Origin of the sequence: Verticiella alkaliphila (assembly GCF_018904615.1) — a bacterium.
In the GTDB taxonomy this organism is placed as follows: domain Bacteria; phylum Pseudomonadota; class Gammaproteobacteria; order Burkholderiales; family Burkholderiaceae_B; genus Verticiella; species Verticiella alkaliphila.
Genome location: NZ_JADCNH010000018.1, coordinates 1 through 56,570 on the forward strand (window position 1 = coordinate 1; position 56,570 = coordinate 56,570).

Annotated in this window: 48 protein-coding genes, 1 tRNA gene and 2 pseudogenes (1 of these 51 running past the window's edge); 39 read left to right on the top strand and 12 right to left on the bottom strand. The window is 68.3% G+C overall.

All coding sequences use genetic code 11. The features are described from left to right. The 9 genes from IMZ29_RS12745 to IMZ29_RS12785 all read left to right on the top strand — a co-directional run. Positions 1-496 (top strand): toxin co-regulated pilus biosynthesis Q family protein (locus IMZ29_RS12745; protein ID WP_216184424.1); only part of this gene is annotated, 496 nt, incomplete at its 5' end. Then, positions 493-2,142 (top strand): hypothetical protein, encoded by a 1,650-nt coding sequence (locus IMZ29_RS12750; protein WP_216184429.1) that lies wholly within the window; start codon positions 493-495, stop codon positions 2,140-2,142. The genes IMZ29_RS12745 and IMZ29_RS12750, both read left to right, overlap by 4 nt. Then, the gene (locus tag IMZ29_RS12755) at positions 2,142-3,491 is read left to right on the top strand and encodes a type 4b pilus protein PilO2 (RefSeq protein WP_216184431.1); all 1,350 of its coding nucleotides are present in this window, start codon (positions 2,142-2,144) and stop codon (positions 3,489-3,491) included. Before IMZ29_RS12750 ends, IMZ29_RS12755 begins: the two co-directional genes overlap by 1 nt. Next, positions 3,475-4,005, top strand: coding sequence for a hypothetical protein (locus IMZ29_RS12760; protein WP_216184434.1), 531 nt, complete (start codon positions 3,475-3,477; stop codon positions 4,003-4,005). The genes IMZ29_RS12755 and IMZ29_RS12760 overlap by 17 nt, the downstream gene beginning before the upstream one ends. Further along, positions 4,002-5,714 carry a GspE/PulE family protein gene (locus tag IMZ29_RS12765; RefSeq protein WP_216184437.1) on the top strand — a complete coding sequence of 571 codons (1,713 nt, stop codon included), beginning with the start codon at positions 4,002-4,004 and terminating at the stop codon, positions 5,712-5,714. Before IMZ29_RS12760 ends, IMZ29_RS12765 begins: the two co-directional genes overlap by 4 nt. Then, complete coding sequence (locus IMZ29_RS12770) at positions 5,711-6,802, top strand: general secretion pathway protein (protein ID WP_216184440.1); 1,092 nt, start codon at positions 5,711-5,713, stop codon at positions 6,800-6,802. Before IMZ29_RS12765 ends, IMZ29_RS12770 begins: the two co-directional genes overlap by 4 nt. 49 nt (positions 6,803-6,851) lie before the next feature. After that, complete coding sequence (locus tag IMZ29_RS12775) at positions 6,852-7,445, top strand: type 4 pilus major pilin (RefSeq protein WP_216184443.1); 594 nt, start codon at positions 6,852-6,854, stop codon at positions 7,443-7,445. A gap of 5 nt (positions 7,446-7,450) precedes the next feature. Next, positions 7,451-8,638: a hypothetical protein gene (locus IMZ29_RS12780; RefSeq protein ID WP_216184446.1), complete on the top strand. Its 1,188-nt coding sequence runs from the start codon at positions 7,451-7,453 to the stop codon at positions 8,636-8,638. Positions 8,639-8,971: 333 nt separating this feature from the next. Next, positions 8,972-9,373 (top strand): lytic transglycosylase domain-containing protein, encoded by a 402-nt coding sequence (locus IMZ29_RS12785; protein WP_216184608.1) that lies wholly within the window; start codon positions 8,972-8,974, stop codon positions 9,371-9,373. On the opposite strand, the gene IMZ29_RS12790 is transcribed toward IMZ29_RS12785, so the two are convergent. Both IMZ29_RS12790 and IMZ29_RS12795 read right to left on the bottom strand, forming a co-directional pair. After that, on the bottom strand, positions 9,330-10,019 hold the full coding sequence (locus IMZ29_RS12790; RefSeq protein ID WP_216184449.1) for a hypothetical protein: 690 nt from the start codon (positions 10,017-10,019) through the stop codon (positions 9,330-9,332). The genes IMZ29_RS12785 and IMZ29_RS12790 overlap by 44 nt on opposite strands. Positions 10,020-10,048: 29 nt before the next feature. After that, complete coding sequence (locus IMZ29_RS12795; RefSeq protein ID WP_216184452.1) at positions 10,049-10,387, bottom strand: hypothetical protein; 339 nt, start codon at positions 10,385-10,387, stop codon at positions 10,049-10,051. A 218-nt stretch (positions 10,388-10,605) separates the two neighbouring features. Between IMZ29_RS12795 and IMZ29_RS12800 the strand changes: the two genes are divergently transcribed. Further along, positions 10,606-11,499 (top strand): phosphoribosylaminoimidazolesuccinocarboxamide synthase, encoded by an 894-nt coding sequence (locus IMZ29_RS12800; RefSeq protein WP_216184455.1) that lies wholly within the window; start codon positions 10,606-10,608, stop codon positions 11,497-11,499. A 22-nt stretch (positions 11,500-11,521) separates the two neighbouring features. Continuing rightward, on the top strand, positions 11,522-11,854 hold the full coding sequence (locus tag IMZ29_RS12805) for a hypothetical protein (RefSeq protein WP_216184458.1): 333 nt from the start codon (positions 11,522-11,524) through the stop codon (positions 11,852-11,854). 37 nt (positions 11,855-11,891) lie between these two features. Here IMZ29_RS12805 and IMZ29_RS12810 read toward each other — a convergent pair whose 3' ends face one another. Further along, positions 11,892-12,539 (bottom strand): tetratricopeptide repeat protein, encoded by a 648-nt coding sequence (locus IMZ29_RS12810; RefSeq protein ID WP_216184461.1) that lies wholly within the window; start codon positions 12,537-12,539, stop codon positions 11,892-11,894. A gap of 156 nt (positions 12,540-12,695) precedes the next feature. On the opposite strand from IMZ29_RS12810, the gene purE reads away from it, so the two are divergent. The 11 genes and pseudogenes from purE to IMZ29_RS12865 all read left to right on the top strand — a co-directional run bounded on the left by purE (position 12,696) and on the right by IMZ29_RS12865 (position 23,637). Continuing rightward, positions 12,696-13,199 (top strand): 5-(carboxyamino)imidazole ribonucleotide mutase, encoded by a 504-nt coding sequence (gene purE / locus IMZ29_RS12815; RefSeq protein ID WP_216184464.1) that lies wholly within the window; start codon positions 12,696-12,698, stop codon positions 13,197-13,199. After that, a pseudogene (locus tag IMZ29_RS12820) lies at positions 13,196-14,376 on the top strand (5-(carboxyamino)imidazole ribonucleotide synthase). Before purE ends, IMZ29_RS12820 begins: the two are co-directional and overlap by 4 nt. A gap of 131 nt (positions 14,377-14,507) precedes the next feature. Next, positions 14,508-15,487, top strand: a pseudogene (locus tag IMZ29_RS12825) (L-threonylcarbamoyladenylate synthase). Positions 15,488-15,614: 127 nt separating this feature from the next. Next, complete coding sequence (locus tag IMZ29_RS12830) at positions 15,615-16,349, top strand: hypothetical protein (RefSeq protein WP_216184467.1); 735 nt, start codon at positions 15,615-15,617, stop codon at positions 16,347-16,349. Between the two features lie 76 nt (positions 16,350-16,425). After that, on the top strand, positions 16,426-17,001 hold the full coding sequence (locus tag IMZ29_RS12835; protein ID WP_216184469.1) for a hypothetical protein: 576 nt from the start codon (positions 16,426-16,428) through the stop codon (positions 16,999-17,001). Beyond that, the gene (locus IMZ29_RS12840; RefSeq protein WP_216184472.1) at positions 16,998-19,385 is read left to right on the top strand and encodes a putative bifunctional diguanylate cyclase/phosphodiesterase; all 2,388 of its coding nucleotides are present in this window, start codon (positions 16,998-17,000) and stop codon (positions 19,383-19,385) included. Before IMZ29_RS12835 ends, IMZ29_RS12840 begins: the two co-directional genes overlap by 4 nt. A 176-nt stretch (positions 19,386-19,561) precedes the next feature. After that, complete coding sequence (locus tag IMZ29_RS12845) at positions 19,562-19,834, top strand: HU family DNA-binding protein (protein WP_216184475.1); 273 nt, start codon at positions 19,562-19,564, stop codon at positions 19,832-19,834. A 109-nt stretch (positions 19,835-19,943) separates the two neighbouring features. Beyond that, positions 19,944-20,019: transfer RNA gene (locus IMZ29_RS12850), tRNA-Val, on the top strand. 119 nt (positions 20,020-20,138) lie between these two features. Next, positions 20,139-22,064, top strand: coding sequence for a SurA N-terminal domain-containing protein (locus IMZ29_RS12855; RefSeq protein WP_216184478.1), 1,926 nt, complete (start codon positions 20,139-20,141; stop codon positions 22,062-22,064). A gap of 164 nt (positions 22,065-22,228) precedes the next feature. Continuing rightward, complete coding sequence (locus IMZ29_RS12860; RefSeq protein WP_216184481.1) at positions 22,229-22,495, top strand: metal-sensing transcriptional repressor; 267 nt, start codon at positions 22,229-22,231, stop codon at positions 22,493-22,495. A gap of 29 nt (positions 22,496-22,524) precedes the next feature. Then, positions 22,525-23,637 carry an S-(hydroxymethyl)glutathione dehydrogenase/class III alcohol dehydrogenase gene (locus IMZ29_RS12865; RefSeq protein WP_216184484.1) on the top strand — a complete coding sequence of 371 codons (1,113 nt, stop codon included), beginning with the start codon at positions 22,525-22,527 and terminating at the stop codon, positions 23,635-23,637. Here the strand turns inward: IMZ29_RS12865 and IMZ29_RS12870 are convergent. Both IMZ29_RS12870 and IMZ29_RS12875 read right to left on the bottom strand, forming a co-directional pair. Next, positions 23,628-23,777, bottom strand: coding sequence for a hypothetical protein (locus tag IMZ29_RS12870; RefSeq protein ID WP_216184487.1), 150 nt, complete (start codon positions 23,775-23,777; stop codon positions 23,628-23,630). The genes IMZ29_RS12865 and IMZ29_RS12870 overlap by 10 nt on opposite strands. Next, positions 23,761-25,395 (bottom strand): MFS transporter, encoded by a 1,635-nt coding sequence (locus IMZ29_RS12875; RefSeq protein WP_216184489.1) that lies wholly within the window; start codon positions 25,393-25,395, stop codon positions 23,761-23,763. Before IMZ29_RS12875 ends, IMZ29_RS12870 begins: the two co-directional genes overlap by 17 nt. A gap of 273 nt (positions 25,396-25,668) precedes the next feature. On the opposite strand from IMZ29_RS12875, the gene IMZ29_RS12880 reads away from it, so the two are divergent. Beyond that, complete coding sequence (locus tag IMZ29_RS12880; protein WP_216184493.1) at positions 25,669-26,337, top strand: response regulator transcription factor; 669 nt, start codon at positions 25,669-25,671, stop codon at positions 26,335-26,337. A 58-nt stretch (positions 26,338-26,395) separates the two neighbouring features. On the opposite strand, the gene IMZ29_RS12885 is transcribed toward IMZ29_RS12880, so the two are convergent. After that, entirely contained in the window at positions 26,396-29,851 is a 3,456-nt protein-coding gene (locus tag IMZ29_RS12885; RefSeq protein ID WP_216184496.1) for a hybrid sensor histidine kinase/response regulator, read from the bottom strand. A 156-nt stretch (positions 29,852-30,007) separates the two neighbouring features. Here IMZ29_RS12885 and IMZ29_RS12890 point away from each other — a divergent pair, with 156 nt between their 5' ends. Next, positions 30,008-31,414 carry a lysozyme inhibitor LprI family protein gene (locus IMZ29_RS12890; RefSeq protein ID WP_216184499.1) on the top strand — a complete coding sequence of 469 codons (1,407 nt, stop codon included), beginning with the start codon at positions 30,008-30,010 and terminating at the stop codon, positions 31,412-31,414. A 72-nt stretch (positions 31,415-31,486) separates the two neighbouring features. On the opposite strand, the gene IMZ29_RS12895 is transcribed toward IMZ29_RS12890, so the two are convergent. Next, positions 31,487-32,887: an L-lactate permease gene (locus IMZ29_RS12895; protein ID WP_216184502.1), complete on the bottom strand. Its 1,401-nt coding sequence runs from the start codon at positions 32,885-32,887 to the stop codon at positions 31,487-31,489. A gap of 31 nt (positions 32,888-32,918) precedes the next feature. Next, entirely contained in the window at positions 32,919-36,362 is a 3,444-nt protein-coding gene (gene mfd, locus IMZ29_RS12900; RefSeq protein ID WP_216184505.1) for a transcription-repair coupling factor, read from the bottom strand. A gap of 79 nt (positions 36,363-36,441) precedes the next feature. Here mfd and ispD point away from each other — a divergent pair, with 79 nt between their 5' ends. The 6 genes from ispD to IMZ29_RS12930 all read left to right on the top strand — a co-directional run bounded on the left by ispD (position 36,442) and on the right by IMZ29_RS12930 (position 41,813). Beyond that, complete coding sequence (ispD, locus tag IMZ29_RS12905; protein ID WP_216184508.1) at positions 36,442-37,158, top strand: 2-C-methyl-D-erythritol 4-phosphate cytidylyltransferase; 717 nt, start codon at positions 36,442-36,444, stop codon at positions 37,156-37,158. Beyond that, positions 37,155-37,646: a 2-C-methyl-D-erythritol 2,4-cyclodiphosphate synthase gene (gene ispF, locus IMZ29_RS12910; protein ID WP_216184512.1), complete on the top strand. Its 492-nt coding sequence runs from the start codon at positions 37,155-37,157 to the stop codon at positions 37,644-37,646. Before ispD ends, ispF begins: the two co-directional genes overlap by 4 nt. Before the next feature lie 167 nt (positions 37,647-37,813). Continuing rightward, positions 37,814-38,596, top strand: coding sequence for a 3-hydroxybutyrate dehydrogenase (locus IMZ29_RS12915; RefSeq protein ID WP_216184516.1), 783 nt, complete (start codon positions 37,814-37,816; stop codon positions 38,594-38,596). Positions 38,597-38,719: 123 nt separating this feature from the next. After that, a complete protein-coding gene (gene yaaA, locus IMZ29_RS12920) occupies positions 38,720-39,502 on the top strand; it encodes a peroxide stress protein YaaA (RefSeq protein ID WP_216184518.1) in 783 nt (260 codons plus the stop codon). Further along, positions 39,499-40,758 carry an MFS transporter gene (locus tag IMZ29_RS12925; RefSeq protein ID WP_216184521.1) on the top strand — a complete coding sequence of 420 codons (1,260 nt, stop codon included), beginning with the start codon at positions 39,499-39,501 and terminating at the stop codon, positions 40,756-40,758. The genes yaaA and IMZ29_RS12925 overlap by 4 nt, the downstream gene beginning before the upstream one ends. A 77-nt stretch (positions 40,759-40,835) precedes the next feature. Next, entirely contained in the window at positions 40,836-41,813 is a 978-nt protein-coding gene (locus tag IMZ29_RS12930) for an NAD(P)H-dependent flavin oxidoreductase (protein WP_216184524.1), read from the top strand. 72 nt (positions 41,814-41,885) lie between these two features. Here the strand turns inward: IMZ29_RS12930 and IMZ29_RS12935 are convergent, their stop codons facing one another. The 3 genes from IMZ29_RS12935 to IMZ29_RS12945 are packed head-to-tail and all read right to left on the bottom strand — an operon-like array spanning position 41,886 to position 44,798. Beyond that, positions 41,886-43,325, bottom strand: a complete 1,440-nt coding sequence (locus tag IMZ29_RS12935; protein ID WP_216184527.1) for an NAD(P)(+) transhydrogenase (Re/Si-specific) subunit beta — start codon at positions 43,323-43,325, stop codon at positions 41,886-41,888. A 44-nt stretch (positions 43,326-43,369) separates the two neighbouring features. After that, entirely contained in the window at positions 43,370-43,675 is a 306-nt protein-coding gene (locus IMZ29_RS12940; RefSeq protein WP_216184530.1) for an NAD(P) transhydrogenase subunit alpha part 2, read from the bottom strand. A gap of 4 nt (positions 43,676-43,679) precedes the next feature. Then, a complete protein-coding gene (locus IMZ29_RS12945; RefSeq protein ID WP_216184533.1) occupies positions 43,680-44,798 on the bottom strand; it encodes a Re/Si-specific NAD(P)(+) transhydrogenase subunit alpha in 1,119 nt (372 codons plus the stop codon). A gap of 90 nt (positions 44,799-44,888) precedes the next feature. Between IMZ29_RS12945 and IMZ29_RS12950 the strand changes: the two genes are divergently transcribed. From IMZ29_RS12950 to IMZ29_RS12980, 7 genes are all read left to right on the top strand, one after another. Next, positions 44,889-45,365, top strand: coding sequence for an NUDIX hydrolase (locus IMZ29_RS12950; RefSeq protein ID WP_216184536.1), 477 nt, complete (start codon positions 44,889-44,891; stop codon positions 45,363-45,365). Further along, on the top strand, positions 45,365-46,471 hold the full coding sequence (mnmA, locus tag IMZ29_RS12955) for a tRNA 2-thiouridine(34) synthase MnmA (RefSeq protein ID WP_216184539.1): 1,107 nt from the start codon (positions 45,365-45,367) through the stop codon (positions 46,469-46,471). Before IMZ29_RS12950 ends, mnmA begins: the two co-directional genes overlap by 1 nt. A gap of 866 nt (positions 46,472-47,337) precedes the next feature. Continuing rightward, positions 47,338-48,759 (top strand): FAD-dependent oxidoreductase, encoded by a 1,422-nt coding sequence (locus IMZ29_RS12960; RefSeq protein WP_216184542.1) that lies wholly within the window; start codon positions 47,338-47,340, stop codon positions 48,757-48,759. Between the two features lie 71 nt (positions 48,760-48,830). Further along, complete coding sequence (locus IMZ29_RS12965) at positions 48,831-49,658, top strand: IclR family transcriptional regulator (protein WP_216184544.1); 828 nt, start codon at positions 48,831-48,833, stop codon at positions 49,656-49,658. Between the two features lie 16 nt (positions 49,659-49,674). Next, positions 49,675-50,958 carry an aconitase X gene (locus IMZ29_RS12970; protein ID WP_216184546.1) on the top strand — a complete coding sequence of 428 codons (1,284 nt, stop codon included), beginning with the start codon at positions 49,675-49,677 and terminating at the stop codon, positions 50,956-50,958. A gap of 113 nt (positions 50,959-51,071) precedes the next feature. Further along, entirely contained in the window at positions 51,072-51,509 is a 438-nt protein-coding gene (locus IMZ29_RS12975; protein ID WP_253207094.1) for an aconitase X swivel domain-containing protein, read from the top strand. Positions 51,510-51,644: 135 nt separating this feature from the next. After that, positions 51,645-53,267: an FMN-binding glutamate synthase family protein gene (locus IMZ29_RS12980; protein WP_216184550.1), complete on the top strand. Its 1,623-nt coding sequence runs from the start codon at positions 51,645-51,647 to the stop codon at positions 53,265-53,267. A gap of 10 nt (positions 53,268-53,277) precedes the next feature. Here IMZ29_RS12980 and IMZ29_RS12985 read toward each other — a convergent pair whose 3' ends face one another. Continuing rightward, positions 53,278-54,261 (bottom strand): tripartite tricarboxylate transporter substrate binding protein, encoded by a 984-nt coding sequence (locus IMZ29_RS12985; RefSeq protein WP_216184552.1) that lies wholly within the window; start codon positions 54,259-54,261, stop codon positions 53,278-53,280. A gap of 207 nt (positions 54,262-54,468) precedes the next feature. Here IMZ29_RS12985 and pyrG point away from each other — a divergent pair, with 207 nt between their 5' ends. Both pyrG and kdsA read left to right on the top strand, forming a co-directional pair. Then, positions 54,469-56,127: a CTP synthase gene (pyrG, locus tag IMZ29_RS12990; protein ID WP_216184554.1), complete on the top strand. Its 1,659-nt coding sequence runs from the start codon at positions 54,469-54,471 to the stop codon at positions 56,125-56,127. Then, positions 56,124-56,570: the 5' portion of a 3-deoxy-8-phosphooctulonate synthase gene (kdsA, locus tag IMZ29_RS12995; RefSeq protein WP_216184556.1), read on the top strand. It continues 423 nt past the right edge of the window; only the first 447 of its 870 coding nucleotides appear in the window; it begins with the start codon at positions 56,124-56,126; its stop codon lies off the right edge, out of view. The genes pyrG and kdsA overlap by 4 nt, the downstream gene beginning before the upstream one ends.

Below are 56,570 nucleotides of genomic sequence, written 5' to 3' on the forward strand. Positions count from 1 at the left end.
ACCGGATTCGGCCACGCGCTCGGCGCGCTGGGTCCACGGCACGCGAGGCGCGCCCGCCGGTGATCGGGATGGGCTGCCCGCCGCCGGCGTGGGCGTGCGTAGCGGTGCCTCGATCGCCATGGCCGACGCCGCCGTCGGCCCTGTGGCAAGCGCGCTGCCGGTCGCAGCGGCACCGAACCCAGTCAGCGCCCTGCATTTCGACGCCGGCCCGTCCGATCAGAACATGCGGCGCGCGCTGGGGCGTTGGGCGCGCGAGGCGGGGTGGGTCTTCGGGGCCGAACACTGGAGCGTGGACGTCGACATCCCGCTCACCGGCAGCGCCGCGTTCGGCGGTGACTTTCGTCAGGCCGTGCGGGGCCTCCTGGGCGCCACGGAGCTTGGCGAGCGGCCGCTGCAACCCTGCTTCTATGCCAATCAGGTCTTGCGCGTCGTGCCGCTCGCGCAGCCCTGCGATCGCACGCTCGCACCGGCCGGTGCGGATCCGGTGCGCTCATGAGCGCGCGCCAACGGCATCCGCTCGCGCGTGGCGTCCGGCCGCAAGCGCGCTGGGCCCTGGTCCTGGCGCTGGCCGCGGCCGGCACCGGCTGCACGGTGTTTCAGTCGACATCGCGCATCGAGGCGGATGCGCGCGCCGCGCGGGAAGCCCTCGCACAGAGCCACGCGCGCTTTGCCAGCGCGCTGCGCGATACGCAGGCCAGGGAACGGGCTCAGGAGGTGGACCGGCCCTGGCTGGCCGGGCGGCCCGAGCCACTTGCCCGTGAAGTCACGCTGCCCGCGGCGTTGCGGGCGAACGTCGATACGGCGTTGCTCTTTCCCGGCCTGCAGCTCGATCTGCCGACGCTCGCCGAGCGCATTACCCGCGCCACCGGCATCGCCGTTCGCGTTCAGCCCGAGGCCATGCTGCCGGCCGAGCGCTTCATCGGGCGTCTTGCCGAAGGCAGCACGGCCGCGACAGCGATGGTGCCTGCGCTGCCGGTCACCGTGCCCAGTCCGACAGGCTTGCAGCCGCTGCCGCGATTGCTCGACCACGTCGCCGCCCGTCTTGGCGTGTCGTGGCGGTATGCGGACGGTGCGCTGAGTTTCTATCGCGTGGAGAGCCGCGTTTTCAGCGTGCGATCGCTGTTGATGCAATCGGCGGCATCGGCGAGCCTGGGCCGGGATGGCGCCGGTGGCAGCGGCGCGTTCGCGGCGGCATCGGCCACGCGATTGCAGGCCGACGTCCAGGACATCCTGGGTGCTGTCGCCTCGCGTATCGAGCCTCTCATGAGCGCGGCCGGAAGGCTCGCGGCGCAGGGGGAGGGCACCGCACTCATCGTGGCGACCGACACGCCCGAGGCACTGGCACGCATCGCCGATTACCTGGATCGCGAGAATCGCGCCGCCACGCGACGCGTGCGTCTTGTCTTCGAAGAGGTGACCCTGACGCTGCGCGACGATGCCGAGGCCGGCATCGACTGGAATCTCGTCTATGCCGCCGCCCGCGCGGGCGGTGCCTTTGCCGGGCCGCTCGGGCTCGCCGCGCCGGCCGCAGGCAGTCTCTCGGGCGACGTGACGAGCGGCCGCTGGGATGGCTCGAGCGCCATCGTGCGTGCGCTCAGTCAGGTGGGCGTCGTGTCGCGCCACACCAGCATCCCCCTCGTCACCCTGAATCGGCGGCCGGTCACGCATGCGGTGCGCACCACCTTCAGCTGGATCGACCAGGTGCGCACCACCGCGATGGCCACGGTGGACGAGGGTGGCGGCGTGGGCGCGTTGCCGAGCGTGTCGGTCAGTCAGAAAGAGGAGACCGTCGGGCAGTTCCTCACCTTGTTGCCGGCGGTGCAGGAAGACGGTCAGATCTTGTTGTCCATCGCCTACGACAACACGGTGGCACAGCCGCTCACGAGCGTGAGCTTCGGCCGCGGTGACAACGCGGTGCAGATCCAGCAACTCACGGTAGATGGGACGGGCACCGTGCAGCAGGTCGATCTGCGGCCGGGCCAGCCGATGATCGTCTCCGGCTTTGATCGGCTGGGCGAACAGTCCGATGGCCGCCGGCTGGATGCCAAGGCGCCGTTGCTGCTGGGTGGCCTGCAGCGCACGTCGAGCCAGCGCCAGACCACGCTCGTCATCGTGACGGCCTTTCCCGAGGAGGGCTTCTGATGACGACGAGACGATGGCCATGGCCGCGTGCGGCCACCACGGCGGCTGGCGTGGTGCGCCTGCCTGCCTTCAGCGGCGGCCGCGACGTCGAGCTGGTGCTGGGATTGGCCTGGCACACGATCCTCGGCACGGACCTGCGGCGCGCTGCGTGGCGGCGTGCGCGCGAGCAACGCGCCACCCACGTGGTGCACGCCGGAGGCCGCAGCGAGTCGGTGGGCACGGCGCGACTCGCGGGTGGGCGCGGACCGCTGCGGCGCGAGCTGCATGCAGCTGCCCAGCTCTTCGCAACCCAGGCCGGGCCGGGCGCGCACGCCCTCGTCTGGCCGATGGAAGCGGACCGGTTCTGGGTCGTGCAGGCCCGCGACACACGTGTGCTGGCCGGTGGCGACATGGTCACCGACGCGCCCGGTGCGCGCCTGGCGATCGCGCAGTTCCAGCAGCGCTTCGGCGGCGAGGGGCGCGTCTGCGGAACGCTTGAGGGCGCCGGCTTGGCCGCTTCGGCACCGGCGCCGACGCTGGACGCCCTGGCGGCCGGGTGCGGCCCGGGCAGCCTGCTGCAGACCCGCACGCGTGCCTGGCGTTCCCTGGCACTGGCGCCGATGCTGCTCGCCGTGCCTGCGCTGGCGTGGCAGACGCAGCGTGAAGAGGCTCCGCCTGCTGCCGACGCGCTGGATGCGCCGATGGCGCTCGCCCCCGATCCTGAACTCGTGCGGCGCGACGCGCTGACCGCTGCGCTCGCTGCGGTGTCGGGCCCCACCGTGGCCGGGATTGCCGCGGTCTGGCAGGCGGTGGGCGACCTGGCACTGCGGCCCGCTGGCTGGCGGCTGCATGCCGTGCGGTGCCGGCACCGTGGCGATGCTGGTTGGGCCTGTGAGGCCGACTACGCCCGCGCCGAGGCGTTGGCCACGGCTGCGGGGCTCACCGCACACGCGGCGGCAGGGCACTGGCGCTGGCAGGGGCTGGATCAGGCCACCTTGCAGTTCGACGTGTCGGCGCCCGGGCGCTCGCTCGCGCTGGCCGATCTGCACGTGGTCGGTGCCGGGGTCATCGCGGATGCCGATGCCCTGCAGGCCTTGCGCCCGGCGTTCGCTCAGGTGTTGGTGGGCGAGGCTGTCGCCGTGCCGGCCCCACCCGGCCCCGATGGGCTGCTGGCGGCGCCCCTGCTGCGGCAACGGGACATCCGGCTGCGCGGTCCGCTGCGCTCGCTCCCTCTCATCGACGCCACGCTCACCGAGCGCGTCGTCTGGCACACCCTGCAGGTGTCCTTCGAGCCCGGCGCGCGCGCCGGCCGAGATGCCAGTGTGGTCATGGCCGATCTTCAAGGAACCAGCTATGAACCGGCTTCCTGACGCCAAGCGCGTCCCAGCGCGACGGCGCCAAGTCCGTCATGTGGGATTGTGTCTGGCCCTGCTGCCGGCCGTGACGCTCGCCACGCCCGCCGATTGGCAGGCTGGCGCCACCCATGTGCGCGAGCTCGTGCAGGCGGAGTTGCGCGGGCCGGTCGAGCCCGCGCCTGTATCGGCGGCACGCCCCGAGCCGGCGCCCCCGCGTCTCGTCGCGCTCTATGGCACCGCGGGTCACTACACGGCGATCCTGGACGTGGACGGGGTGCGCAAGGAGTATCGGCCTGGCGCGAGTCTGCCATATGGCGGGCAGGGCGGCGCCACCGAGTATCGGCTGGTGCGCATCGTCGACACCTGCGTCGTGCTGCGCCGTGGGGCTCAGGGGCGTTTGCGCACCGCGTGCTACGTGCCGCAGCCCGCTCCCGTGCTTGCCCCAGCTATCGCGCCTGCAGTGGCCGGTGCGGCAGGCGATGTGCTCTCGTCGCCGCTGCCCCTCGCCGGGGCGGGGAGCCTGCCATGAGACTGCCCCTCCCGCGCCGGCTGGCCGGCATGGCACCAGCGGCAGCCGCTCTCGCGCGCCCCGTGGTGCGGGTCGGTAGCCAGAGCGAGCTCGCCGCGCTCGCGCGGCCACTGCGCCGCGTGCTGCGCGATGATTTCGACGTGGGTGAGAGCAGCAACCGCTTCTGCCCCATGCAGTACGAGGACGGCAGTGTCGTCATCGTCACCCTGGAGGCGTATCACGACAGCGAACAGGTCGATGAGCTCGAACGCATGGTGTTGCGCCGCCGGTATCGGCTCGGCGAGCCCGCGCGCATCGTCGTGCCGGCCACCTTGCTGCTGGCCCTCGTGCGGGGCCAGATCGACGCCACGACGCTGCGGCGCGGGCCGCAGGCCGTCGCACCCTCGACGCGCTCGTCGATGGCCGACGCCTTTCACGACATCGTCGCCTGGGGCGTGCAGCATGGGGCGAGCGACATCCATCTGAATGTCCGGACATTGGCGGCGGAGTCCGAGGTTCGGTTCACCGTCGATGGACGCTATGTCGCCCCCGAGCGGTTTGCGCGCATGCCCACCGTCACGCTCAGCGACATCCTGGCGGTGGCCTGGATGGACGTGAGCGGCGGCAATGGCGCGGTGTTCGATCCGATGCTCGAGCAGCAGGGGCGTATCCGGCTCGACGTGCAAGGCCGGCCCATCATGTTGCGCTGGGCGTCGCTGGCGGCAGACCAGGGCGTGTCCGTGTGTCTGCGCATCCTGTGCCTGGATGCGCGCGTGCAGACCTCCTTTGCCGAGCTCGGCTATCTGCCGACGCAGGTCGAGATGCTGGATCGGGCCCGCCAGACCGAGGGTGGTGCCATCGTGCTCGCAGGTGTCGTGGGCTCGGGAAAGTCCACCACGATCGCAGCGATGATGGGCGCCATCCCGGCCACGCGCAAAGTCGTCACGCTCGAAGATCCCGTCGAGTATCTGATTCCGGGCGCCTTGCAGAACACAGTGGTGCGGGCTTTGGAGGGCGAGCGCCGGGACGCGTTCGATGCCAAGTTGAAGACCGTCAAGCGCTCGGCGATGAATGATCTGCTCGTGGGCGAGATCCGGGATCCCGAGACGGGCAGGGCGTTCCTCGACCTGGCGGGCAGCGGCATCAGTCTCTACACCACCGTGCACGCGGGCGCGGCAGGCCGCATCCCGGATCGCCTGGCGTCGCCGGTGATCGGCGTGTCGCGCGATTTCCTCGCCACGCCCGGCGTGTTGAAGCTGCTCGTCTACCAGGCCTTGCTGCCGCTCTTGTGCCAGCATTGCGCACTGCCGCTCGACGCGCTCGCGCTGCGCGCGCCGTCGGACCCGTGGCGGCGATACCGCGACGACCTCGCCCGCGGTCTGGATGCGGACACACGCGCCGTGCGGCTGCGCGATCCCGCCGGTTGCGTGCATTGCCGGCGCGCCGGGCTGCCCGAGCTGCACGGTCTGGCAGGGCGCACGGTGGTGGCCGAGATGCTCGAGCCCGCAGCAGACGATGTCTTCCTCGAGAACCTGCGCCGCAGCGATAACGTGGCCCAGCGTCGCCATCTGGCGGGCCTGCGCCAGACGGGCTACGGCGAGGCAGACATGCGGGGCAAGAGCGCGATGGCCTGCGCCCTCTACAAGATGCTGCAGGGTTGGGTGGACCCGCGCGACGTCGAAGCACGCTTCGGTGAGGTCATGGCACACACGCCTGGAGCGCTCGCATGAGGATGCCGCTTGCCTGGGATGCGCGCCGCTTTCGCCCGCACCGCGCGGATTACTACGAATATCTGTCGGTATTGCTCGGCAGCCTGGAGGGGCGGCGCAGCCTGCACGACGTCTTCGCCGCCGATGCCCATCGGTATGGCCCGGGCACGGTGCGTGGTCGATTGTCAGCGCATTGGGCGCGACAGTTCCGCGAGTGTGGCGGCGATCTCGGCGAGACCTTCGCGGGCACGCTGCCGGCCGATGACGTGGCCTTGCTGCGGGCCGCCCAGCTCGCTGGCGCCGGCGCTCTCGATGCCGCGCTCGACGACGTGGCGCGCACCGTCCGACTGCTCGAGCGCGGCCGTTCCGGCGTCATCGGCGCCTTGAGTGGGGTGTTCGTCGCGGTGGGCGTTCTGTTGATCGTGCTGCTCGCCGTGCCGCTGCACACCGTGCCAACGCTCAAGGCGGCGTTCGCCGGCGTCGATGCCTCGCTCTGGGGCAGCAAGACGCGCCTTCTCTTCGGCCTGGCCGATCTCGTGCGGGTGTCGCTGCCGCTGCTGCTGGCGGTGACGGCGCTGGCGCTGGGGCTGCTCGCCGCTTCGCTGCCGCACTACGTCGGGCTCGGCCGGGCCACCCTGGATCGCTGGTTGTGGTGGCGCGTCTATCGCGACTTCCACGGGATTCGCTTTCTTGCCCTGCTTGCCACACTGGTCGTGCCGCGCGGAAACGTCGGCGCGCCGCTGCGCGATGCCTTGCTCGCGCAATTGCCGGGCGCGAGCCGCTGGAAGGCCTGGCATCTGAACCACATGCTCGAACGTGTGGACGACGGCATGGTGGGCGCGCAGACCTTCCACACGGGGATGCTCGATGCGCAGACCTACTGGTTCCTGGACGACATGACGGCCATCCATGGCATGGGTCCGGGGCTGGCCCGCACGCGCGAGCGCATCGAGGGCCGGCTGCTGGGCCAAGTGCTGCGCCGTGCGCAGGGGTTGCGCTGGGCCGCCCTGGGCTGCGTGCTGACCACGTTGTTTGGCCTGGTCTTCTGGCATTACGCGGTCGTCGACGAGTTGCGCCGCGCCCTGCAGGCGGCCCAGACCTTGGGCTGAGCCCCGTCTCGATTTTCCTGATGTTCCCTTTCTGCCCACCGGAGATCCCATGGCAGCTCATCGCAGCATCCCGTCGTCCTCGCGCCGCCGTCAGGCGGGTTTCAGTCTCGTCGAGGTCTCCATCGTCACGGCCATCGTGCTCATCGTGTCCATCATCGGCATCCCGGCGATCAACAGTTATGTGGTCGAGAACAAGGTGCCGCGCGTGGCAGGCGAGCTGCAGCGTTACGCCACCCGCACCAAGGCGAACGCGCAGGGCGTGAGCAACCCCTATGTCGGTATCGATACCGGCAATCTCGCGCGTGCCATGCGCAGCTCGAGCATTCTCGCCGTCGACGCCGCCCAGCTCTCGCGCGTGGCCCACGGCCTAGGGGGCAACGGCACGAGCACCGGGTTGATCGCCATTGCGCCGGAGGACAACGGTGCTCGCTTCGTCGTCACGCTGGATGCGGTGAGCGACGCCGCGTGTCCTGGTCTTGCCTCGATCCTGCAGCGCGTGGCGGGCCGCATTCGCGTGACGGGGGCGACCGGCACGGTGGTCAAGGACGAGCTCGCCACGCCGGCCGTGGCGTATTCGCCGCTCGCGGCCGAGCGCGCCTGCAGCACGGGCGACACCAACACGCTCGCCTTCACCGTGTGGTGAGCCGCATGCGTGCACGAACGCGGCGGCCTCGCGCAGCGGGCTACCTGCTCGCCGAGCTGGCCGTGGTGTTGCTCGCCGCCACGCTCGGCGCCGTCTGGTTCGCCCAGCAGGCGGCCGAGGAAACCGAGGACGCAGGCGCGCGCGCGACGGCGAGTCTGCTGCTCACGGCGCGCGGCCGGCTGCTGGGCTGGCAGGTGCAGCATCTGGACTGGCTGCTGGCCGAGCCATCGGCCGCGCAGCCCACGGGCATCACGGCGGTCAGCTGGCCGGTGGACCTGCCGCTCGCGGCCTTCGCGGGCGGTGCGGTCGATCCCGTCTGGCAGGCGCGGCCCGCCTATGGCGGCGAGCTTCGCGTCAGGCTCTGGCGCGACGGCGTCTGCCCCGGCACGGCGTGCCGGCCGCAGGCCATGCTCTACACGACGGAGCCCGTGCGTGCCCGCGCGGCACACGACTACAGTCCGATGCTCGTCGGCCAGATTCTGCTCGCGACCGACGGGTATGGCGCGCACGCGCCGCCGGGCACGCCGGCGCGGCTTCGTGGCGCGCTGCTGGACGTGGCCAACCCGCAGGGCGCGCGTGCGGGCGTGGTCGCGGTCACCGCGAGTCTGGATGCCACGCCGTTCACGCAGTTCGTGCGGCACGGCGATGGGCGACCGGTCCGCCTGCGCAATACGCTCGCGGTGGACGGTGCGCTGTCCACCGCCACGGGACTGGCCTTCGACACCGCGGTGGTACCGGGGGGCGCGTGTGCGCAGGAAGGGCTGCATGCGCGTACGGCGGGGGCAAGCCTGGCCGTATGCAGCGCCGGCATCTGGTTCGAACTCAATCGCTACGTCGTCACGGCCATGCAGGATGGCCTGGCCGATGGCGCGGTGCTGCCCGTGTCGAGTTGCCCTGCTGGCATGGCACCGTTCACGCGCGTGGGCGTGCAGCATCTGGACGTGATGGTGGGGGGCGGCGATATCGACGTGCGGGGTCAACTCGCCGGCGCACTGTCCGGGAGTGGTGCCGTCAGCCAGACGGGGGCGGTGAGCGTGACCGGGACGGTGACGGGCAGCCTGCGCAGCACCTCGGACAGCCAGTTGCGGATCGCCCAGGCCGCCACGGAAAGCGGCGGACGCCTGCGCCTGTCCAGTGTCGGGCCGGCAGCACGCGGGTATGCGATCGTGGGGTGCCGCCATGGCACGGGCTAGCGCATCCGCCAGGGCGGCGGCACCGGACGCGCGCGTTCGCGTGCGGCGGCGCACGTCCAGGGCCGCTCGCTACGCACCGGCAGCGCTGCTCGCCCTGGTATTGGCGGGGGCTGGCGGTGATGCACCGGCCGCTGCCACCGATGCGGGGCCGGCATCCGCCCGCGATGACAGTGCGGCAGCTACAGGGCCCTTGCCGGGTGCGCCGTCCCGCTCGGCAGCGGGGACGGACCCTACGACGTCGCGCGAGGCCGCAGCCACACGGGCTGCCACGCGCCGCGCCCGCCTGCGCCGTCAGGCACCCGGCGCGGGCCTGCACCCGAGGTAGCCGCCTGCCTGACGGCGGCGGCCGCGCATCATCGGGTGGATGCCCGCCTCTTGCATGCGATCGCGGCCGTGGAGTCCGGCTTCAATGCGAGTGCCGTCAGTGCGCCGAACCGCAACGGCACGCACGACATCGGCCTCATGCAGATCAATTCGGCGTGGCTGCCGCGACTGGCCAGCTTTGGCATCGATGCGCGTCGCTTGCGCGAACCCTGTGTGTCGGCCTATGTCGGGGCCTGGATCCTGGCGGACAACATCCGCCGCCATGGCCCAGTCTGGCGCGCCGTGGGAGCCTACAACGCGCGCTCGCCGGCGCACCAGCGCGTGTACGTGGACAAGGTCCAGCGCGCGCTGGTGCAGGTGAGTGTGTCTAGCGGCGCTGCAGGCCCGGGATCAGTTGTTCCAGTCCGCTGAGGCCCGAGGATGCGGGCACCGCAAAGCGCGAAGCGGCAGGCCGTGTGCGATCCAGGCTCGTGAGCTCGTAGTGCTTGCCAAAGCGCAGCAGCCCCAGGCCGCGCTGGTCCAGCGTCTGCATGAGGGCCTGGCCACCGCTGTTGTCCACGCCACTGGATTGCTGGAAGGCAAGCGCCGCCTGACCGAAGTTCCGCGTGAGCTCGGCCACCTCGGCGTCGCGCGTGAGCACGACCTCTTCGGTGCGTTGCTGCCCGCTGCGATCGATGTAGGTGAGCCGGTGGATGGTGCCGCGCACGCCGCCTACGGTTTGCGCGCGGCCCGTGTCCTCGAGCGACACGAGTCGCTGGATATCTTCGCTGCCGGTGGCGAACTGGCTGCGGCCCCCGCCCTGTGCCTGCAACAGCCCGGCCACCGCGCCGCCGGAGACGACGATCGGCTGGCCTGCCGCGGCGGTCACGGCATAGAGCTGCCCCTGGCGGGAGATGAGGTGGATCCCGGGACGGCGCTCGTCCTGAAGCCGCAATTGCGGGCCGTCGTATTCCAGGATGAAGGTCTTGTCGCCGCCCTGGATCACGGCCTTGCCCGCGGCGAGGACAGCCAGGGGCGAAAGGAGCAGGGCGGCGAGCGTGGTGCGGATCACGGACATGCGGGGTGATCTCCGTCAATAAGGAAAGGTCAGGAACTGAAGAAGGCGAACAGCGCGAAACACAGCGCGGCGAGCGCCGTGCCAAAGCCGATCATGGCCAGCGAATGCGCGCGCCGGATCTGCTGTTGGGCGGCCAGCGCGCTGGTGTTGAGCGCCTGGAGTGTTTCCTGCAGCTGTTCGGCGAGTTCGCGGATGCGTTCGGCATTCTGCGTCGAGGCGGCCTGCAGTTCGGTAATCTGCTGTTGCAGCTCGGCAGGGTTCACCTCGCCATCGGCCGGGCGGCGGCGAGTGAATGCGGGGATGGCCGCGCTGACGATGCTGGCCACGTGCGGCAGTATCAGCTTGGCGGCCGGGATCCATACAGCCATGGTGTCTCCTGGTACGTAGTGCCCGGTCTCACGCAGCGATCATAGCGGGCGCACCGCGCGGCTTACAGCAGCAAGTGTGCCCGATTGCAAGCGGCCTGCTGGGGCGGCGCGCGTCTCGGCGCGCCCGGGCGCCGGCCGAATTGCAGTAAGCTAGAGCCCGTCCGCGCCCGCGCGCGGGCATGATTTCGCCGTTTTCACCCGCCACTAGCTCTCCATCCGTGACCTCTGTCCTGCACCAATCCCACATCACGTCCCTGCCGCTGCTCGCACGCGGCAAGGTCCGCGACATGTATGCCGTCGGCGAGGACAAGCTCCTCATCGTCACTTCTGATCGCCTGTCCGCGTTCGATGTCGTCCTGGACGATCCCATCCCGGGCAAGGGCGCGGTGCTCACGGCACTGACGGATTTCTGGCTCAAGCGACTGGCGCATGTGGTGCCCAACCACGCCACCGACGTGGCCGCCGAGGACGTGGTCGCGCCGGAAGAGCGTGATCAGGTCGTCGGACGCGCCGTCGTGGTCAAGCGCCTGAAGCCCATCCTCGTGGAAGCCGTGGTTCGCGGCTACCTGATCGGGTCGGGCTGGAAGGATTACCAGGAGACGGGGGCCGTGTGCGGCATCGCGCTGCCGGCCGGTCTCGTGCAGGCCCAGCGCTTGCCCGAGCCGATCTTCACGCCGGCGGCCAAGGCCGAGATCGGTGCCCATGACGAGAACGTGAGCTTCGCCTACGTGGAAGACGCCATCGGCGCCGAGCTCGCTGCCCGCATCCGCGACGTGTCGATCGCGTTGTACAACGAAGCTTCTGCCTTTGCCGCCGAGCGCGGCATCATCATCGCGGATACCAAGTTCGAGTTCGGCCTGGACGAGGACGGCACGCTGCACCTGATGGACGAAGTGCTCACGCCGGATTCCTCGCGCTTCTGGCCGGCCGACAGCTATCGCGAAGGCACGAGCCCGCCCTCGTTCGACAAGCAATTCGTGCGCGACTGGCTGGAGACGCAACCCTGGGACAAGACGGCGCCTGCGCCGCGTCTGCCCAAGGACATCCTCGAGCGCACCGCGGCCAAGTATCGCGAAGCGCTGGACAAGCTCACCGGCGCCGACGCCGCCTGAGCGTGTGGCGGGTCCACGCACGATGACCCCAGCGGATCAGGCCGGGGGCCGCGCCGAGGTCGTGACCCCGCTGCTTGGCAGCGCGGTGCTCGCCGTCGTCGCAAGCGCCGTCTGGTATTTGTCCCCACTTGCGCTGGGCTTCGCCTCGTGGCCCAGCCATCCGATGCTGGCGGCGATCGCGCGGGGCGCCTTCCAGGCATCTTACTTCGTAGGTATTCCGGCCTTGCTCGCCTGCCCCGTCATCGGCATGGCCCTGGCATTGAGCGGGCGGCGCGTGGCGGCGATGCGCGTCGTGCGCATCACCTTTGCGAGCTTCGCGGCCTGCGTGGCCCTCGTTGTCCTGCTGGTGAACTGAGCCCGGTGCGGCCGTGTGCCTGCCGGGCGGCCGCGTGTCAGAACAACAGCGTCGAGAGCCGGCGGCGGTAGGCCGAGACCACGGCAGGTTGGTCCGCCGCCTTCTCGAATACCGTCAGCAGCGTCTTGCGACCGACGTCGTCCTGGAAGGTGCGATCGCGCGCCACGATCTCCAGCAATTCGTCCATGGCGGCTTCCCACGCGCCCCGCGCGATGCGTTGCTCGGCGAGCGCGAGGCGCGCCGCGAGATCGCCCGGGCTCGCCTGCACCGTCGCGGCCAGGGCGAGTTCCTCGTCAGAAGCCGGGTCCGGTTGCGGCACTTCGGGTTCGGCGGGTGCTTCTTCCTCAGCCGCGGCGTCATCCGCAGGGGGCACGAAGCGATCGAGGAATGCCCGCAGTTCGCCGTCCGGCAGCACGCCCATGAAGTGATCCACCGGCCGGCCATCGACGAAGGCGACGACGAACGGAATGCTGCGCACCTGAAAGTGCTGGGTGATCTCGGGATTCTCGTCGGCGTTCAGCTTGGCCAGGCGAAAGCGGCCGGCATAGTCCTGCTCGAGTTGCTCGAGCTGCGGGCCGAGCGTCTTGCAGGGGCCGCACCAGGGCGCCCAGAACTGCAGGACGACCGGCACTTGCTGCGAGGCGCGCAGCACCTCGGTCTCGAAATTCTCCAGGGTGATGTCCATCGTGTCTTCCCATGCAGTGGTGGCCGCGGGCGCCGGGTGGCGAAAGGCGTGTCGGCGCGCTGGCAGCGCAAGGACCGAAGCATACCGTGCCCCAGGTAAAATGGCGGTCTTCACGCGGGTTTGCCCCGCCTCCTTCTTTCTAGCACAGAGTCAACCATGGATAACGCTCGCACCCCGCCCGTGATCGGCGTCGTGATGGGATCGTCCAGCGATTGGGACGTCATGCAGCATGCCGTCGCCATCCTGGATGAATTCGCCGTGCCGTATGAAACCCGCGTGGTGTCGGCCCACCGCATGCCGCTCGACATGGTGGATTACGGCGGCCAGGCGCGCGCTCGCGGCCTGCGCGGCATCATCGCCGGCGCGGGTGGGGCTGCCCACCTGCCGGGCATGCTCGCCGCGCTCACGCCGGTGCCCGTGTTCGGGGTGCCGGTGCCGTCGCGTTATCTGCGCGGCGAGGATTCGTTGCTCTCCATCGTGCAGATGCCCAAGGGCGTGCCTGTCGCGACCTTCGCCATCGGCGAGGCGGGCGCGGCCAACGCCGCGCTGCACGTGATCGCCACCCTGGCCACCACGGACGCGGCGCTGGCCGAGCGCCTGGATGCGTTCCGCGCGCGCCAGACGGCTGCGGCACGCGGCATGATGGTGCCGCCCCAATGAGCCAGACGACCTTGATCGCCCCTGGCCAGTGGCTGGGCATCCTGGGCGCGGCCAGTTGGGCCGCATGTTCTGTCACGCCGCCCAGGTGATGGGCTATCGCGTGGCCGTGCTGGATCCCGATGCGGACAGCCCGGCGGGCGCCGTGGCTGATCGTCACCTGCGTGCTGCCTACACCGATGAAGCCGCGCTCGACGAGCTCGCCGCCCTGTGCGAGGCGGTCACCACGGAATTCGAGAACGTGCCGGCCGAGAGCCTGCGCCGCCTGGCTGCCGCCGGACGGCGCGTCGGCCCGGCGGCGGACGCAGTCGCCGTGACGCAGGACCGCATTGCGGAGAAGACGTTCGTGGCCTCGCTCGGCATTCCCGTCGCCCCGCACATTGCCGTGCGCAGCGTCGAGGATCTCGCGGCGCCGCCCGCCCATCTCTTTCCTGGCATCCTGAAGCTCGCGCGGTTGGGCTATGACGGCAAGGGCCAGGCCCTGGTCGATTCCGCCGACGCCGCGCGCGAGGCCTTCGTGCGGTTCGGCAGCGCCCCTTGCGTGCTGGAGGCGCGCCTGCCGCTGGCCTACGAGATCTCGGTGGTCGTGGCCCGTGGCTTCGATGGCGAGACCGCGGCCTTTCCCGTCTCGCGCAACGAGCATCGGGGCGGAATCCTCGCCGTGTCGTGCGCGCCGGCCCCGGCCCTGCCCGAACGCGTGGCCGACGAGGTGGCGCGCATGGGCCGCGCGATCGCGCTGGGTCTGGACTATCACGGCGTGCTGTGCGTGGAGTTCTTCGTGCTCGAGGACGGCAGCCTGGTCGTCAACGAAATGGCGCCACGGCCACACAACAGCGGGCACTACACCATCGAGGCCTGCGCGAGCAGCCAGTTCGCCCAGCAGGCCCGGGTCCTGGCGGGGCTGCCGCTGGGCGCGCCCGCCGCGCTCGCGCCGTCGGTCATGCTCAATGTGCTGGGCGACGTCTGGTTCGAGAACGGCGTGCGCCGCGAACCGGATTGGGCCGCCGTGGTCCGCGTGCCTGGTGCCTGCCTGCACCTGTATGGCAAGCGCGAGCCCCGTGTCGGTCGCAAGATGGGCCATGTCACGTGCGTCGCGCCCACGCTCGCACAGGCCTGGAGCGCCGCACGTGACGTCGGCCAGGCGCTGGGCATCGGCCTGGACGATCAGGCGCCGGCATGAGTCCGACGGACCGGGAGGGCGAAGCGATGCCTACGCCGTCTGCCGCCTCATTGCTGGGGCTCGTCGTCCCGCCGGATGCGCGATCGCTCGGTCTGGCCGCGCGCCTGCTCGCCCAGGGCGAGTTGGTCGCCATGCCGACCGAGACGGTGTATGGGCTTGCGGCCGACGCCACCCAACCCGACGCCGTGGGCAAGATTTTCGCGGCCAAGGGGCGGCCTAACGACCATCCGGTCATCGTGCACCTGTTGCCCGATGCGGATCTCTCGGTGTGGGCTGCCCAGGTACCTGCCACCGCGCGGGCGCTCGCTGCTGCTTTCTGGCCCGGCCCGCTCACGATGATTCTGCCGCGCGCGCTGGTGTCTCGGATGCCCTGACCGGCGGCCAGGACACGGTGGGCCTGCGGTGTCCCGCTCATCCCGTGGCGCTCGCTCTGCTGCGCGCGTTTCGCGATGCGGGCGGCAGCGGGGCCGTTGCGGCCCCCTCGGCCAATCGGTTCGGCCGCGTGAGCCCGACGCGCGCCGCGCATGTCGCAGAGGAGTTCGGCGTTGCCGTGGACCTCATTCTCGATGGCGGTCAGTGCCCCATCGGCATCGAGTCCACGATCGTGGATCTGTCGCGCGAGCGTCCCGTCCTGCTGCGCCCTGGTCACATTGCACCGGCCGAGCTCGCGGCCGTGATGGGCGACAGCGTCTGGTCGCCGGATGGCACGCTGGCGGCGGGCGCGCCCACGGCTGGCAAGGATGCCGCCCCTGCCAGCGACGCTCCCCGTGTGCCAGGCGCGCTGGCCGCGCACTACGCGCCGCGCACCCGTCTGCAGCTCGTCCCGGCGGCCTCGCTCGCGGCCGCGTTGGCGACGGCAGCGAACGCTGGCGAGCAGGTGGCGGTGTGGTCCACCGTCCTGCCCGACGGGCTGGCGAAGCACGCATGGCGCGAACGTCCGGCGCTGGCCGCGGGGGCGGCCCACGCCCTGTATGCAGTGCTGCGTGAGCTCGACGCCGGAGGCTTCGACCGGATCCTGGTCGAGGCGCCGCCCGCCGACCCCGCCTGGGACGCCGTGCGCGATCGCCTGGGGCGTGCTGTCGCCGGATCCGGAGACACGACCGAGTCCTGACCGCGCCGGCCTGCACGTCGCTCGGGCGTGCTGCCAAATGTGCGCAAGTTTCTCTTGAAGACATGCGAATCTGCTCGTACCGCTGCGGTGGTCGCAGCGGACGCTATTTCTTCAAGAGGACATTGTCATGTCAGAACAAACCGAGTTCGAGCGTCGTGCCGGCCTGCTGCCCTTCGCCGAGCAAGTCCCTGAGACCCTGCCTTTCACCGTGCGCGTCGTCGACGACAGCGACGGCCTCGAGCGCGTCGTGGCCCTGCGCCAGTCGGCGTATGGCCGCCACGTGCCAGAGGTGGCGCGTCACCTGGGGGCGCCAGAGGTCCACGATCACGATCCGGGCAGTGTGGTCCTCATCGTCGAGTCCAAGCTCGACGGGGCGGCACTCGGCACCATGCGAGTGCAGACCAACCGGTTCGGGCCGCTCTGGCTGGAGCAATCCGTGCAGTTGCCGGTGTGGCTGCACGGGCAGGTCCTGGCCGAAGCGACACGCCTGGGCGTGTCCCTGGGCGGCGTCGGGCGGCTGGCCAAGACGGTGCTCTTCAAGGCCTACTTTCTCTTTTGCGTGCAGGCGGGCGTCGACTGGATGGTGATCGCCGGACGTGCTCCTCTGGATCGTCAGTACGAGGCCTTGCTCTTTCAGGAAGTCTTCCCGGGGCAGGGTTTTCAGCCCATGCAGCACGCTGGCGGCATCCTGCATCGGGTGCTGGCGTTCGAGGTCGCCACGGCCGAGCGCCGTTGGCGCGAGAATCGACATCCTTTGTATAACTTTGTGTTTCGAACGAGACATCCCGATATCGTGCTGGGAGGAGATTTGATTAAGATGGAGGCTTCGCGGGGACTGCTCCAGACCAGTCTGGAGGGATGACGGCCCTGGTGATATCTGCGTGCGCTGGGCCATGTGCCGTCGAAGGCCCGGTGCGCGATTCACAGTCAGGGTGTACATGCAGCATCGTTCCCCGGCACGCCGCCTTCGCGAGCTCCTTTCGTCGGGGGCGGCATTTGACTGGCTGTCGGCCGCGATCTCGTATTACGTGGTGCCGCTGGCCATCATCGCATTTTCGGTGGTGGTCTTCGTCTTTCAGCCGAGCGTCTACGGCGAACACACTCAGGCCGAGGGGCTGGCGTTCCAGTCACTCGCGCAGACCCCGACTCTCGATACGCCCGAACTTGCCCTGCAGGCCTTGCAGACGCGCCCGCTCACGTCGTACCTGGATCTGCAGCTGTCCGAGGTGCCGCACTGGTTCACCTTCGCCGTGCCGCCGGCCATCGCTGCCGATGCGGACGCCGCGATCGAGTTTCCGTCACGCCATGCCCGCGAGATCGCCTGTTGGCGCACCTCGGATCTTCAATCGGTGGGCGGGGCAAACCGTGAGCGCGATTGGGGCGCGTTCTCGGCGGCCAAGGCAGGTTTTGCGCTCGCCATCGGCGAGGCGGGCTCACCATCCCATCTGATCTGCCGCGCGCATTCTCGGGCCCGGCGCGCCTCACGGTACTGGCCTGGCACGACGATGCGTTGACAAGCTCGGTGCGCGCCTTCGAGCATGCCACGGGCGTGCTCGAGGGCGGCCTGCTCACGCTCGCTGCGCTCACCCTGATGACGGCACTGATCACGCGCGAATCGCGCTACGTGCTCTTTGCGGTCTGGCTGCTCGGCAACCTGCGTCTGGGCGGCATCAGCATGGGCTTCGATACCCAGTGGCTCACCCGCAGCATCCCGCCAGGCTGGATGGACTCGGTACGTCAGCTCACGATCGCGATCTACTACATCGTCACGTACACACTCTTCGGCCAGTTCCTGCGTACCGAACTCTCCCGGGTCGGCTATGCCTGGCTCTTCCGGTTTGCGTCTCGCGCAGGGCTCGTCCTGCTCGTGCTGGCGCTGGTCCTGGACTTCTCCACGTTCCTGCCGGCGATGTGGGTAATCGTCAGTTTCAGCATCGTGGTGGTCACGTTCTTTCTCGCCCGCATCGCGATCGTGACCCGATCCCGCATCGCGGTCTGGTATGCGGTCGCGCTCGTCATCGTCTTCGTCTCGACGTTGTCCGAAGTCATCGCCGCGGCCTTCGGTTTCAAGCTCGTGATCGGCGCGCTCAACAGCGTCACCGCGGCGCTCGCGGCGAGCCTGGTGGCAGCTTTCGCCTTCGCCGAGCAGATCCGTCTGGAGCGCCAGGAGCGCCTGGATGCGCAGGCCGAGCTGCACAGGACCTACGAGACCGCCCCGGTGGGTCTCTTCACCTTGGACGCCGAGGGCCGCTTCGTGCGGTGCAATGCTGCCTTGCAGCGACTGCTCGATCTGCATCCAGGTCCGCAGGAGGAGCGGTGGGGCACCTATTTCGAACCGGGGGCCTGGGCACGCCTGCGTGAGATCGTCCGTCACGGCGGCGAGGCCGAGATCCGCGGCGCGCCGCGTCCGGATGGCAGCGCGCGCTGGTATCTCGTGCGTGGTGCGCAAGCCCATCATTCGCATATCGAAGGCTCGCTGCAGGACATCACCGAGCGACGCGAGGCCACGGACCGTCTGCGCTTCATCGCGCACAACGATTCGCTCACCGGCGTGCTCAATCGCCGGGGCATCGAGAGCAAGCTCGATGCGGTCATCCGTCATGCCGATCGCGAAGCCCCGCTGGCGCTCGCCTACCTGGATCTGGACCGCTTCAAGCTCATCAACGACCTGTATGGTCATCAGGCCGGCGACGAAGTGCTCAAGCAGGTCTGCGAGCGCGTGCAGGGCTTGCTCGGGCCCGGGCAGCACATGGGGCGCGTGGGGGGCGACGAGTTCATCCTCGTCTTGCGTCGCACGTCCATGGCCGAGGCGGCCGCGCTCGCCCGGCGTGTCTTCGACGTGGTCGGGGATTCGCCGTACCGGCTGCGCCGCCGCGCCTTTCAGGTCCGGACCTCGATCGGACTCATCGAGATCGCGGCCGACATGCGGGCGCAGGATGCGATCTCGGCGGCCGATCGGGCATGTCGCGAGGCCAAGCGGGGCACGCACGGGCACGTCGTCACGTATGAGAAGGATGACCCGGCCTTTCAGGCGCGCATCGAGGAACTGCGCCTCATCGAGGCGCTGGGCAGCACCTTCTCGCCCGCCGGTCTCATGCTCATGATGCAGCCCATCATGTCCTTGCAGTCGCCCGAGGCATCGCTCAACTTCGAAGTGCTGCTGCGCATGCGCGAGCCGGATGGCACGATCCTTCCCGCAGGCCGCGTGATCGCCGCGGCCGAGGCCAACGGCACCATCGGCGAGCTCGACAAATGGGTGCTGGAATCCACGCTTACCTGGCTGCTGCAGCACGGTGCGAATCTGCCGAACACGCACTTTGTCTGCGTGAACCTGAGCGGCGCCTCGATCAACGACGAGTCGTTCATGGCCGATACGTATCGCATCCTGGAACGCTATCCGTCGGTGGTGCGGTTCCTGTGCATCGAGATCACCGAGAGCGTGGCCTTGCACGACATCGACAATTCGCGCCGCTTCATCGAGCAGCTGCAGCGCCTGGGGGCCCGCATCGCGCTGGATGACTTCGGGGCAGGCTACACGTCGTTCTCCTACCTGAAGGAGTTCTCGGCCCATGCCCTGAAGATCGATGGCGCATTCATCCAGAGCATGCAGGCGCATCCGGCCAACGCGGCCATCCTGGAGGCCATCGTCGAACTCGCACGCAACCTGGGCATGCGCAGCATCGCCGAGTGGGTGGAGGACTACGACACGCTGTCGGCGCTGGCTGCTCTGGGCGTGGACTACGTGCAGGGCTTCATCATCGCGCCCCCCATGTCGCCGGATCGTCTGCTCACGGGAACATCGGCCGCGAGTTTCATCACCGATGCGCGTGTTCTGGCGTTCGTGCAGGCTCGCCGAGAGGGTAGGGCGCACGAATCGCCGGGTGGCTACCTGCATTGAACCTTGCGAAAAATGCGGGGTTGTTGCGCGGATAGCCAGTATTCATGCGGCTTTGCGCTGGATTTACTTGACAGCGATTCAGGCGCGATGCTTGAATACGCGCTTTCCGCCGCACGTAGAGGTGGCGGACGGTGGCGAGAACATACGTTTTCCACAGACATACCTTGTGAGGGGTTATGAACAAGTCCGAACTGATCGAACATATCGCCAGCCAGGCCGACATCTCCAAAGCGGCCGCCGGCCGTTCGCTGGATGCGGTGATCGGGGCCGTCAAGGCAACGCTCAAGAAAGGCCGCACGGTCACGCTCGTGGGTTTCGGCACCTTTGCCGTGACCACCCGCGCTGCCCGCACGGGTCGCAATCCGCGCACCGGCGAAGCCATCAAGATCAAGAAGGCCAAGGTGCCGAAGTTCCGTCCGGGCAAGGCCCTGAAGGACGCCATCAACTGATCGTGATGGCACCGCCTCTCCTTGAGAGGGGCGCACGGCGCAGTTCGGGTACAATGCCCGACTCGCTGCCGCGGCAGGGCGCGCAGATGCGCGCTGAGCCAGACGCGATGGGTGCTTAGCTCAGCTGGTAGAGCGGCGCCCTTACAAGGCGTAGGTCGGGGGTTCGAACCCCTCAGCACCCACCACCATCGCGCAAGGCAAGAAGGAATACAAAAAGGCGAATCTCGGTTCGCCTTTTTTTCGCTCACATGAATCATGTTGGCGCGTAGCGTGAGACGCACCGCCAGAAGGGGAGAGCCGGCCAATGTTCGATCTGGTACGCAACCACAAGCGGTGGATGCTGCTGTTGGTGCTGATTCTCATCCTCCCCTCGTTCGTGCTGTTCGGCATCGAAGGTTATTCCCGTTTCGTCGAAGGCGACCGCGCCGTCGCGCGCGTGCATGGCGAGCCGATCACCGTGCAGGAATACGAAGCGGCGCGTCGCGCCGAGCTCGATGCCGCCCGCCGCCAGCAGGCTGCCAATTTCGACGCCGTCCTGATGGATTCGCGCGAACGCCGCGAAGCCACGCTCGAGCGCCTCATCGAAGATCGCGTGATCGCGGCTGCCGTGGCCGATGGCCGCTATGCCGTGTCGGATGCGGCCTTGCGCCAGGCCATCGCCCAACAACCTGGCGTGCAGAACAACGGCCGCTTCGATCCGGCGCTCTATCAGCAGATGCTGGCCATGCGTGGCATGAGCTCGGATCAGTTCGAAGCCGCGATGCGCTACGAGCTCGCGCGCCAGCAGGTGCTGCAGCCCGTGCTGGCCTCGGGCATGGCCTCCGAGACCCTCGTGTCGGCGCTGCTTGCCGGCATGCGCGAAGAGCACACCGTGCGCCTGCGCACCTTCCGCGTGGAAGATCGCCTGGCGGCCGTCAACGTGCCTGAGGCGGACATCAAGGCCTACTACGACGCCAACCCCGAGGCCTTTCATGTGCCCGAGACGGTGGACGCGCAGTACCTGGTGCTCAACAGCGACGCCATGATCCGTGACGTCAAGGTCTCCGACGAAGAACTGCAGTCCTACTACGAGCAGAACCGCGCGCGTCTGTCGAGCCCTGAGGTCCGAGAAGTCAGCCATATCCTCATCGTGCCCGAGGGCAACGGCGCCGACGCGCTGGCCGCGGCCCGCTCGAAGGCCGAGTCGGTGCTGGCCAAGGTCCGCGAGAATCCGGCCGGCTTTGCCGACGTCGCGCGTGCCGAGTCCGCCGACACAGGGACGGCGGACAACGGTGGCTCGCTGGGCCAGATCAGCCGCGGCGCCATGGTGCCTGCGTTCGAGACGGCTGCCTTCGCCCTGAAGCAGGGCGAGATCTCCGACGTCGTGCAGACGGACTTCGGCCTGCACATCATCAAGGCCGATCGCGTGGTAGGTGGCAACGTGCCTGCGCTTGCCGACGTGCGCGATCGTCTGCTCCAGGAGATCCGTCTGCAACAGGCGAGCGAGCGCTTCGGCGAGGCTGCGGGCCAGCTGACCCGTCTCGTCTACGACACCCCGGACACGCTGCAGACCGCAGCCGACACCCTCGGCCTTACGGTTGAGGAAGCCAAGGGCATCACCCGCGAAGCCGCGCCGGCAGACGCGCCCGCCATCTTCCAGGATGCCCGCGTACGCGAGGCGCTCTTCTCCCGTCAGGTGATGCGCGACAAGCAGAACTCGGGCGTGGTCGAACTCGCGCCCGACGAACTGGTCGCCTTGCGTGCCCTGGCCGTGCATCCGGCTGCCACGCGCCCGCTCGAGGAAGTCTCCGCCAGCATTCGCGAGACGCTCGCCACGGAGCGCGCCACGGCGCAGGCTGCCGAAGCCGGCCGTGCGTTCGTGCAGGCCGCCAACGAAGGCAAGGGCCGCGAGGGCTTTGGTGAGCCCATCACCGTGGCCTTGAGCGATCCGCAAGGCCTCTCGATGGACGTGCTGCGTGCCATTCGGACCGTGCCCGCCGACGCCAGCTTCCCGGTGTTCACCGGTGCGGCCAATGCCAACGGCGATTACGTCGTGGCCCAGGTCGATGGCGTGAAGGCCGCCGAGGCGCCCGCCGAGGATGCCGTCAAGGCCGAGCGCGACGCGCTGGGCGATGCCCTGGCCCAGGCGCAGGCCGAGGCCTTCTTCCGCGCCCTGCGCGAGCGCTACGAGGTGGTGCGCGAGCCGCTGGCCGACGAGATCCTCGCTCAGGGCGAGGACGAGCAGAGCTGATCGTCTTCCGGCAGCCGCGCTGCCTGGTGTGAAAGAGACCTCCGCGAGCGATCCCGGAGGTCTTTTTCATGGGCGCGCGGGCCACAGTCTTCACCCGGGCGGCGTCGATCTCGTATACTACCCCCCAGTATAGAAACGCTGACCTGCGTCAGACCGGACGACCCATGCCCCACAGCCCTGAAGACAAGAAGCGCGCCATCACCCGGCTGCGCCGCATTCGCGGCCAGGCCGAGGCGCTCGAGCGCACGGTCGAGGAAGGTGCCGCCTGTGGCGCGGTGCTGCAGCAGCTCGCGGCCATCAAGGGTGCCGTGAACGGTCTCATGGCCGACGTGCTGGAGGGTCACTTGCGCGAGACGTTCGGGGATCCCGACAAGGCGCTGGACGACTCGATCGACGAGACGCTGGCCCTCATGCGTTCCTATCTTCGCTGAACCCGCCATCCACCCAAGGAAGCCATCCCATGAAATCCCGTGCCGCCGTCGCATTCGAAGCAGGCAAGCCGTTGCAGATCGTCGAGATCGATGTCGCGCCCCCGCAGAAGGGCGAAGTCCTGGTCAAGATCACCCACACGGGCGTGTGCCATACCGACGCCTTCACGCTCTCCGGCGACGATCCGGAAGGCCTCTTCCCGGTCGTGCTGGGCCACGAGGGTGCCGGGATCGTGGTCGAGGTGGGCGAGGGTGTCACCAGCGTGAAGCCGGGCGATCACGTGATCCCGCTCTACACCGCCGAGTGCGGCGAGTGTCTCTTCTGCAAATCCGGCAAGACCAACCTGTGCGTGGCTGTGCGCGCCACCCAGGGCAAGGGCGTGATGCCGGATGGCACCACCCGCTTTTCCTACAACGGCCAGCCGCTGTACCACTACATGGGCTGCTCGACCTTCAGCGAGTACACGGTCGTGGCCGAAGTCTCGCTCGCCAAGGTCAACCCGGATGCCAACCCTGAGCACGTCTGCCTGCTCGGCTGCGGCGTCACCACGGGCCTGGGCGCGGTGAAGAACACCGCCAAGGTCCAGCCCGGGGATTCGGTCGCCGTCTTCGGCCTGGGCGGCATCGGCCTCGCGGTGATCCAGGGCGCCAAGCGCGCCCAGGCGGGCCGCATCATCGCCGTGGACACCAATCCGGCCAAGTTCCCGCTCGCACAGACGTTCGGCGCCACCGATGTGGTCAACCCCAAGGACTACGACAAGCCGATCCAGCAAGTCATCGTCGAGATGACGGGCTGGGGCGTGGATCACTCGTTCGAGTGCATCGGCAACGTCAACGTCATGCGTGCCGCGCTCGAGTGCGCGCACCGCGGCTGGGGCCAGTCGGTGATCATCGGCGTGGCCGGTGCAGGCCAGGAGATCTCCACCCGACCGTTCCAGCTCGTCACCGGCCGCAGCTGGAAGGGCACGGCCTTCGGCGGCGTGAAGGGCCGCTCCGAGCTGCCTGGCATGGTGGAAGAAGCCATGCGCGGCGACATCCAGCTCGAGCCCTTCGTCACGCACAGCCTGCCGCTGAACGAGATCAACGAGGCCTTCGACCTGATGCATGAGGGCAAGTCGATCCGCTCGGTGATTCACTACGCCTGATCGACGGCGCAGGCGGGATGCGAGCCACGCTGGCATCCCGCAGCCACGACGACGAAGGCCGGCGATGGCCGGCCTTCGTCGTTGCAGCGGCCGCCTGCGGCCGCCGCATCCGGACGGTCCACGCTACTTCGTGATGTCAACGTCCTTCGTCTCCTTCAGGAAGAAGGTGCCGATCACGAAGGTGATGACGGCGATGATGATCGGATACCACAGGCCCGCATACATGTTGCCGGTGAGCAGCACGAGGGCGAACGCGGTGGTGGGCAGGAAGCCGCCGAACCAGCCGTTGCCGATGTGGTACGGCAGCGACATGGACGTGTAGCGGATCCGGGTGGGGAAGAGCTCCACCAGCCAGGCCGCAATCGGCCCGTACACCATGGTCACGTAGAGCACCAGGATGGTGAGCAGCAGCAGGATCATCGGCTTATTCATCTGCGCCGGATCGGCCGTGCGCGGATAGCCCGCGGCGTCGATGGCGGCGGTGAGGTCAGCCGAGAGCTTGGATTGCGCGGCCTTGGCCTGCTCAGGCGTCATGCCGGTGACGTCCACGCTCTGCACCACCGTCTGGCCGATGCGCACACTGGCCAACGAGCCTGCCGCCGAACCTTCCGTGGTGTAGGACACGCTGCGCTGGTTCAGCACGTTCTTGACCAGGTCGCACGAGTTGTTGAAGGTCACGTGCCCCTTCAGCTCGCCGGGGACGAACTGGAACGAGCAGTCGCGCGGATCGGCCACGACTACGGCCGGGTTGTTGCGCGCGGCCGATTCGAGTGCCGGGTTGGCGTAGTGCGTGAGGCCCTTGAAGATCGGGAAGTAGGTGAGGGCAGCCAACAGGCAGCCGGCCATGATGATGGGCTTGCGGCCGATCTTGTCCGAGAGCCAGCCGAAGAAGATGAAGCCGCCGGTGGCGATGAGCAGTGCGGCCGCGATGAAGAGGTTGGCCGTGACGGCATCCACCTTGAGGGTCTGCGTCATGAAGAAGAGCGCATAGAACTGACCCGCGTACCACACGACGGCCTGGCCGGCGGTGGCGCCGAGCAGGGCGAGCAGCACGATCTTGCCGTTCTTCCAGTTGCCGAAGCTTTCCTTCAGCGGCGCCTTCGAGCCCGTGCCTTCCGCCTTCATCTTCTGAAAGAGCGGGGATTCCTGCAGCTTCATCCGGATCCAGACGGAGATCAGCAGCAGCACGAACGAGATCAGGAACGGAATGCGCCAGCCCCACTCGGCAAAGGCTTCCGGGCCGAGCGCGAGGCGGCAGCCCAGGATCACCAGCAGCGAGAGGAAGAGGCCGATGGTGGCCGTGGTCTGGATGAAGCTCGTGTACAGACCGCGCTTGCCGTGCGGCGCATGCTCGGCCACGTAGGTGGCTGCGCCGCCGTACTCGCCGCCCAGTGCCAGGCCCTGCAGGCAGCGCAGCACCACGAGCAGGATCGGCGCGGCGATCCCGATGGTGGCGTAGGTGGGCAGGAGGCCCACGAAGAAGGTCGACACCCCCATGATCAGAATCGTGATGAGGAAGGTGTGCTTGCGACCGATGAGATCCCCCAGCCGCCCGAAGACGATGGCGCCGAAGGGCCGCACGGCAAAGCCTGCGGCGAAGGTGAGCAGCGCCATCACGAAGGCGCTGCCCGGGGGGAGGGCAGAGAAGAAGTGCACCGCGATCACCGCGGCCAGCGAACCGTAGAGGTAGAAGTCATACCACTCGAAGACGGTCCCGAGGCTGGACGCGAGAATCACTTTCTTGTGTTCTTTCGTCATGCCTTGTTCAGACCGCGGGGTGTCGATCGATATCGCGGACATGGTGTGCTGTCTCCCGGCGTTTGTGTTGGAGGGGATAGTGCCGTGACCGCCTACGACGCAACCCGCGTCACCGACGGATACGCGTAGCCTGCGCGCATGCTCGCGTGAGTCCTATTCGCCTTTGGTCGAAACCGCGCGCATCCTTCGACCATCGTCTAACCCCGCCTCGATCGACATGGGTGCACGATGCGTACAATCGTTCGCATCCCCCGTTCTGCGCGCTGGTGCACCATGCCCACCCTGCTCATCGTCGATGACCACCCGCTGTTTCGCGAGGCCTTGCGCAGCGCGGTTCAGCGTGTGTTGCCTGAGGCGCAACTGCACGAGGCCGATGGCGTCGATGCCTTGTACACCCTGGCCGATACCTATCCTGATGCCGATCTGCTCCTGATGGATCTGTCCATGCCGGGCGCCCAGGGCTTTAGTGCGCTCGTGCATCTGCGGGCGCGCCATCCGCAGATGCCCATCGTGGTGGTCTCTGGCCGGGAAGAGCCGGCGGTGGTGCAGCGTGCGCTGCACCATGGGGCCCTGGGCTTCATCCCCAAATCCACCGATTCGCGCACGATCGGCACCGCCATTGCGGCGGTGCTCGACGGTGAGCGCTGGGTGCCGTCCCATGTCGATACGGCATCCACCGTGGATCCCGCCGAGCACGACGTCGCCTTGCGTGTGCGTGAACTCACGCCGCAGCAGTTCCGCGTGCTGCAGATGCTGGGCAGCGGACGCCTGAACAAGCAGATCGCCTACGACATCGGGGTCTCGGAAGCCACGATCAAGGCGCACGTCACCGCCATTCTGCGCAAGCTGGGCGCCACCAATCGCACGCAGGCCGTGCTGATGGCCGGCAAGCTCGCCATCGATCCGGACGGTATCGTGCTGCCGCCGGACGAGGGCGATTGAGGCGAGACTGTATCGCCGGCCTCGGACAGCGCCCCTGCACCGCGTGGCATCACCGCAATCACGGCGCCGGCGGCGGACCTGCCTGATGATGCGCTGCCAGAAAGGCGCGTAGCGAGGCTGGCCGTATCGGTTTGGTCAGCAGGCGGTAGCCGCGCTCGCGTGCCGCGCTCTGCACTTCCGGTCGTCCGTCGGCGGTGAGCAGGGCGCCCACGAAGGGCGTGGACTGCAACGCCCGCAGCGCGTCCAGACAGTCCAGGCCATCCAGGCGATCGTGCAGGTGGTAATCCACGAGGAAGACGTGGGGCGCGTGGGTCTTGGCGGTCTGCATGGCCTCGTCCACTGTGCTGGCGGTGGCTACCTCCACCTGCCAGCGTCCGAGCAGCGCGCGCATGCCATGCAGGATCTCTGGGTCATTGTCCACGCAAAGCACCCGCAGGCCGCCCAGCGTGCCCGTCTGCACGGGCACCGCGCGGGGCGCGGCAGGCGCCACCGCCCCCTCGGCCGAGCGCGGTACCGTCACGCAGAACGCGCTGCCGCGCCCGACGATGCTGCGGGCCTGCAGCGGGTGCCCGAGCATGCGGGAGATGCGCTGGCAGATCGAGAGTCCGAGCCCCAGGCCTTGTTCTCCCCAGTCGAACGGCTGCTGATAGCGCTTGAACTCGTCGTAGATCTGCCGCATGTGCTGCTCGGGGATGCCCGGCCCGGTGTCGCACACCAGAAAGGTGACATCGCGGGCGCGCACGCGCACGCCCACCACGATGCGGCCGGTGCGCGTGTAGCGCAGCGCATTGGACAGGAAATTCTGCAGCACGCGCCGCAGCAGCTGACGATCCGTGCGCACCAGGCACGGTCTCGCGTGGATGCGCAGGCCCAGACCGCGCGCACGGGCCAGACCGTCGTATTGCTCGGCGAGTTCGCGCAGCAGCGCTGCCGCGTCCACATCGGTCAGCGTAGGCCGGGCGCCCCGGGCATCGAGGCGGGACACGTCGAGCAGGCCTTCGAGCAGCTCCTCGGCGGCGCGCAGCGACGCATCGACGCGCCCCGCGAGGTGGCGTTGTTCCTGCACGTCGTCGGTGGCCCGCAGGGCCGAGGCGAAGAGCCGGGCGGCGTTTAGCGGCTGCAGCACGTCGTGGCTGATCGCGGCGAGAAAGCGGGTCTTGGATTGCTGGGCGGCCTCGGCCTCCTGGCTGCGCTCGGTCACGCGCTGCTCCAGCGTCTCGTTGGCTTCGCGCAGGTCGCGCTCGGCACGTTTGAAGTCCGTGATGTCGTTGAAACTCGTCACGTAGCCGCCGCCCGGCAGGGGCTGGCCGCGCATCTCGATCACGCTGCCGTCACCGCGCACGCGTTCGAAGACGTGGGGTGAGCCTGCCCGCATGTAGTCCACCCGCTTGCCGATCTGCTCCTCGAGGTTGCCTTCGCCGAGCTCGCCGCGCTCGGCATTGAAGCGGATGAGATCCGCCACGGGCCGGCCCACGTACAGCATGCCGTCCGGATACTCGAAGAGCTGCTGGTAGCGCCGGTTCCACGCCACCAGGCGCATGTCCGCATCGACCATGCTCACGCCCGCGCTGATGTTCTCGAGGGTGGTGGCGAGGATCTCCCGGTTGAAGCGCAGCTCCTGGCCGGCTTCGTCCATCACGGCGACCACCTCGGAGAGCTCCATGCCCGAGCCGCGCAGCATGGACACCATCACCAGCCGGGCCGAGGCCGCCCCGATCGAGGCGGCGAGCAGCCGCTCGGTGAACTGCACCCAGGCGCGGTCGGCCGCGGCATTGGGCTGCAGGCGTAGCCCGCGCACCGCGGCCTGCTCGACGAAGGCCCGATGCGCATGCTGCTCGCCCACCATGCGCACGGCGAGCGCGCGCAGATCCTCGATGCTGACGGTGGTGCCCGGCCATTCCCCGGCGGCAAGGGCATGCTGCTTGGCGTAGGGATCCAGGAAGGGCGCGATGCGCAGGCGCTCCTCCACGCTCGGGCGCCAGCGCGCGGACACCAGCATCATCACGGCCGCGTTGAGCAGCAATGACCAGAAGGTGCCATGCGTGAGCGGCTCCCAGCCCACCAGGCCGAAGAGCTGGCGCGGCTGCAGCCACGCGATGCCGAAGGGGCCCGTGACGATCCACCCGGCGTCGAACCAGCCGGCTTCGGCCAGTGTGGGCAAGAGCAGGGTGTAGCTCCAGGTGATGAAGCCCACGAGCATGCCAAGTTCCACGCCGCGTCGGCTGGCACCCCGCCAGTACAGCCCGCCGATGAGGCCGGGGGCGAATTGCGCCACTGCGACGAAGGCCATGAGGCCGTAGGAGGCCAGCGAGTTCTCCGCGCCGCTGGTGCGGTAGTAGGCGTAGGCGCACACGGACAGCAGCACGATCACGATCCGGCGCACCCAGAGCACCAGCGAGGCGACGTCCGCCTGGGCGTGGCGCTTGTCCCAGCCGCGGCGCAGCAGCACCGGCATCACGAGATCGTTGCTCACCATGGTGGCGAGCGCGATGCTCGAGACGATGACCATACCGGTGGCCGCAGAGAAGCCGCCGATGTAGGCCACCAGCGCGAGCGAGTCGCGGCCCAGCACCAGCGGCATGGTGAGCATGATGGCGTCCGCCCCGCCCGCGGCGAAGTCGCCGAAGATGGCGCGTGCTGCCACGGCCACCGGCACCACCATCGCCGAGATGATGAGCAGGTAGGCGCCGAACATCCAGCGGGCCCGCCGCACGTCGCCCACGTCACCGCACTCCACCACGGCCACCTGGAATTGGCGTGGCAGGCACACGATGGCCAAAAAGCTCAATACCGTCTGCGCGACGAACCCGTCCGGCACCGAGTGCAGAAAGAGGGCTTGGGCGCCGGCGGCCAGGTCCAGTGAGGCATCGCGCAACCAGAACCAGGCGAAGACGCCCACGGCCACCATGGCCACGAGCTTGACCACCGACTCGAGCGCGATGGCGAGCATCATGCCGTGGTGGTGCTCCGTCGCGTCGACCTGTCGCGTGCCGAAGAGCGCTGCGAACAAGGCCATCAGTAACGCCACGTAGAGCGCCGGGTCGGTCAGCACCGACTGGTGCGCCGTTTCGCCGCCCGTCAGCACCGCCAGGCTCATCGCCACGGCCTTGTACTGCAGCGCGAGGTAGGGCAGGATGCCGACCAGGGCGATGAACGTGACGAGGGCTGCGAGGCGGCGCGAACGGCCGTAGCGCGAGGCGATGAAATCCGAGATCGACACCGTATTCTGCGAGCGGGCGATCAGGGCCAGGCGTTCGATGATGCGCCAGCCAAAGAGCATCAGCAGCAGCGGGCCGAGATAGATCGGCAGGTACGAGAGCCCGTGGCGCAGGGCGCTGCCCACGGCGCCGTAGAACGTCCAGGACGAGCAGTAGACCGCCAGCGCGAGACTGTAGACCACCGGGCGCAGCCAGGGACGGTCGGGGTACAGGGGGCGGCGGTCGCCCCACCAGGCCACGGCAAAGAGCAGCGCGGCGTAGCCGACGGACACCAGCAGCAGAATCCCATTTCGCATGGCCGAGCGCGCGCCTCCCTGGCGGCAGTGTAGCGGGGTGCCGTGCCGCGCGGAATGGGGCATTCCCTGCGTGGGTGCGCCGATCGGCTTTGCGTTGGCTGTCGCGCTTCTTTAGCATGGGCGCACTGCGCGACCCGCGCCTTTCCCGACGGCACCATGTCACTTCGCCTAGCGACCGGATTCCTCCTCCTGAGCCTGAGTGGGGTCGCCCTGTCTCAACATGCCTTCGCCGCCAGCTTCGACTGCGCCCGCGCGGCGACGCCGACCGAGCAGGCGATCTGCGAGAGGCCGGCGCTGGCCGAGCAGGATCGTGCGCTTGCCGAGGTCTACGCGAGGCGCCTCGGGCTGGCGAAGGCCGGCAACGCGCAGACGGTTGACGCCTTGCGTGCGTCGCAACGCGCCTGGCTGAAGACGCGCGATCGCTGCGGCAGGGATGCGGACTGTCTTCAGGCCAGCTACACGCAGCGCATCGCCGAATTCAGGAACGACATCGCGCTCGTGGACCGTTATGTGCCCGACGAGGTCGACCGTCTGGCGGCGGACGACCTGCGCGCGGCGATCGAGGCGCACCGGCGGACAGATCCCGAATCCGCCGTGGAGCGAGCGCTGGAGACCCTCCAGATCCCCGCGGCCGGCCTCACGTCGTTCGGCCCCGATGCGAGCCTGGAGCCGACCGGCGTGTTCGGACTTCCGGCGCAGCGGCCCTCGGGGGTGACTGAAGACGAGTGGCGCGCGCTGCGCGCCTCACCGATCGCCGTGGAAGCCGAAGGCGGCAACGTCGGCTACACGCTGGTGGATCTGGATGGCGACGGCCAGCGCGATCTGATCATCGATGCGTATGTGGGGGGGACGGGGCTCTTCTCCTACGTGAGCACGTGGCGCCGTGTCGGCAGCAGGTTCCAGGCGGCAGGCGGGACGCGCCCGGGAGACGACGATGACGCCTATCTGTATTCCCTGAACGGCCGGGGCGCCAACCAGGATGCCACGTGGATCCGCCTGCGTGGACGGACCTACGCGGCCTATCGCGTGGGCTACTACGGCGTGGATACGATCTACCTGCTGCGCGCACTGCAATCGGTCGGCGAGGTGCCCGCCGTGACGGTGAACTATCGCTATGCGCTGGAACTGCCCCGCGTGCAGACGCGCGAGGACGGGCGTGCACCGGTGACGTTGAGCGAGCGCCAGCACCGGGAGCTCGTCAAGGCGCTACCCCAGGTGCGGCGCGCGCAAGGGCCGGCATCCGGGGTGTCGAGCGAGCCCCTGTGCCCGATCCCGCCCGGCACACCCGTGGACGAGCACAGCGCTTACCTGGGGATGGGACCCGGCCACTACACCTTCGAGGTCGTGGCCGATTTCCCCGTGACCCTGGCCGGGGTGTGCCATGTGGGGCGACTGATGGACTGGTTCGGGTTCTACAACGCCAAGGCCGGCGGTCTGGAGGCGCAGTATCAGATCGCGCGTCCCGGCACGGACGAGCGGGCCACTTACACGGTGCGCGGGCGGCGCAGCGTCACCGACGTAACCACCACGGTGACCCGCGTGGAGGGCGACAACGGCCGGTAGCTCAGGCTTGTCATGCAGGCCCGCTCGCGGCCCGACGCTGTGCGGTGCGCGAGCGGCCGGATGTCGGCCCGGTCACGCCAGCAACACGTTGAGCCCGGCAAGCAGGCTCACCACGAGCAGGGCGACGCCCACCACCCACGCCTGGATCCAGCGCCGGCTTGCCGCCGCTTCGGGCGCGGCCAATTGCAGGGCCATCTCGACCTTGCCGGGCGAAGCCATCAGAAGGAACGCCGCCGCCACGTTGTGCACGGCCATGAACCAGAGCACGTCCACGTCGAGGGACTGGGCGATGCTGGCCTGGGTGGCGGCGAACATGGCGTTTGCGCCCGCGTTGGAACCGGTGATGAAGCCGCCCAGCGCGCCGACGAAAGGCGCGAGGCCGAGGTAGGCGGTGCCAGCCTGGGCCAGCACCTGGGCCAGAAAGGCCGCCATGCCTGACACTGCCATCAACACGCCCAGCAGGATGAAGGCGGCAGTGACGGCGCCCACCTGGCGCCAGGCACGCCACGCGCGCTGCGCCGAGTCGCGCGCCGGCCAGCCCGCGGCGAATGCCGCGGTGGCGATGAAAAGCCACAGCGCAGGCGAGGCGAGGTAACGCGCCGATGTCGGCAGCGCGGCTGCCTTCACGAGTGCACCTGCGGCCAGCACCCCGCCCAGCAGCAAGGCGTAGCTGGCGAGCGCGCGGCGTCCCGCCGGGCCGAGCGCTGGTGCCGCCCCCGCCGCCGCGCGCGTTCGCATCACGTGCAGGAGGATGATCGCTAGGGCACCGAGTGCGCCCGCTGGCGCCGTCCCGACCAGCGCGTTGGCGCCCGTCACCGTGATCGTCAGCAGCACGCCAGACAGCACGCCTTGCAGCACCGCGACGCCGCGGTGCCCGGGCGCACTCGCGAACCAGGCCGCCAGCGCACCGGTCACGACGAAGGGGATGAGGCTCACCATGCCCGAGGCCACGCCGAGCGTCTGGAACGGCAGGCCGGCCATGGTGGCGGCGATGAGGGTGCCGGGCCCCATCGAGCCCCAGGGCACAGTGCACAGGCCCAGCAAGCCCAGCAGCACGACGTGACGTGCGGGCAGGCCGAAGTGCGCGAGCAGCGGTATCCCGATGGTGACCCCAATGCCGAACCCCGTAACGGACTCTGCAAAGGGCGTCACCCCGTGGACGACGAGCAGCACGGCGCCCACACCCTGACCGGCCCGTGCGCGGATCCAGGCAGCCAGCTGGGCCTGGCCATGCGCCTGGCGCAGGACGTCGGACATCAGCAGCCCGCCGCCCACGATCAGCAGCACCTCGACCAACACCGGCGTCCAGTGCAGCAGCGCAGGTGCGATGCTGCCGGGTGGCATGGGAAAGGCGAGTGCGATGGCAAGGAGCGCGGCCGCAACGCCCGTAAGGGCGGCAGGCAGCGAGCGCACGCCCAGGCCCAACGCGAGCAGCGTTGAGAGCACGGGTAGCGCGGCGAGCAGCGTCGTCACGATCACGCGGGCACGAGGCCACGCACGGCCGCTAGCCCGCCAGGCTGCGCAGCACGTTGCGCACCGCCGTCACGCGCTTGGTGAGATCCGAACCATCGATCTCCAGGCGCAGACGGTCCTGGCCGGAAAGTCGGATGTGCTTGTTCTTCTGGACGAGTTCGATGATGCGGATGGGGTCGATGGGCGGATTGGCCACGAACTGCAAGGCAGCGCTCGAATCATTGGCGTCGATCTTGTGCACACCAACGCGCCGGCCGGCCAGGCGCAGCCGGTGGGTTTCGAGCAACGCCTGCGCGGCTTCGGGCAGCCGGCCAAAACGGTCGATCAACTCTTCGTGCATGCGGTCCAGATCGTCGTCCGTCTCGCAGCTCGACAGCCGCTTGTAGATCGACAGCCGGGCGTGGATGTCGCCGCAGTAATCATTGGGCAACAACGCGGGCACGTGCAGATTCACTTCCTCGCTCGCCGCGAGTGGGGCGGACAGATCCGGCTCCTGACCGTTCTTCAGCGCCCGCACGGCGTCAGCCAGCATGTCGGTGTAGAGCTGGAAGCCGATCTCCTGGATGTTGCCGGATTGCGAATCGCCGAGCACTTCGCCCACGCCTCGGATCTCCAGGTCGTGCATGGCCAGGTAGAAGCCCGAGCCCAGCTCTTCCATCGACTGGATGGCCTCGAGCCGCTTCTTGGCGTTGGTGGTGATCGCGTCCTCGCCGGGCGTCAGAAGATACGCATAGGCCTGGTGGTGCGAGCGCCCCACGCGGCCGCGCAACTGGTGCAGCTGGGCGAGCCCGAAGCGATCGGCGCGATGGATCACGATGGTGTTGGCGCTGGGCACGTCGATGCCCGTCTCGATGATGGTCGTGCACAGCAGCACGTTGAAGCGCTGCTGGTAGAAGTCCTTCATCACCTGCTCGAGTTCGCGTTCGGGCATTTGGCCATGGGCCACGGCAATGCGGGCCTCGGGCACGAGCTCTTCCAGACGCGCTCGGCGATTGTGGATGGTCTCCACCTCGTTGTGCAGGAAGTACACCTGGCCGCCGCGCTTCAGTTCGCGCAGCAGCGCCTCGCGGATCGTGCTGCCATCCTCGCGGCGCAGGAAGGTCTTGATGGCCAGTCGCTTTTGCGGGGCGGTGGCGATCACGGAAAAATCGCGCAGGCCTTCGAGCGACATGCCGAGTGTGCGCGGAATGGGCGTGGCCGTGAGCGTGAGCACGTCCACTTCTGCGCGCAGGGCTTTCAAGCCTTCCTTCTGGCGCACGCCGAAACGGTGCTCCTCGTCGATGATGACCAGGCCCAGCCGCTTGAACTGGATCTTGTCCGAGAGCAGTTTGTGGGTACCAATGACGATATCCACGCGTCCGTCGTTGATCTGCTCGATGGCCGCGGCCGTTTCCTTGGCCGAGCGAAAGCGCGAGAGCTCGGCCACGCGCACGGGCCAGTCCGCGAAGCGGTTGGCGAAGTTGGCCGCATGCTGCTCGGCGAGCAGCGTGGTCGGGCACAAGATGGCCACTTGCTTGTCATTGGCCACGGCCATGAAAGCCGCCCGCAGTGCGACTTCCGTCTTGCCAAAGCCCACGTCGCCACACACCAGGCGGTCCATGGGCTTGCCCGAGGTCATGTCCATGATCACGGCCTGGATGGCGGCCGCTTGATCCGGCGTTTCCTCGAAACCGAAGGTCTCGGCAAAGGCCTCGTAGTCGGACAATGGCAGTTTGAAGGAGAAGCCTTCGCGCGCCGCGCGCCGGGCATAGAGATTCAGGAGCTCGGCCGCGGTGTCGCGCGCCTGCTTGGCGGCCTTGCGGCGGGCCTTCTCCCATTGACCGGACCCGAGCTGGTGCAGCGGGGCTGAATCCGAGTCCGCCCCGCTGTAGCGCGAGATGACGTGCAGCTGGGATACCGGCACGTAGAGCGTGGCGGCGTTGGCGTATTCCAGATGCAGGAATTCGGTGTCGCCTTCGCCGAGGTCCATGCTGACCAGGCCGTGATAGCGGCCGATGCCGTGCTGGGCGTGGACGACCGGGTCGCCCTCGCGCAGCTCGGCCAGATCGCGCACCATCGCCTCGACGTTGCTCGTGCGATCCTTGCCACGCCGCTTGCGCGACGCCGCCGTGTGGCCGGGATACAGATCGCTCTCGGTGAGCAACACCACGTCGGGATCGCGCAGGGCGAAGCCCACCGACAGGGGCGCGACAGCGATGCCGAAATGAACGTCTCCGGCAAGGAATTCTTCGATGCTCGCGACAGGCTCGGGGCGCAAGCCGTGTTCGGCGAGCATCTGCGAGACGGTCTCGCGCCGGCCGGCCGAATCGGCGCACAGGAGCACGCGGTGCGGGGTGCCCGGGGCCACCAGCGCCCGCAACCGGGCGACCGGGTCGGCAGCTTGACGATGCACTGCCACGTCCGGCGGGGCCGAGAGATCGGGGTCCTCGCCCGTGGTGAACGCCAGCCGGGCGAAGTGGCGCAGCTCACCAAATAGCCCCTCTTCATTCATCAGGAGGCTAGTGGGCGGCAGGATGGGCCGCTCGCGGTCGCTCTTCAGGAAGTCGTAGCGGCTCTGCGTATCCTGCAGATAGCGGCGGATCGCGTCCTCCGCATCACCCACCGTGACCGCCACGGCGTCCTTCGGGAGATACTCGAAGAGTGTCGCTGTCTCGTCGAAGAAGAGCGGCAGGTAATACTCCACCCCCGGAAAGGGGATGCCGTTGCCGATGTCCCGATAGGGCAGGGCACGCGACGGATCGCCTTCGAAGACTTCCCGAAATCGCGCGCGAAACGCCGTGCGTGCAGGCTCGTCCATCGGGAATTCGCGCCCCGGCAGCAGCTCCACCTCGCGCACCGGGTACAGGCTGCGCTGCGTGTCCGCGTCGAAAGCCCGGATGGATTCGATGGTGTCGTCAAAGAGATCCAGGCGATACGGCAGCGCCGAGCCCATCGGGAACAGGTCGATCAGCCCACCGCGGATGCTGAACTCGCCAGGGGCGGCCACCTGTTGCACGTGGGTGTAGTTCGCCAGCACCAGCTGATCGCGCAGCGCGGCCTCGTCCAGACGCTCGCCCTGGCGGAACGAGAACGTGTGCGCCGCGAGGAACGAGGGGGGCGCCAGCCGGTACAGCGCGGTCGTCACCGGTACCGTGAGCACGTCCACGGATTTCTGCATCAGGGCGTGGAGCGTGCGCAACCGCTGCGAGATCAGATCCTGGTGCGGGGAGAACGCGTCGTAGGGCAGCGTCTCCCAATCCGGCATCTGATAGACCCGCAGGCTGGGATCGAACAGCGCGATCTCCTCGGACAGGCGCTGCGCGTCGAGCGGGGCGGCGGTCAGCACGACCAGCGGCTGGCCGGTCTGGCGCGCAAGGCGGGACAGCAGCCAGGCATCGCCGGCGCCAGGCGGCTGGGCGCGGGCGTACCGCTGGCCGGGTTTCAAGGCGGCGGCCAGAGTGGCGACGCAGGCGGGGGCGGGGGCAGAGGCGGGCATGAAGCGATCGATTATAGGGAATCCGCCTAGCAGCGGCCGTGCCCGTGCCCGGCCTCGGCGTGCGGGTATGATGGCGCCCATGTCGCTTCCTGATTCTGCCAGCCCGGCGCTCATCGCCATCGTGCCCGCCGCCGGTGTCGGCCTGCGCGCCTCGCGAGGCTCGCACGCAGGCCCCAAGCAATACCGCCAGATCGCTGGCAAGACGATGCTGCGCTGGAGCGTGGAAGCCTTGCTCGCCGAACGTCGCATCACCCGTGTCGTGGTTGCCGTGGCGCCTGGCGACGGCCTGGCCGATGCGGTGCTCTCCGGGCTGCCGCGCACCGCGGTGCTGGCATGCGGCGGTGAGACGCGGCATGAGACGGTGGCCAATGCGCTCGATACGCTGCGCCCCGGCCCCCGCGACTGGGTGCTGGTGCACGATGCGGCGCGCCCGGGCTTGCCCGCCGAGGCGCTGGCGCGGTTGATCGACACCTGCCTGCAGGATGCCGTCGGCGGGCTGCTCGCCTTGCCGGTGGCCGACACGGTCAAGGAGGGCGAGGTCCTTGCGGGTGGCTCGCGCGTGGCACGCACGTTGTCGCGCGAGAATCTCTGGCAGGCGCAGACGCCACAGATGTTCCGCGCCGGTCTGCTGGCCGAGGCCTTCGCCACGGTCACGCGCGAGGGCTTCGCGCCCACGGACGAAGCCGGCGCGGTGGAGGCGGCTGGGCACCGGCCGCTGCTGGTGCCAGGAGCCATGGCGAATGCCAAGGTCACCTGGCCGGACGATTTTGCATGGATGGAACGATGGCTGGGATGACGCAGGCAATGCGAGTGGGGCAGGGTTACGACGTACACGCGCTCGTGGAAGGGCGCCCGCTCATCATCGGCGGGGTCACGATCCCCTACGACAAGGGCCTGGCGGGCCATTCGGATGCCGATGTGCTGCTGCACGCCGTCACCGATGCGGTGCTGGGCGCCGCCGGCCTGGGCGACATCGGCCGCCACTTTCCCGATACCGATCCGCAATGGAAGGGCGCGGACAGCCGCGTCCTGCTGCGCGAGGCGTACGCGAAGGTGCAGGCGGCGGGGTGGGCGGTGGTCAACGTGGACGCCACCGTTCATGCGCAGGCGCCCAAGATCGGCCCGCATGCGCCCGCCATGCAGGCCAACATCGCTGCCGATCTCGGCCTGCCGGATGTGGGCTGTGTGAATATCAAGGCCAAGACCAACGAATCGCTCGGCTTTCTCGGCCGCCGTGAAGGCATCGCGGCCACCGTCGTCACGCTGCTCGCGCGGGCAGGCTAGCGTGGCACCGCGCGGCAGGCAGCCCCTGCGGGCCTGTCTGCCGCGCCGTCACAGGCGCTGCCATATCACGGCAGCGCGCGGCCGGGCCCGGTGTCGGGCGGCTCGTATACTCTGGGTTCCCTGGCGCACGCCGCTCTTGCGCGTCGCCGATGTTCCGAGGAGTTCGCATGCTGAAAGGTAAATCCGCCCTCGTCACGGGCTCGACCAGCGGGATCGGCCTGGCCTATGCCCGCGCCTTCGCCGCCCAGGGCGCCGACGTCATGATCAACGGCCTGGGCGACGCGGCGCAGATCGAGGCCGCACGCCAGGCCATCGAGACGGATTTCGGCGTGCGCGCCCTGTATTCGGCCGCCGACATGACGCAGCCGGACCAGATCGAAGCCATGGTGCGCGAGGCCGAGTCCACGCTCGGCAAGGTCGACATCCTCGTGAACAACGCAGGCATCCAGCATGTGTCGCCCATCGACGAGTTCCCGATCGACAAGTGGAACGCGATCATCGCGATCAACCTGTCCTCGGCGTTCCACACGATGCGGGCCGTGCTGCCCGGCATGAAGGCGCGCCGCTGGGGCCGGATCATCAACACGGCGTCCGCGCACGCCCTGGTGGCCTCGCCCTACAAGTCCGCCTACGTGGCCGCCAAGCACGGCATCGCCGGGCTCACCAAGACGGCTGCGCTCGAAGTCGCGCAACTGGGCATCACCGTCAACGCGATCTGCCCCGGCTATGTCTGGACGCCGCTCGTCGAGCGCCAGGTGCCGGACACGGCCAAGGCGCGTGGCATCTCCGAAGAAGCCGTCAAGCGCGACGTGCTCCTTGCTGCCCAGCCCACCAAGGAGTTCGTCACGGTCGAGGAAGTGGCTGCCCTCGCCGTGTTCCTTGCCAGCGACGGCGCGCGTTCGATGACGGGGACGCTGTTGCCCGTGGACGGTGGCTGGACCGCCGCCTGACGCCGCGAATCGGGTCGCGCGTGGCGCGACCCGCTACCTCTCCAGGCCCGTCGTCATGGCGATGGCGGCCTCCCGGGCGCTGCGCTGCGGCGTGTGCCCGCTTTTCCTGATCCAGACTCCCCCATGCTGTTTACGCTCTCGCCTGCAAAATCCCTCGATTACGAAACTCCGCTCGATCCGGCACTGCCCGAGCCCACGCAACCCGTGTTCGTCAAGCAGGCGAGCCAGCTCATCGACGTGCTGCGCGAGAAATCCGCCGACGACATTGCGGCGCTGATGAAGCTCAGCGACAACCTCGCCGAGCTCAATGTCGAGCGCTACGCCCAGTGGAAGCCGCGCTTCACCGCCAAGGAATCCCGGCCTGCCGTGCTGGCCTTCAACGGCGACGTCTACGAAGGTCTGGAGGCGGCAACGCTGCCCCCCAAGGCACTCACGTGGGCCCAGGATCACCTGGCGATCCTGAGCGGTCTGTACGGCGTACTGCGCCCGTTCGATCTCATGCGCCCGTATCGTCTGGAGATGGGCACGCGTCTGCCGGTGGGCAACGCGAAGAACCTGTATGGCTTCTGGGGCGACACGATCGCCGAGCATCTCAACGCGCGTCTGGACGAGGCGAGCGGGGAGCGGGCGGTCGTGAACCTCGCTTCCGAGGAATACTTCAAGTCCGTGCGCCTGCAGACGCTCAAGGCCCCGGTGATTCCGTGCGTGTTCGAGGACTGGAAGAACGGCGAGTACAAGATCATCAGCTTTCACGCCAAGCGCGCCCGCGGGCTGATGGCCCGGTTCGCCGCGCTGCATCGCCCGAAGAAGGTGGCCGACTTGCGTGACTTCGACCTCGAGGGCTACCGCTACGATGCCAAGGCGTCGGCCGACGAGCGTCTCGTGTTCCGGCGCAAGACAGCATGACCGCGCGCGTGGCGGGTCGCGGCGCGCTCGCTGTCTTTCTCGTCTTCGCGCTGGGCTACTTCATCTCCTACCTGTTTCGCGGCGTCAATATCGGCTTCGGCCCGCCGCTGCAGGCCGAGCTCGGCCTGTCTTCGCGTGACCTGGGCCTGCTCACCGGGGTGTACTTCCTGGCGTTCTCGGCGGTGCAGATCCCCGCGGGCATCCTGATCGACACCTACGGGCCGCGGCGCGTCAATGCCATTCTGATGTTGCTCGCAGCGGCGGGCACGGTGGTGTTCGGCGCCTCGCACAGCATCGCCGGGCTGGTGGTGGGCCGGGCCATGGTGGGCATTGGCGTCGCGGTCTGTCTGGGCGCGGCGTTCAAGGCCCTCGTGCAGGTCTTTCCGCTGTCGCGGCTGCCCATGCTCAACGGCCTCATCATGGCGATCGGCGGCATGGGGGGCGTCGTGGTGGGCACGCCGTTGTCCGCGCTGATGGCGCACCTCGACTGGCGGACGGTGAGCATGCTGATCGCGCTGCCAACGGTGCTCGTGGCCGTGGCCGTGTGGTTCGGGGGCCGTGCCGGCGAGCAGTTGCCGGCCCGGCGCCCGACGCTGGCCGAGCAGTGGCAGGGCACGCGCGACATCGCGCGCGACCCGGGGTTCTGGCGGTTGTCGCTCTTTGCCGTCCTCACGGGCGGCGCGTTCTATGCCGTGCAGTCGCTCTGGGTGGCGCCGTATCTGCGCGACGTGCGCGGTCTTGCCCCGGATGCCGCGGCAGGCCTAGTGTCGGTGCTGGGTCTGTCGATGGTGGGCGGCAACATCGTGCTCGGTCTGATGGCGCGCAAGGTGGAGCGTCTGGGCCTCGGCCTGCGCGGCTTCGCCGGGCTCGGGATGAGTCTTTTTCTCGTCGTCCAGCTCCTCATGATCCTGCCCTGGTCGCTGCCCGTGCCCGACGCCCTGCTGTGGGTGGCCTACGGGGTGTTCGGCTCGGCCACCATTCTGTCCTATGCCGTCATGGCCGAGCGCTATCCGGTCGAGATGCTGGGCCGGGTGAGCACGACGATGACCTTGTCGATGTTTCTCATGATCTTCGTCTGTCAGGCGGGCGTGGGTGCGATCGTCGATCTGTGGCCGACGCTGCCCGATGGCCGTGCCCCTGCCGCTGCCCATCGCACGGCGTGGGCCGTGCTGCTCGGCCTGCAGTTGCTGGGCGCGGCCGCCTATTTCTGGCCGGCCCGACGTCAGACGGGGCCGGGCACGACAGCAGCCCGGTAGAGTGTGGTAAACAGGATGGTGACGTCAGCAAAAAAGGGCGGCCCGCGCCGTCCGCACCATCCAATACTGGAGACACCATGTCGAGGCTTCCCGCGCCGCTGGGCTCGTTGCCCCTGCCCATCATCGGCTCGCCGCTTTTCATCATCAGCAATCCCAAGCTCGTCATCGAGCAGTGCAAGGCGGGTGTCGTAGGCTCCATGCCTGCGCTGAACGCGCGCCCCGCCGCACAGCTGGACGAGTGGCTGCACGAGATCACCGAAACGCTGGCGGACTACAACCGCGCCAACCCGGACAAGCCCGCTGCGCCGTTCGCGATCAACCAGATCGTGCACAAGAGCAACGACCGGCTCGAGCACGACATGGAGATGGTCGCCAAGTACAAGGTGCCGATCATCATCACTTCGCTGGGTGCGCGCGAGGACGTGAACCAGGCCATCCACGCCTACGGCGGCGTGGTCCTGCATGACGTGATCAACAATCGCTTCGCCCACAAGGCGATCGAGAAGGGCGCCGACGGCCTCATCGCGGTTGCAGCGGGCGCGGGCGGTCATGCCGGCAGCAAGAGCCCCTTCGCGCTCATCCAGGAAATCCGTGAGTGGTTCGACGGCCCGCTCGCCCTGAGCGGCTCCATCGCCAGCGGGCGCGCCGTGCTCGCCGCGCAGGTCCTGGGCGCGGACTTCGCCTACATCGGCTCGGCCTTCATCGCCACCGAAGAAGCGCGCGCCGTGGACGCCTACAAGCAGGCCATCGTCGATGCCACGTCCGACGACATCATCTACAGCAACCTCTTCACGGGCGTGTTGGGCAATTACCTGCGTCCCTCCATCGAGGCCGCCGGCCTGGATCCGGACAACCTGCCAGTGAGCGACCCGACCAAGATGAACTTCGGCTCCGATCGCGAGAAGCCGAAGGCCTGGAAGGAGATCTGGGGCTGCGGCCAGGGCATCGGCACCATTCGCGAGGTGCTGCCCGCGCGCGAGTTCATCGCGCGCCTGGCCCGCGAATATGCCGAAGCGCGTCAGCAGTACTTCCCGGGCGTGCGCGCGGCTGCGTGATCGGGGGCGGGCGTGCCGCTGCACGCTGCGCCCCCATGAGACGGGCCGTGCGAGCGCACGGCCCGTTGCGCCTCAGAGCGCCTTGGCCATGTCCTCGACGACCTTCTTGGCGTCGCCAAAGACCATCATCGTCTTGTCCAGGTAGAAGAGATCGTTGTCCAGGCCCGCATAGCCCGCGGCCATGGAGCGCTTGTTCACGATCACCGTGCGTGCCTTGTAGGCTTCCAGGATCGGCATGCCTGCGATAGGTGAGCCCGGATCATGCGCCGCAGGGTTGACGACGTCGTTGGCGCCCAGCACCAGCACCACGTCGGTCTGCCCGAATTCGGCGTTGATGTCGTCCATCTCGAAGACCTGGTCGTAGGGCACCTCGGCTTCGGCCAGCAGCACGTTCATGTGGCCCGGCATGCGGCCGGCCACCGGATGGATCGCATAGCGCACCGTGACGCCCTTCTCGGTGAGCTTGGCCGCGAGCTCCTTCAACGGATGCTGCGCGCGCGCCACGGCCAGGCCGTAGCCCGGCACGATGATGACCGAATCCGCGTTACCCAGCAGAAAGGCCGCATCATCCGCGCTGCCTGACTTCACGCTGCGCTCAGCCTGCGCTGCGGCACCTTGCGCCGCTTCGCCGCCGAAGCCGCCCAGGATCACGTTGAAGAACGAGCGGTTCATCGCCTTGCACATGATGTAGGACAGGATCGCCCCGCTCGAGCCCACCAGCGAGCCTGCGATGATGAGCATGGGGTTGTTGAGCGAGAAGCCGATGCCGGCCGCTGCCCAGCCCGAGTAGCTGTTGAGCATGGACACCACTACGGGCATGTCTGCGCCGCCGATCGGAATGATGAGCAGCACGCCCAGTGCGAAGGCGATGAGCGTCATGACGATGAAGGGCGCCCAATGGCCATCGAGCGCGAAGAGCACGCCACCGGCCAGCATCACCGTGCCCAGTACCGCATTGAGCAGGTGCTGACCCCGGAACACCACGGGTGCGCCCTGGAACACCCGCAGCTTGAAGCGGCCCGAGAGCTTGCCGAACGCGATGACGGAGCCCGAGAACGTGATCGCGCCGACGAAGGTGCCGATGAAGAGCTCGACCCGGTTGCCCAGTGGAATGGGAAGGCCCGGCGCGGCAGTGAGGCCGAAGGCCTGCGGCTCGGCGATCACCGCCACGGCGATGCACACAGCCGCGAGCCCGATCATGCTGTGCATGAAGGCCACCAGCTCCGGCATCTGCGTCATGGGTACGCGTTGCGCCATGCGGGTGCCGATGGCGCCGCCCACGATCAGCGCCCCCAGCACCCAGGCCAGCCCGCTCGCGAGATTCACCTGCGGCATGTGCAGCGACAACGTGTGCATGAGGCCCGCAGTGGTGACGATGGCAATGGCCATGCCGACCATGCCGAAGAGATTGCCACGGCGGGACGTGGTGGGATGCGAGAGCCCCTTCAGCGCCTGGATGAAGCACACAGCGGCCACGAGATACAGCAGGGTGACGACGTTCAACGACAGCATGGAGGCTTCTCCTGCCCGGCGGGAATCGGCTACGTGCGGGGCCGCTACTGCGGCGTCTTGCGGTCCTTCTTGCGGAACATCTCCAGCATGCGGCGCGTCACCAGAAACCCGCCGAACACGTTCACGGCCGCCAGCGCCACGGCGATCACGCCCATGGATTTGGCGAGCCCGCCCGTGGTGAGGGCCGCAGCCAGCATGGCGCCCACGATCACGATGGCCGAGATGGCGTTGGTCACCGCCATCAACGGCGTGTGCAGCGCAGGCGTCACGTTCCAGACGACGTGATAGCCCACGTAGACGGCCAGCACGAAGATGATGAGATTGAGCAGGGTGGGGTCGATGCTGGGCATGGCGCTAGCCTCCTCGGGTGACAGTGCCGTTCTCGCAGACGAGGCAGGCAGCGACGATCTCGTCCTCGCGGGCGATGGCGAGTGCGCCATCCGCACCGGTGATGAGGCGGGTGAACTCGAAGAGGTTGCGCGCGTAGAGCGCGGAGGCGTCGGTGGGCACCAGCGCCGGCAGGTTCGATGGCGCAAGGAGGATGACGCCACCGTGCTCGACCACGGTGTCCGCGCGCGAGAGCGGGCAGTTGCCGCCGCGCTCGATGGCCAGATCCACGATCACTGCCCCCGGGCGCATGGCAGCCACCGTCTCGGCCGAGATCAGCTGCGGGGCAGGGCGCCCGGGTATCAGGGCGGTAGTGATGACGATGTCGGCCTGCCGACAGCGCTCTGCCACGCGCGCGGCCTGGCGCTGCATCCAGGCGGCGGGCATGGGCCGGGCATAGCCGCCGACGCCTTCGGCGATCTCGCGCTCCTCGTCGGTCTCGAACGGCACGTCGATGAACTTGGCCCCGAGCGATTCCACCTGCTCGCGTGCGGCGGGCCGCACGTCCGAGGCTTCGACCACCGCGCCCAGCCGGCGCGCCGTCGCGATCGCCTGCAGCCCGGCCACGCCCGCGCCCAGCACCACGACGCGCGCGGCCTTCACGGTGCCGGCGGCCGTCATGAGCATGGGCATGAAGCGCCCGTAGTGTTGAGTGGCGAGCAGCACGGCCTTGTAGCCGGCCACGTTGGCCTGCGAGGAGAGCACGTCCAGGCTTTGCGCACGGGTGATGCGCGGGGCGGCCTCCAGCGCGAACGCCGTGACGCCGGTCGCCGCCAGCCGGGCAAGGCCCGTCGTGTCAAAGGGGTCCAGCAGCCCGACGAGCACGCTGCCGCGCCGCAGGGCGGCGTCCTCCTCGGGTAGCGGGGCGCGCACTTTCAGTAGCAGATCGGCCCCAAAGGCGGCCATGGCGTCACCCAGGCCTGCCCCGGCAGCGACATAGGCGTCGTCGGTATAATGCGCGGCTGCGCCCGCCCCGGATTCGACCGTCACGACATGGCCCGCGGCCACATAACGGCGCACCGTATCCGGCGTGACAGCCACCCTGGCTTCGCCCTGCCTGCGTTCACGCGGAATGCCAATATGCATGGCGCCTCCAAGGGCGGTAGCGTGCCGTTTTTCGGCTTGCCAGCCGCGTTGTGCTCGTCTGTGGCAAGCATACATGACTAGGTGAAAGAATTGACAACGTCCCGCTGGAAGCCCGCGGTCACTGTCGCTTCCGTGGTGGAGCGCGACGGCAAGTTCCTGCTCGTCGAGGAAGAGACCTCCGACGGCGTACGCTGGAACCAGCCTGCCGGCCACCTCGAACCCGATGAGTCGATCATCGCTGGCGCCGTGCGCGAGACGCTCGAGGAGACGGCGCATGAGCTCACGCCAACGGCCTGGCTCGGCGCCTACCTCGCACCCGCGGGCGACACGGCCTACCTGCGCTTTGCCATCATCGGTACGGTGGGCGAACCCGTGCCTGGCCTCGCGCTGGACTTCGGTATCCATCGCGCCTTCTGGATCGACGCCGATGGCCTGCGGGCCCGCCCGGACATGCACCGCAGCCCGGTCGTGATGCGCTGCGTGGAAGACTACGTCGCGCGCCAGCGCGCGGGCGAGCCCTTCCTGCCGCTGCACAGCATCACCTACCTGGATCCGGAGCCGCGCTGATGGCCCGCGAACGTGTCGTGATCGGCTTGTCGGGTGGCGTGGATTCGTCGGTCTCCGCCTGGCTGCTCAAGCAGCAGGGCTACGAGGTTATCGGTCTGTTCATGAAGAACTGGGAAGACGACGACGACTCCGAGTATTGCTCCACGCGCCAGGATTGGCTGGATGCAGCCAGCGTGGCCGACGTCATCGGCATCGACATCGAGGCCGTGAACTTCGCCGCCGAGTACAAGGATCGCGTCTTCGCCGAATTCCTGCGGGAGTACTCCGCGGGCCGCACGCCCAATCCTGACGTGCTGTGCAATGCCGAGATCAAGTTCAAGGCCTTCCTCGATCACGCCATGCGCATGGGCGCGGAGCGCATCGCCACGGGGCACTACGCCCGGGTGCGCCACGTGGAGTCGGGTCCGCAGGCGGGACAGGTGCAGTTGCTCAAGGCGCTGGACGGCACGAAGGACCAGAGCTACTTCCTGCATCGCCTGAACCAGGCTCAACTCGCGCGCACGCTCTTTCCGCTGGGCGAGACGCCTAAATCCGAGGTGCGCCGGCTTGCCCGCGAGATCGGCCTGCCCAACGCGGCCAAGAAGGATTCGACGGGTATCTGCTTCATCGGCGAGCGGCCGTTCCAGGAGTTCCTGAACCGTTACCTGCCGACCAAGCCAGGCCCGATCCTGACCGACGATGGCCGTGAAGTGGGCAAGCACGACGGCCTGGCGTTCTACACGCTTGGCCAGCGCAAGGGCCTGGGCATCGGCGGCGTGAAGGGCCGTCAGGCCGAGGACGGCACGGCGCTCGCCTGGTACACCGCGCGCAAGGATCTGGCGAACAATGTCCTGTACGTGGTGCAGGGACACGATCACCCCTGGCTGTTGTCGGGCGAATTGCAGGCCCAGGACGCGAGCTGGGTGGCGGGGGCGCCGCCCGAAGCGGGCCACTACGGTGCGAAGACGCGTTACCGGCAGCCAGATGCCGGGTGTTCGCTGCTCGATGGGGCGGGCGACGGCCGCTTTGCGCTGCGTTTCGATGAGCCGCAGTGGGCGGTGACGCCGGGGCAGTCGGCCGTGTTGTATGACGGGGATGTGTGCCTGGGTGGCGGGATCATCGCCTGATTCGCTGCAGCGATATCTGAGTTCTTGAGGCGCCGTCGGTGCGGGTGCGCTGGGCGGGGCCGGTCGCGCGGCCGGGCCTGAACGGCCCGGCTGCCCTCTCGCTCCGGGGGTCGTGACGGGCGGTCGGCGAACTCGGAGGGTGGACAGTCCCCCGGACTGTCCACACCCGCCTCCTCAGACATCGCCTCCCTTGCCTCCCGTCACGACCCCCTGCGCTCGGCGCGCTCCAACGGCCCCGCCCAGCGCACCCGCCCCGACGGCTCAGGCACATGCTGAGTCGGAAGAGGGCCTGACCCAGTGGCAAGTGATTCTGCCCCACTCGCACCCGCCCGCATTTGCGGCCCATGCAGCACGCTGTTGATTGCAGCCATATGGCTCGCATGGGCGACGACGTCATGCCAATGAGACCCAAGTCCATGCCTGTTAAGCACGGCGCCCCTGCGCGCTTCACCGTCCACGACCTCACGCCTCTCAATGACGGAGGCCTCGTGCAGGGTCACGGCCGTGGGGCCGTCGGAGTGCGCCGAGCGTAGGGTGTCAGGACGGGAGGCAAGGATGGCGATGTTTGAGGAGGCGGGTGTGGACAGTCCAGTGGACTGTCCACCCTCCGAGTTCGCCATCCGCCCGTCCTGATACCCGGAGCGAGAGGGTAGCCGGGCCGTGAAGGCCCGGCCGCACGACCGGCCCCACGGCCGTGACCCTGCACGAGGCCATACTTAAGAACTCAATGCAGTTCTTGATGGCATGAAATCGAGTCAGGAAGCCAAAAAATCAGCGAATCGTTATGGGGTTCTTGGGTAAACCCGAATGCAAAACCCCGATCCATGTGAAAAAATGAACTCAGTGTTCATTTAAAGGCCTGGATCATGAAGACCATCGTGCGCAGTGACGAACGCATCCTCACGTCGGACATCTTCGACCGCGATCGCAAGGAAGAGCGTCAGGACCTGGGCGCGTGGCAGGAGCCAGGGCGCTCGGTGCCCATCTATCGTCGCTGCGGCGTGCTGGTCGTGGGCGGCGGGCCTTCCGGGACGGCGGCAGCCGCCGCTGCTGCGAAAGAAGGCGCGGACGTGGTGCTGCTCGAGCGCTACAACCACCTGGGCGGGCTGTCCACCGGCGGGCTCGTGATCTGGATCGACCGGATGACCGATTGGGAAGGCAAGCTCGTCATCCGCGGCTTCGCGGAAGAGCTCTTCGATCGTCTGCCCGCCGACGCCGTCGCTGGCCCGTCCCGCGCAGATTGGGGCTCGCGAGACACCGGCAAGGCCGGATACTGGTCCAATCGCACCGCGGCCTATCACGGCGTCGTCACATGGTCACCCACCATCGACCCCGAGCGGCTGAAGCTCCTGTCCCAGGAAATCGTGCTTGAGCGGAATGTGAAGCTCGTCTATCACAGCTGGGCGGCCGTGCCGATCGTTGAGGGCGGCAAGGTCAAGGGCGTGGTCTTCGAGAGCAAGGAAGGCCGCATGGCCATCATGGCCGACGTTGTCGTGGATGCGACCGGCGATGGTGACGTCTTCGCCCGGGCCGGTGCCGATTTCGAGAACGACATCGAAGAAGGCGACGTCCACCACTGCATGAACACCGCCTGGCTGTTCGGCGGTGTGGACATGAATCGCTGGATCGACTTCAAGACCGGCCAACCCGACCAGCACGCCGAGTTCATGGCGCGTGGGCGCAACGAGCTTGGCCTCTTCGAGCGCCCGTTCGTGTCGTGGCGCAACGACATCGCGCTCTTCATGGGGCCGCGCCAGTCCGGCTATTCGGCGCTGGACGTGGACGATCTCACGGCCGTGGAAGTGCGCTCGCACCGCGCCATGGCCGCGCACCTCGAGTATTTCCGCAAGCATGCCCCAGGCTTCGAGAGTGCCTACATGCTCTACAGCGCGCCGCAGCTTGGCGTGCGCCATACCCGGCGGTTGAAGGGCGTGGGCGCGGTACGTCGCAGCCAGTGGCCGGATGGCGTGGCGCTGGGCGACGAAGTAGGCGTGACGCCGGCCGTGTCGCCCAAGTTTCCCAACATCTCGATTCCGTATGGTGCCCTGGTGCCGGCGCGCCTGGATGGCTTGCTCGCCTGCGGCCGACATGTGTCGTGCGATCCGAACTCACATGGCTTCATGCGCGAGATTCCGCAGTGCTGGATCACCGGGCAGGCGGCGGGCACGGCGGCGGCGCTGGCCGTGGCGCAGGGCGTGGCGCCGCGCGATCTGGACGTCGGCACGCTGCAGGCGGCCTTGTTGCGCCAGGGCGTGTTCGTGCGGCCGCAGACCGAGACGGTGGCATGATGCGGGCTTTGCCTTCGGGGTGGCTCCGCCAGCTGGCGGGGGCGCGCCTTGGCTGCTGAGGAGAATCTGCCATGGCGCAAAGCCTGAAAGTCGTCGACGACACCGTGAGTGCACCGCCCGCCAAGGGCGATACCGTGAGTGCGCTCGAACGCGGCATCGGCATCCTGCGCTGCTTCACCGAGCAGGTGCCGGTCCTTTCCTATGTCGAGCTCGAGCGTGCCACTGGCATCCCCCGGCCTACGGTGGTGCGGCTGGTAGCCACCCTGATGGCCCAGGGCCTGCTGCGGCATGCGCCTGGCGGCGAGCGCTTCATGCTGGGGGCCGGCATCGTGTCGCTCGCGCGCGTGTTCCTGTCGTCGCTCGACGTTCGCGCCGTGGCGCGTGGCCCCATGCAGGCATTGGCCGACGAATTGGGTGGCTCGGTGTATCTGGCCATTCGCGAAGGGCTGGACATGGTGCTCATCGAGGCCTGCCGCTCGCGCTCGTCGCTGCTCACGCCGCGCCTGGACGTGGGCTCGCGCGCGCCGCTCGCAAGCTCGGCGCTGGGCCGTGCGTGCCTGATCGCCTTGCCCGCCGCGCAACGCCAGCACCTGCTCGATTCGCTCGCGATGGGGCGGGGTGCCGACTGGGTGCAGTCATCCTCGGCGCTGGCTCCGGCGCTGGCGGCAGGCCGTGCGGCAGGCTACTGCCTGTCGATTGGCGAATTCCATCGCGACATCAATTCCGTGGCCGTGCCCGTCGTGGACGCGCAGGGCGACGTCATGGCCGTGAACTTTGGCGGCGCCGCGTTCGATTTTCCAGGCGAGCGCCTCACGCGCGATGTCGCCCCACGCATCGTGGCGCTGGCCGAGGCCATTGCCCAACAGATCGGCGGGCGCGTCGCTGTCGCGCCCGATTGATACCCAGGAGACCCGCATGCAACTGACCGACGACGAAAAGGCCATGCGCGATGGCCGGGATGGCCGCGCCGTGGCGCGCGCCATGGACTTGCTGACGCGCTATGGCGAAGCGCTGGGCGCCGAGCGACTGGTCGAGACGCGTAACGTCACGGGCACCGTGACCGCAACGACGCCGTTCATGCGGGACTTCGCCGAGCAACGCGGCGGCATGGATGCCGTCTTCAGCGAATTCAGCCTGGACAGCGATGAAGTGGTCGAGATCCCGCGCGTGAAGACCTTCACGAGCCATCTGCAGCTGGGCTTCGATCCGAACGAGCCCGAGCGCATGGGAGTATCGGAGGAGACTGTCACCTTCTACCGCAAGAGCGAAGCCTTTGCTGGGCGCATGGGCGTGCAGCTCATGAACACCTGTACGCCGTATCAGGTGGGCAACGTGCCCACGCGCGGCGAGCACTGCGCGTGGATGGAGTCGTCGGCGGTGATCTACTGCAACGGGGTGCTGGGGGCACGCACCAATACCGAAGGTCGCGAGAGTGTGGGGGCGGCGATGTTGACGAGCCGCATTCCGTACTGGGGCTACCATCTGGATGAGAATCGTCTCGGTACTCACCGCATCGAGCTCGATGTGCCGGTAGAGAGCACGGCGGATTGGGGCATGCTCGGCTACTACGTGGGCGAAGTCGTGCAGGACAAGGTGCCCGTGGTCGATGGCGTGCGGGCCGTGCCCAACCTGCAGCGTCTGAAGCATTTCGGCGCAGCGGCCGCCTCGTCCGGCGGGGTCGAAATGTACCACCTGGTGGGCATCACGCCTGAAGCCAACACGTTCGAGCAGGCAATCGGGAAGCGTCGCGCGGTGCCGACCCTGCGCTACGGCGCGGCCGAGCGGCGCGCGGTGTATGAGCGCCTGAATGCCAATGGCAACCGCACCGAGGTGGACTACGTGATGCTGGGGTGCCCGCATTACACCATCGAGCAGATCTGGGAAGCCTCGGTGCTGCTCGAGGGCCGGCGCGTGCACGAGAACTGTGAGCTCTGGATCTTCACCCCGCGCGCCATCAAGACGCTCGCCGACCAGAACGGCTATACCAAGATCATCGAAGACGCCGGCGGGCACATCTTCTCGGACAGTTGCTCGGCCATGAGCCGCGCGGTGCCCAAGGATACGCGGGTGGTGGCGATGGATTCGGCCAAGCAGGCGCACTACCTGCCGGCGATCCTGGGTGTGGAGGCCTGGTTCGGGTCCACCGCTGACTGCATCGATGCGGCCTGCTCGGGCCGCTGGGACGGGAGGCTGGCATGACGGTGCAGGGATCCGAAGACAGCGTGACACCGTCGGCGTTGGCGAACGTAGCGGTGGCGAAGCAGGGCGGGCCAGACCACGCTGGCGCCGCAGCCACAGCTGAGGCCGGGGCCATGTCAACCCTGCGTCCTCCGGGGCCGCCGGTGCTGCGCCTCACCGGCCGCAAAGTCGTGGGTGGCGTGGCCGAGGGCGAAGCCCTGGTCACGCACGATCACGTCTCCGGGTGGGGCGGCGTCGATGCGCGCACCGGCACCATCGTCGAGACCCACCACGAGCTGCGCGGGCAGAGTTTTGCCGGGAAGGTGCTGGTCTTTCCCGGCGCCAAGGGCTCCTCGGGATGGTCTGCCACGTTCCACTTGGCACGCCTGATGCACAAGGCACCGGCGGCCATGGTGTTCACGGAGATGACCACCAAGATCGCCTTGGGTGCGGTGGTCACGCGGGCCCCGGCACTCACCGATTTCGACCAGGATCCGATCGAACTCATTCGCACGGGCGACTGGGTGCGCGTGGACGCGGATGCCGGCGTTCTGGAAGTGTATCGGCGCTGATCGATACGCCGTGGGTGGCGCGATGAGGCTGCGATAGGACGCAGGGCGCGACAGGGCTGTCGGGCCATGGCCTGCGGTTGACCCTGTCATGCGCGTCGGGCCATAGTGCGGGCATTCCTGTCTCCAAGGTGGCCCATGTCCCGCTTCGCGCATCGCTTCACGGTTTTCGCCATCGTCATCACCGGACTCATCCTGTGCGCCGGCCTCGCGTGGGAGCGCGGTGGCGCCTGGATCGGAGCGGCCGCCGTCCTGGCCGCGCTGGTGCTGCTCGGTTGCTACGACCTCTGGCAGCCGCGCCATGCCATCCGGCGCAATTACCCCATCATCGGCAACATGCGATTCCTGTTCGAATCCGTGCGGCCGGAATTGCGGCAGTATTTCTTCGAGGGCGACAACGACGGCGAGCCGTTCTCGCGCGCGCAGCGCTCCATCGTGTATCAGCGCGCCAAGCGCGAGATGGACAAGCGCCCGTTCGGCACGCAACAGAACGTCTACGCCGAGCACTACGAGTGGATCAACCATTCGGTGGCACCCACGCACATCGGCAATTCGGATTTTCGCGTGCTGGTGGGTGGGGAAAGCTGTACCCAGCCCTATGAGATGTCCGTCTTCAACATCTCGGCCATGAGCTTCGGGGCCCTGTCGGGCAACGCCGTGCTGGCGCTGAACGCGGGTGCGAAGAAAGGGCGCTTCGCGCACGACACAGGTGAGGGCGGGATCAGCCGGTATCACCGCGAGCATGGTGGTGATCTGATCTGGAACATCGGTTCGGGCTACTTCGGGTGCCGTGACGAGCATGGTCGCTTCGATGCAGAAAAGTTCACCGAAGCGGCACGCCAGCCGCAGGTGCGCATGATCGAGCTCAAGCTCTCGCAAGGCGCCAAGCCCGGCCAGGGCGGGATTCTGCCCGGCCCGAAGGTGACGACCGAGATCGCCGCGGCGCGCGGCGTGCCGCAAGGACGGGATTGCCTCTCGCCCGCGGCCCACAGCGCTTTCGACAGCCCCATCACCCTCATGCAGTTCATTGCCCGGCTGCGCGAGCTGTCAGGCGGCAAGCCTGTCGGCTTCAAGCTGTGCATCGGCCATCCCTGGGAATGGTTCGCCATGGTCAAGGCGATGCTGCACACAGGCATCACGCCCGATTTCATCGTGGTCGACGGGGCAGAGGGGGGCACGGGGGCAGCCCCGGTCGAGTTCAGCGACCATGTGGGCGTGCCGCTGCAGGAGGGCCTGCGCCTGGTGCACAACACCCTGGTGGGCGCTGGGCTGCGCGACCGCGTGCGCATCGGTGCCTCGGGCAAGGTGATCACGGGGTTCGACGTGGCGCGCATGCTGGCGATGGGGGCCGACTGGTGCAATGCCGCGCGTGGCTTCATGTTCGCCATCGGTTGCGTGCAGGCGCAGACGTGCCATACGGGCCTGTGCCCGACGGGCGTCGCCACGCAGGATGCCGGCCGTCAGCGGGCCATCGTGGTGCCCGACAAGGCCGAACGGGTCTACAACTATCACCGCTACACGCTGACCGCGCTCGCGGAACTGCTGGAGGCGGGCGGGATCAGCCATCCGGGCGACTTGCGGCCGCAGCACATCGTGCGGCGCATTGCCAACGGCGAGGTTCGCCTGCTCTCGGAGCTGTACCCCACGCTGGAGCCGGGGCAGCTCCTGCGCGAGGAATTCCCGAATCGCATCTACGCCGTGGCGTGGCCCATGGCGCGCGCCGACAGCTTCGCGCCCAACCCGATGCCGGCCGCGGCGTAGCGGCGATGGTTCACTGGGTGTTGAGCCCCAGGCGCTCGATGAGCGCCTTGTCACGCGCGTAGGTCTCGCGCGCCCAGGCCGCGTAGTCCTCGCTGTTGCGATACCAGATCTCCTGGTTCAGCTGGGCGAGCACCTCCTTGTGGCGCGGATCGTCCATGGCCTTGCGAAACGCGTCGTGCAGCGTCTTGACCACGGCGGGATCCATGCCCTTGGGGCCGGCGATGCCGTAGGGCGAGGTGGCCACGACGCCGTAGCCCAGGTCCTTGGCGGTGGGTACGTCCGGCCAGCGCTGCGTGCGCTTCTCGCCGAAGGTCGCGAGCAGGCGCATCTGGCCGCCATCGACGAACTTGTCCCAGCCGCTCGCATCGCTCTGGGCCATCACGTGACCGCCCAGCAAGGCCTGCTGAAGATCCGCATTGCCCTTGAAGGGCACGTGGTTGAGCTTGACCCCGGCGTTGAGGGCGATCTCCTCCATCAGCAGGTGCGGCGAGGTGCCGATGCCGGTCGAGCCGTAGTCGATGAGACCGGGCTTTTCCTTCGCGGCGGCGATGTAGTCGTTGAACGTCTTGTAGGGAGAATCCGCGCGCACGGTGAAGCCGAACGTGTAGCCTGTGACGCCGATGATGTAGGTGAAGTCCTTCAGCGGATCCCAGGAGACCTTCTGCATGTGCGGCATGCGCAGCAGGCCCATCGGGAACTGCGCGATGGTGTAGCCATCGGGTTTGGCGGAGGTGGCCATCGCCGCAGGGCCCAGCGTGCCGCCTGCCCCGGGCTTGTTCTCGATGATCACGGTCTGCCCGAGTTCCTCGCCCACGATCTGTGCGAGCGTGCGCAGGTGGCGGTCCGTCGGGCCGCCGGGCGGCCAGGGCACGATGAGGGTCACGGGCTTGTCCGGGAAGGCCGCCAGCGCGGCAGACGTGTAGGCCCCCGGCAGCAGGGTGAGGGCGGACAGGGCCAGGAGGGTGGCGCGGCGGCGCAGGGGCGAACGGTGCATCAGGGTGTCTCCTCGGGGTGTTGTGGCGTCAGATGGCGCCCGCCCGGGGTCGAGCCCGGGCGGTCCCATTCTGGGGAGCGTTGCAATGCCGCGTCAATCCGCAACGGCCCGGGGCTGCCGCGTCGGGGGCAGGTGGCCGAGCTCGCCGGCCCGGCTATAATCCCCGTTTCCAACCTGCGCCGCACGCTCGTGCGGCAGCGAATGGCAATGACCAAGTACGTTTTCGTCACTGGCGGGGTGGTGTCTTCTCTGGGCAAGGGGATCGCAGCGGCGTCCCTGGGCGCGATCCTCGAATCGCGTGGCCTGAAGGTCACCATGCTCAAGCTCGATCCCTATATCAACGTCGATCCGGGCACCATGAGCCCGTTCCAGCACGGCGAGGTCTTCGTGACCGAAGACGGCGCCGAGACCGACCTGGACCTGGGCCACTACGAGCGCTTCATCTCCGCGCGCATGCGCAAGGTGAACAACTTCACCACCGGCCAGATCTATGAATCGGTGCTGCGCAAGGAGCGCCGCGGCGATTACCTCGGCAAGACCGTGCAGGTGATTCCGCACATCACCAACGAGATCCAGGATTTCGTGGTGCGTGGCGCGAACGCCGCCTGGGGCGCCGAGACGGACGTCGCGATCGTCGAGATCGGCGGCACCGTGGGCGACATCGAATCGCTGCCCTTCCTGGAAGCTGCTCGCCAGATGAGCCTGCGCCTGGGCCGTGGCCAGTGTGCCTTCGTGCACCTCACGCTGGTGCCCTTCATCCCGTCCGCGGGCGAATTGAAGACCAAGCCCACCCAGCACTCGGTGCAGAAGCTGCGCGAAATCGGCGTGTATCCGGACGCGCTCCTCTGCCGTGCCGATCGCCCGATCCCGGACGACGAGCGCGCCAAGATCTCGATGTTCTCCAACGTGCCCCTGGACGCGGTGATCTCCGTGTGGGATGTGGACTCCATCTACAAGATTCCCGCCATGCTGCACAAGCAGGGTCTGGACGAACTCATTTGCACGACGCTCGGCCTGCACCCGCCCGCGGCCGATCTCACCGTGTGGGATCGCCTCATCGAAGCGCGCGAGAACCCCACCGCCGAAGTGCACATCGGCATGGTCGGCAAGTACGTCGACCTCACCGAGTCGTACAAGTCGCTCACGGAAGCCCTGGTGCACGCCGGCATCCACACGCGCAGCAAGGTCGTGATCGACTACATCGACTCCGAAGACATCGAGGCCAACGGCTGCGATGCGCTCAAGGGATTCGATGCCATCCTCGTGCCGGGCGGCTTCGGCAAGCGCGGCACGGAAGGCAAGATGCAGGCGATCCGCTACGCCCGCGAGAACGGCGTGCCGTACCTGGGCATCTGCCTGGGCATGCAGCTCGCCGTGGTGGAATACGCGCGCAACGTGGCCGGCCTCTTGGGTGCCAACAGCACCGAGTTCGACCCGGACACGCTGCACCCCGTCGTCGCGCTCATCAACGAGTGGCAGGATGCCGAAGGCCGTGTCGAGCGCCGCGATGCCGAGTCCGATCTGGGCGGCACCATGCGCAAGGGTGCGCAGCGCGTGCCGATCAAGCCCGGTACCCGTGCCCAGCGCATCTATGGCGACGAGGTCAACGAGCGTCACCGCCACCGCTACGAGGTCAACAACCTCTACGTGCCCAAGCTGGAGGACGCCGGCATGGTGATCAGCGCGCGCACGCCCAGCGAAAGCCTGCCCGAGATCATGGAGCTGCCCCAGCACCCCTGGTTCATGGGTGTGCAGTTCCACCCCGAGTTCACCTCCACCCCGCGTGACGGCCACCCGCTCTTCTCGAGCTACGTGCGCGCGGCGCTCGAGCACAAGAAGGCGCGCGGCGAGGGAGCCCAGGGATGAACGTCTGCGGATTTCCGGTCGGGCTGGACAAGCCCTTCTTCCTGATCGCCGGCCCCTGCGTGATCGAATCGCGCGCGCTGGCGTTCGACACGGCGGGCCGCTTGAAGGAGATCACCAGCCGGCTGGGGATCCCGTTCATCTACAAGAGCTCGTTCGACAAGGCCAATCGCAGTTCGGGTAAATCCTTCCGTGGCCCTGGCATGGCCGAGGGTCTGAAGATCCTGGCCGACGTGCGCGATGCGCTCGGCGTGCCGGTGCTCACGGACGTGCACGAGATCGATCAGGTGGCCGAGGTGGCCGCCGTGGTCGACATGCTCCAGACGCCCGCCTTCCTGTGCCGCCAGACGGATTTCATCCGGGCCTGCGCAGCCACCGGCAAGCCGGTGAACATCAAGAAGGGCCAGTTCCTCGCCCCGCACGACATGCTGCAGGTCGCCGCCAAG

Excerpts from the sequence above, each read along its gene's own strand:
- ispD (WP_216184508.1), top strand. The coding sequence starts at position 36,442 with ATGTCGCTTCCTGATTCTGCCAGCCCGGCGCTCATCGCCATCGTGCCC.
- IMZ29_RS12835 (WP_216184469.1), top strand. The coding sequence starts at position 16,426 with ATGCAGCATCGTTCCCCGGCACGCCGCCTTCGCGAGCTCCTTTCGTCG.
- IMZ29_RS12855 (WP_216184478.1), top strand. The coding sequence starts at position 20,139 with ATGTTCGATCTGGTACGCAACCACAAGCGGTGGATGCTGCTGTTGGTG.
- IMZ29_RS12915 (WP_216184516.1), top strand. The coding sequence starts at position 37,814 with ATGCTGAAAGGTAAATCCGCCCTCGTCACGGGCTCGACCAGCGGGATC.
- IMZ29_RS12980 (WP_216184550.1), top strand. The coding sequence starts at position 51,645 with ATGTCCCGCTTCGCGCATCGCTTCACGGTTTTCGCCATCGTCATCACC.
- IMZ29_RS12780 (WP_216184446.1), top strand. The coding sequence starts at position 7,451 with ATGCGTGCACGAACGCGGCGGCCTCGCGCAGCGGGCTACCTGCTCGCC.
- IMZ29_RS12970 (WP_216184546.1), top strand. The coding sequence starts at position 49,675 with ATGCAACTGACCGACGACGAAAAGGCCATGCGCGATGGCCGGGATGGC.
- IMZ29_RS12875 (WP_216184489.1), bottom strand. The coding sequence starts at position 25,395 with ATGACGAAAGAACACAAGAAAGTGATTCTCGCGTCCAGCCTCGGGACC.
- IMZ29_RS12760 (WP_216184434.1), top strand. The coding sequence starts at position 3,475 with ATGAACCGGCTTCCTGACGCCAAGCGCGTCCCAGCGCGACGGCGCCAA.
- IMZ29_RS12935 (WP_216184527.1), bottom strand. The coding sequence starts at position 43,325 with ATGCTGTCGTTGAACGTCGTCACCCTGCTGTATCTCGTGGCCGCTGTG.
- IMZ29_RS12860 (WP_216184481.1), top strand. The coding sequence starts at position 22,229 with ATGCCCCACAGCCCTGAAGACAAGAAGCGCGCCATCACCCGGCTGCGC.
- IMZ29_RS12940 (WP_216184530.1), bottom strand. The coding sequence starts at position 43,675 with ATGCCCAGCATCGACCCCACCCTGCTCAATCTCATCATCTTCGTGCTG.
- IMZ29_RS12795 (WP_216184452.1), bottom strand. The coding sequence starts at position 10,387 with ATGGCTGTATGGATCCCGGCCGCCAAGCTGATACTGCCGCACGTGGCC.
- mfd (WP_216184505.1), bottom strand. The coding sequence starts at position 36,362 with ATGCCCGCCTCTGCCCCCGCCCCCGCCTGCGTCGCCACTCTGGCCGCC.
- IMZ29_RS12755 (WP_216184431.1), top strand. The coding sequence starts at position 2,142 with ATGACGACGAGACGATGGCCATGGCCGCGTGCGGCCACCACGGCGGCT.
- IMZ29_RS12770 (WP_216184440.1), top strand. The coding sequence starts at position 5,711 with ATGAGGATGCCGCTTGCCTGGGATGCGCGCCGCTTTCGCCCGCACCGC.
- IMZ29_RS12925 (WP_216184521.1), top strand. The coding sequence starts at position 39,499 with ATGACCGCGCGCGTGGCGGGTCGCGGCGCGCTCGCTGTCTTTCTCGTC.
- IMZ29_RS12765 (WP_216184437.1), top strand. The coding sequence starts at position 4,002 with ATGAGACTGCCCCTCCCGCGCCGGCTGGCCGGCATGGCACCAGCGGCA.
- IMZ29_RS12790 (WP_216184449.1), bottom strand. The coding sequence starts at position 10,019 with ATGTCCGTGATCCGCACCACGCTCGCCGCCCTGCTCCTTTCGCCCCTG.
- IMZ29_RS12750 (WP_216184429.1), top strand. The coding sequence starts at position 493 with ATGAGCGCGCGCCAACGGCATCCGCTCGCGCGTGGCGTCCGGCCGCAA.
- IMZ29_RS12930 (WP_216184524.1), top strand. The coding sequence starts at position 40,836 with ATGTCGAGGCTTCCCGCGCCGCTGGGCTCGTTGCCCCTGCCCATCATC.
- IMZ29_RS12775 (WP_216184443.1), top strand. The coding sequence starts at position 6,852 with ATGGCAGCTCATCGCAGCATCCCGTCGTCCTCGCGCCGCCGTCAGGCG.
- IMZ29_RS12810 (WP_216184461.1), bottom strand. The coding sequence starts at position 12,539 with ATGGACATCACCCTGGAGAATTTCGAGACCGAGGTGCTGCGCGCCTCG.
- IMZ29_RS12975 (WP_253207094.1), top strand. The coding sequence starts at position 51,072 with ATGTCAACCCTGCGTCCTCCGGGGCCGCCGGTGCTGCGCCTCACCGGC.
- IMZ29_RS12945 (WP_216184533.1), bottom strand. The coding sequence starts at position 44,798 with ATGCATATTGGCATTCCGCGTGAACGCAGGCAGGGCGAAGCCAGGGTG.
- purE (WP_216184464.1), top strand. The coding sequence starts at position 12,696 with ATGGATAACGCTCGCACCCCGCCCGTGATCGGCGTCGTGATGGGATCG.
- IMZ29_RS12830 (WP_216184467.1), top strand. The coding sequence starts at position 15,615 with ATGTCAGAACAAACCGAGTTCGAGCGTCGTGCCGGCCTGCTGCCCTTC.
- IMZ29_RS12890 (WP_216184499.1), top strand. The coding sequence starts at position 30,008 with ATGTCACTTCGCCTAGCGACCGGATTCCTCCTCCTGAGCCTGAGTGGG.
- mnmA (WP_216184539.1), top strand. The coding sequence starts at position 45,365 with ATGGCCCGCGAACGTGTCGTGATCGGCTTGTCGGGTGGCGTGGATTCG.
- IMZ29_RS12865 (WP_216184484.1), top strand. The coding sequence starts at position 22,525 with ATGAAATCCCGTGCCGCCGTCGCATTCGAAGCAGGCAAGCCGTTGCAG.
- IMZ29_RS12805 (WP_216184458.1), top strand. The coding sequence starts at position 11,522 with ATGACCCCAGCGGATCAGGCCGGGGGCCGCGCCGAGGTCGTGACCCCG.
- yaaA (WP_216184518.1), top strand. The coding sequence starts at position 38,720 with ATGCTGTTTACGCTCTCGCCTGCAAAATCCCTCGATTACGAAACTCCG.
- ispF (WP_216184512.1), top strand. The coding sequence starts at position 37,155 with ATGACGCAGGCAATGCGAGTGGGGCAGGGTTACGACGTACACGCGCTC.
- IMZ29_RS12880 (WP_216184493.1), top strand. The coding sequence starts at position 25,669 with ATGCCCACCCTGCTCATCGTCGATGACCACCCGCTGTTTCGCGAGGCC.
- pyrG (WP_216184554.1), top strand. The coding sequence starts at position 54,469 with ATGACCAAGTACGTTTTCGTCACTGGCGGGGTGGTGTCTTCTCTGGGC.
- IMZ29_RS12845 (WP_216184475.1), top strand. The coding sequence starts at position 19,562 with ATGAACAAGTCCGAACTGATCGAACATATCGCCAGCCAGGCCGACATC.
- IMZ29_RS12985 (WP_216184552.1), bottom strand. The coding sequence starts at position 54,261 with ATGCACCGTTCGCCCCTGCGCCGCCGCGCCACCCTCCTGGCCCTGTCC.
- IMZ29_RS12965 (WP_216184544.1), top strand. The coding sequence starts at position 48,831 with ATGGCGCAAAGCCTGAAAGTCGTCGACGACACCGTGAGTGCACCGCCC.
- IMZ29_RS12885 (WP_216184496.1), bottom strand. The coding sequence starts at position 29,851 with ATGCGAAATGGGATTCTGCTGCTGGTGTCCGTCGGCTACGCCGCGCTG.
- IMZ29_RS12960 (WP_216184542.1), top strand. The coding sequence starts at position 47,338 with ATGAAGACCATCGTGCGCAGTGACGAACGCATCCTCACGTCGGACATC.